This window comes from Rhodococcus sp. A14 (genome assembly GCF_011603105.1).
In the GTDB taxonomy this organism is placed as follows: Bacteria; Actinomycetota; Actinomycetes; order Mycobacteriales; family Mycobacteriaceae; genus Rhodococcus_F; species Rhodococcus_F opacus.
The window spans coordinates 1-46,637 of the sequence record NZ_JAAOQS010000076.1 but is presented as its reverse complement, the minus strand read 5'-3'; the positions used below and the strand labels follow the sequence as shown (position 1 = coordinate 46,637).

General features: G+C 65.8%; 37 protein-coding genes and 7 pseudogenes. 16 read left to right on the top strand and 28 right to left on the bottom strand.

Features of this window, described 5'->3' with window-relative positions:
- A partial coding sequence (locus G9373_RS31100) for a TetR family transcriptional regulator (RefSeq protein WP_167118588.1) occupies window positions 1-291 on the top strand: 291 nt, incomplete at its 5' end.
- 133 nt (window positions 292-424) lie between these two features.
- Here the strand turns inward: G9373_RS31100 and G9373_RS31095 are convergent.
- From G9373_RS31095 to G9373_RS31085, 3 genes and pseudogenes are all read right to left on the bottom strand, one after another.
- Window positions 425-739, bottom strand: a complete 315-nt coding sequence (locus G9373_RS31095) for a hypothetical protein (protein ID WP_005574014.1) — start codon at window positions 737-739, stop codon at window positions 425-427.
- Window positions 740-1,719: 980 nt separating this feature from the next.
- Window positions 1,720-2,100 (bottom strand): annotated as a pseudogene (locus tag G9373_RS31090) (DUF4190 domain-containing protein); the annotation flags it as partial.
- Window positions 2,101-2,140: 40 nt separating this feature from the next.
- Entirely contained in the window at window positions 2,141-2,395 is a 255-nt protein-coding gene (locus G9373_RS31085; protein ID WP_240960841.1) for a sigma factor, read from the bottom strand.
- Between the two features lie 220 nt (window positions 2,396-2,615).
- Here G9373_RS31085 and G9373_RS46875 point away from each other — a divergent pair.
- The 4 genes and pseudogenes from G9373_RS46875 to G9373_RS31070 all read left to right on the top strand — a co-directional run.
- Window positions 2,616-2,894, top strand: a pseudogene (locus G9373_RS46875) (VOC family protein); the annotation flags it as partial.
- Window positions 2,895-3,601: 707 nt separating this feature from the next.
- Window positions 3,602-3,979 (top strand): hypothetical protein, encoded by a 378-nt coding sequence (locus G9373_RS31080; protein WP_133986615.1) that lies wholly within the window; start codon window positions 3,602-3,604, stop codon window positions 3,977-3,979.
- Window positions 3,980-3,992: 13 nt separating this feature from the next.
- Entirely contained in the window at window positions 3,993-4,532 is a 540-nt protein-coding gene (locus tag G9373_RS31075; protein WP_005253524.1) for a hypothetical protein, read from the top strand.
- 355 nt (window positions 4,533-4,887) lie between these two features.
- Window positions 4,888-5,553, top strand: a complete 666-nt coding sequence (locus tag G9373_RS31070) for a response regulator transcription factor (protein ID WP_240960840.1) — start codon at window positions 4,888-4,890, stop codon at window positions 5,551-5,553.
- Here G9373_RS31070 and G9373_RS31065 read toward each other — a convergent pair.
- From G9373_RS31065 to G9373_RS31050, 4 genes are all read right to left on the bottom strand, one after another.
- Entirely contained in the window at window positions 5,529-6,926 is a 1,398-nt protein-coding gene (locus tag G9373_RS31065) for an ATP-binding protein (RefSeq protein WP_206032800.1), read from the bottom strand. The two genes, G9373_RS31070 and G9373_RS31065, sit on opposite strands and share 25 nt — an antisense overlap.
- A 58-nt stretch (window positions 6,927-6,984) precedes the next feature.
- On the bottom strand, window positions 6,985-11,409 hold the full coding sequence (locus G9373_RS31060) for a non-ribosomal peptide synthetase (protein WP_167118585.1): 4,425 nt from the start codon (window positions 11,407-11,409) through the stop codon (window positions 6,985-6,987).
- On the bottom strand, window positions 11,406-12,056 hold the full coding sequence (locus G9373_RS31055; protein WP_206032799.1) for a HemK2/MTQ2 family protein methyltransferase: 651 nt from the start codon (window positions 12,054-12,056) through the stop codon (window positions 11,406-11,408). The genes G9373_RS31060 and G9373_RS31055 overlap by 4 nt, the downstream gene beginning before the upstream one ends.
- Window positions 12,057-12,340: 284 nt before the next feature.
- Complete coding sequence (locus tag G9373_RS31050; protein WP_206032808.1) at window positions 12,341-13,195, bottom strand: phosphatase PAP2 family protein; 855 nt, start codon at window positions 13,193-13,195, stop codon at window positions 12,341-12,343.
- Window positions 13,196-13,864: 669 nt separating this feature from the next.
- On the opposite strand from G9373_RS31050, the gene G9373_RS31045 reads away from it, so the two are divergent.
- A complete protein-coding gene (locus tag G9373_RS31045) occupies window positions 13,865-14,122 on the top strand; it encodes a Rho termination factor N-terminal domain-containing protein (RefSeq protein ID WP_005568077.1) in 258 nt (85 codons plus the stop codon).
- Between the two features lie 54 nt (window positions 14,123-14,176).
- On the opposite strand, the pseudogene G9373_RS31040 reads toward G9373_RS31045, so the two are convergent.
- Window positions 14,177-14,302, bottom strand: a pseudogene (locus G9373_RS31040) (tryptophan-rich sensory protein); the annotation flags it as partial.
- A gap of 518 nt (window positions 14,303-14,820) precedes the next feature.
- Here G9373_RS31040 and G9373_RS31030 point away from each other — a divergent pair.
- Window positions 14,821-15,384, top strand: coding sequence for a hypothetical protein (locus G9373_RS31030; protein WP_167118582.1), 564 nt, complete (start codon window positions 14,821-14,823; stop codon window positions 15,382-15,384).
- A gap of 769 nt (window positions 15,385-16,153) precedes the next feature.
- Here G9373_RS31030 and G9373_RS31025 read toward each other — a convergent pair.
- The 6 genes from G9373_RS31025 to G9373_RS31000 form a co-directional block, all read right to left on the bottom strand.
- Window positions 16,154-18,217 carry a 3-hydroxyacyl-CoA dehydrogenase NAD-binding domain-containing protein gene (locus G9373_RS31025; protein WP_054246788.1) on the bottom strand — a complete coding sequence of 688 codons (2,064 nt, stop codon included), beginning with the start codon at window positions 18,215-18,217 and terminating at the stop codon, window positions 16,154-16,156.
- A gap of 17 nt (window positions 18,218-18,234) precedes the next feature.
- On the bottom strand, window positions 18,235-19,377 hold the full coding sequence (locus G9373_RS31020) for an acyl-CoA dehydrogenase (protein WP_037202900.1): 1,143 nt from the start codon (window positions 19,375-19,377) through the stop codon (window positions 18,235-18,237).
- 74 nt (window positions 19,378-19,451) lie between these two features.
- Window positions 19,452-20,594 (bottom strand): extracellular solute-binding protein, encoded by a 1,143-nt coding sequence (locus G9373_RS31015; RefSeq protein ID WP_005568072.1) that lies wholly within the window; start codon window positions 20,592-20,594, stop codon window positions 19,452-19,454.
- Window positions 20,595-20,625: 31 nt separating this feature from the next.
- On the bottom strand, window positions 20,626-22,401 hold the full coding sequence (locus G9373_RS31010) for an iron ABC transporter permease (RefSeq protein WP_240960838.1): 1,776 nt from the start codon (window positions 22,399-22,401) through the stop codon (window positions 20,626-20,628).
- Window positions 22,398-23,528: an ABC transporter ATP-binding protein gene (locus tag G9373_RS31005; RefSeq protein WP_054246783.1), complete on the bottom strand. Its 1,131-nt coding sequence runs from the start codon at window positions 23,526-23,528 to the stop codon at window positions 22,398-22,400. The genes G9373_RS31010 and G9373_RS31005 overlap by 4 nt, the downstream gene beginning before the upstream one ends.
- A gap of 43 nt (window positions 23,529-23,571) precedes the next feature.
- Window positions 23,572-24,960: an MmgE/PrpD family protein gene (locus G9373_RS31000; RefSeq protein ID WP_167118579.1), complete on the bottom strand. Its 1,389-nt coding sequence runs from the start codon at window positions 24,958-24,960 to the stop codon at window positions 23,572-23,574.
- 227 nt (window positions 24,961-25,187) lie between these two features.
- Between G9373_RS31000 and G9373_RS30995 the strand changes: the two genes are divergently transcribed.
- Window positions 25,188-25,895, top strand: a complete 708-nt coding sequence (locus tag G9373_RS30995; RefSeq protein WP_007297032.1) for a GntR family transcriptional regulator — start codon at window positions 25,188-25,190, stop codon at window positions 25,893-25,895.
- A gap of 33 nt (window positions 25,896-25,928) precedes the next feature.
- Window positions 25,929-27,095: pseudogene (locus G9373_RS30990) on the top strand (MFS transporter); the annotation flags it as partial.
- A 312-nt stretch (window positions 27,096-27,407) separates the two neighbouring features.
- On the opposite strand, the gene G9373_RS30985 reads toward G9373_RS30990, so the two are convergent.
- From G9373_RS30985 to G9373_RS30935, 11 genes and pseudogenes are all read right to left on the bottom strand, one after another.
- Window positions 27,408-28,535, bottom strand: a complete 1,128-nt coding sequence (locus tag G9373_RS30985; protein ID WP_167118591.1) for an acyl-CoA dehydrogenase family protein — start codon at window positions 28,533-28,535, stop codon at window positions 27,408-27,410.
- A gap of 94 nt (window positions 28,536-28,629) precedes the next feature.
- Window positions 28,630-30,474 (bottom strand): fatty acid--CoA ligase FadD11, encoded by a 1,845-nt coding sequence (gene fadD11, locus G9373_RS30980; protein ID WP_005568064.1) that lies wholly within the window; start codon window positions 30,472-30,474, stop codon window positions 28,630-28,632.
- A complete protein-coding gene (locus G9373_RS30975; protein WP_065490757.1) occupies window positions 30,471-31,442 on the bottom strand; it encodes an SDR family oxidoreductase in 972 nt (323 codons plus the stop codon). Before G9373_RS30975 ends, fadD11 begins: the two co-directional genes overlap by 4 nt.
- Window positions 31,442-32,926 carry an aldehyde dehydrogenase family protein gene (locus G9373_RS30970; RefSeq protein WP_005568061.1) on the bottom strand — a complete coding sequence of 495 codons (1,485 nt, stop codon included), beginning with the start codon at window positions 32,924-32,926 and terminating at the stop codon, window positions 31,442-31,444. Before G9373_RS30970 ends, G9373_RS30975 begins: the two co-directional genes overlap by 1 nt.
- Complete coding sequence (locus G9373_RS30965) at window positions 32,923-33,432, bottom strand: SRPBCC family protein (RefSeq protein WP_005568060.1); 510 nt, start codon at window positions 33,430-33,432, stop codon at window positions 32,923-32,925. Before G9373_RS30965 ends, G9373_RS30970 begins: the two co-directional genes overlap by 4 nt.
- A complete protein-coding gene (locus G9373_RS30960) occupies window positions 33,432-34,535 on the bottom strand; it encodes a PDR/VanB family oxidoreductase (protein WP_043790426.1) in 1,104 nt (367 codons plus the stop codon). Before G9373_RS30960 ends, G9373_RS30965 begins: the two co-directional genes overlap by 1 nt.
- The gene (locus G9373_RS30955; protein WP_167118576.1) at window positions 34,532-35,464 is read right to left on the bottom strand and encodes a metal-dependent hydrolase; all 933 of its coding nucleotides are present in this window, start codon (window positions 35,462-35,464) and stop codon (window positions 34,532-34,534) included. Before G9373_RS30955 ends, G9373_RS30960 begins: the two co-directional genes overlap by 4 nt.
- A complete protein-coding gene (locus tag G9373_RS30950; protein WP_043790434.1) occupies window positions 35,461-37,005 on the bottom strand; it encodes an NAD(P)/FAD-dependent oxidoreductase in 1,545 nt (514 codons plus the stop codon). Before G9373_RS30950 ends, G9373_RS30955 begins: the two co-directional genes overlap by 4 nt.
- A gap of 139 nt (window positions 37,006-37,144) precedes the next feature.
- Window positions 37,145-37,309, bottom strand: coding sequence for a hypothetical protein (locus tag G9373_RS30945; RefSeq protein WP_167118573.1), 165 nt, complete (start codon window positions 37,307-37,309; stop codon window positions 37,145-37,147).
- Between the two features lie 294 nt (window positions 37,310-37,603).
- Window positions 37,604-37,999, bottom strand: coding sequence for a carboxymuconolactone decarboxylase family protein (locus G9373_RS30940; protein WP_167118570.1), 396 nt, complete (start codon window positions 37,997-37,999; stop codon window positions 37,604-37,606).
- A gap of 109 nt (window positions 38,000-38,108) precedes the next feature.
- Window positions 38,109-38,748: pseudogene (locus tag G9373_RS30935) on the bottom strand (HD domain-containing protein).
- A gap of 59 nt (window positions 38,749-38,807) precedes the next feature.
- Here G9373_RS30935 and G9373_RS30930 point away from each other — a divergent pair.
- The 6 genes and pseudogenes from G9373_RS30930 to G9373_RS30905 form a co-directional block, all read left to right on the top strand.
- Window positions 38,808-39,860 (top strand): annotated as a pseudogene (locus tag G9373_RS30930) (GlxA family transcriptional regulator); the annotation flags it as partial.
- Between the two features lie 145 nt (window positions 39,861-40,005).
- A complete protein-coding gene (locus G9373_RS30925) occupies window positions 40,006-40,209 on the top strand; it encodes a hypothetical protein (protein WP_206032805.1) in 204 nt (67 codons plus the stop codon).
- Window positions 40,210-40,467: 258 nt separating this feature from the next.
- Window positions 40,468-41,373 carry a 3-hydroxyisobutyrate dehydrogenase gene (mmsB, locus tag G9373_RS30920; RefSeq protein WP_005568047.1) on the top strand — a complete coding sequence of 302 codons (906 nt, stop codon included), beginning with the start codon at window positions 40,468-40,470 and terminating at the stop codon, window positions 41,371-41,373.
- A gap of 80 nt (window positions 41,374-41,453) precedes the next feature.
- A complete protein-coding gene (locus tag G9373_RS30915) occupies window positions 41,454-42,011 on the top strand; it encodes an adenylate kinase (RefSeq protein WP_206032804.1) in 558 nt (185 codons plus the stop codon).
- Window positions 42,012-42,064: 53 nt separating this feature from the next.
- Entirely contained in the window at window positions 42,065-43,567 is a 1,503-nt protein-coding gene (locus G9373_RS30910; protein WP_167118554.1) for an aldehyde dehydrogenase family protein, read from the top strand.
- Window positions 43,568-43,581: 14 nt separating this feature from the next.
- Window positions 43,582-44,796 carry a CoA transferase gene (locus G9373_RS30905; protein ID WP_005568043.1) on the top strand — a complete coding sequence of 405 codons (1,215 nt, stop codon included), beginning with the start codon at window positions 43,582-43,584 and terminating at the stop codon, window positions 44,794-44,796.
- 83 nt (window positions 44,797-44,879) lie between these two features.
- Here G9373_RS30905 and G9373_RS30900 read toward each other — a convergent pair whose 3' ends face one another.
- The 3 genes and pseudogenes from G9373_RS30900 to G9373_RS30895 form a co-directional block, all read right to left on the bottom strand.
- Window positions 44,880-45,566, bottom strand: coding sequence for a LysR substrate-binding domain-containing protein (locus G9373_RS30900; protein WP_257237489.1), 687 nt, complete (start codon window positions 45,564-45,566; stop codon window positions 44,880-44,882).
- A 33-nt stretch (window positions 45,567-45,599) separates the two neighbouring features.
- Window positions 45,600-45,752, bottom strand: a pseudogene (locus tag G9373_RS47820) (LysR family transcriptional regulator); the annotation flags it as partial.
- A 35-nt stretch (window positions 45,753-45,787) separates the two neighbouring features.
- Window positions 45,788-46,213: a MarR family transcriptional regulator gene (locus G9373_RS30895; RefSeq protein WP_240960839.1), complete on the bottom strand. Its 426-nt coding sequence runs from the start codon at window positions 46,211-46,213 to the stop codon at window positions 45,788-45,790.
- Window positions 46,214-46,510: 297 nt separating this feature from the next.
- Between G9373_RS30895 and G9373_RS30890 the strand changes: the two genes are divergently transcribed.
- Window positions 46,511-46,637, top strand: a 127-nt coding sequence (locus tag G9373_RS30890) for an acyl-CoA dehydrogenase family protein (protein WP_206032801.1), incomplete at its 3' end; no start/stop codon positions are given.

Genomic DNA, 46,637 nt, shown 5'->3' with positions numbered 1-46,637 from the left:
GCCCTGTTCGCTACCTGGACCGCCCGCTACCGGGACCTGGCGGCCCGCGCCGCCACCGAAGGCCACCTGCGGCCCGGCACCGACACCCGCACCCTCACCGCGGCCGTCGTCACCACCGCATTCGGCTCCCGCGTGCTCGCCAGGAACCCCGACGCGGTCGCCGACCTCCCACACCGGATGACCCAGGCCTGGCAGTTGCTGCTCCCGGCCGTCACCGACCCCGCCGCCCTGGAGTACTTTTACCAGTTCGCGCTCCGGCGAGAACCACACCGGACCGCACCCCCGCCGTAGACTTCGCGGGCGGGGGGACGCGTGGGTCAGCGCCGCTCGGGAACCGAATGTTGCTGAGCTGTTGACATTTTCGATTGTCGTTGGCGAACGAGTCTGCTCGCTCGCCAACGAAGACCGGGCCGCTGGGGCACGCTCACGACACGCTCACGCTCCCGGTGAAGAAGAACGGTGCCGTACCGCCGAAGCAGAAGACGGTGGCGTTACCCTTCGCGAAACCGCTGAGCCTGCCGGCCATCCCGGGACCGAACGCACCGGTCTTGAAATTGAACGCCGAATCGAATCCGAAGCAGGTCCAACTCTCCCCCGCCGGGACCGTGACCGTGACCTCACCGGCCGCACCGGCAGTCAACGCCGGCACCGCCGTTGCGGTACCACCGGCCACGAAGAGCATCGCCGGGGCGATCACCGCCGACGCCACAGCCGCACGCACTGCCATCTTCCTCGTCATGGCTCATTCACCTCATTCGAGAATCCCCGACTACGGACCCACGTGTTTCATGGGGCCTCTGCGAATTTCCCTGAAATGCACCGACTCAAACAGATAACCCTGTCACCGATCCGAACATTCAATCATTTGGTCGACTGTTCAAATAATTCCTCGAGGAATCCCAGAAAATGTGAAACATTCGGGGTTCCCCGACGGATAAACCCAATAGGCGGGGATGGAAAAGAAACACAAATTCGACGGAAAGGTGACCCGCTATGGGCTCGGCAGGAATCGACTTCAGTCTGGCTTTCGACGCGTTCCTCAAGTTCCTGAGCGTCGCGCTCGGGATCGATCTGGGTGTCGGCTGACCAGGACGTATCCACCACGAGTATCGGCGCTCCGGGGTGATCCCCCGGAGCGCCGAACCATGTCCCACAGCCCCCAACCACTTCCGCGGCTGTGCGCCGCACCCGGGTTGTTCGTATGGAAGGCGATACACCTTCCTGCCCGGCCGGCGGTTCGCTACAGTCACCCGAGGGATCAGCCAGTCCCCCACCACCGACGGGACCCGCCGCACCAGCTGCACCACGACAACGCCCGCGGCGCCCTCCCGACGCCGGGCGAGTGGGGCGAGGAACTCCTCGCCCGAGCGGCGGCGGCCGCCCTGATACGGGGTGCGTCCTGGACGCAGATCGCCGACCGGTTCGGGATACCCGATCCCTGCACCACACCGCCGCTGCGACTGCTCCGAGCTGCACTGGCAGGACGCGATCGTCGATCACAAAACGCCCGATCGCAGCGCGATCACACCACCGGCCCGGCCCCCAACTCACATTGAGAAGCCTGCTTCGCTGCAGGCAACAGCACCTGAGCTGCGGAGGCACCGGGGCATGCGTACCGCGAACCTTCGTCGATTCGCGACCGAACGCGAAACCGGTGCGGCACCGTCGCTCATCCGGGTCAACCGGTGCAGGACACCCTGGGGCATCCGTACCGGGATGTCAGGGTTGCGGCACCTCGACAGTGCTGGGGAGTTTGTCGCGCATCTTGTCCACCTGCTGCTCGATCCTCTCGACCGCCGAGTCGTTGTTCAGGACGGTGACCACGCCGGCGGCGAATGCGATCGAGATGACGATCGCCAACCCGCTCAGCACCAGCCCGGCGATCGCCACGCCCTTGCCGGTGATCCCCCACCCGCGGGCCGCCCGCAGACCGAGGACACCGAGGATCAACCCGATGATGCCCAGCACCAATCCGACCGGGGACAGGATCGCGATCAGCACACACGAACGCGGCAGTCCCGACGGCCGGTTGCCGGCGCGAGGTGTGCCGCCGCGGGCGGCGGCGTCCTCTGTCTGGTCGGGATAAGTGGTGACGCGATCGGGGCCTCCATCGCCAGCGCCGGGTGACAGCAGGTGAAGATCAGCCGGAGCCAGTCGTCGTCGATGGCGCCGGGAGACTCGGGTCATCGTCGTACACCATCTGAGCCTCCTTGTGCTTGTCGTCGCGCTTGTTCTCGCGCCGGATCCGGTCGATGGCCTTGTGGTTGGCGGTGGTGGTCAGCCAGGCGCCGGGGTTGGGCGGTACGCCGTCGGGCGGCCACCGCTCGACGGCGGTCGTGAACGCCTCGGCTGCTGCCTCCTCGGCGATGTCGAGGTTACCGAATCGCCTGGTCAGGGCGGCGGCCACCCGGGCCCACTCCTCGTGGTGGACGTGGGTGACCGCCTCGCGGGCGTTGATCGCGGTTCCTCACCTTGGCGCCGCCCCCTTGTGGGCGGCCTCACCCCTACTACGAACACCACCGCCCCGATCCGACACCACCTCCCGTTTTTCTTCCGAGAACTTTTCGCTACGCCGGTTGTCAGCGATCCGACACGGCATCCGCTACTCCCGCAGCGAGATCGCCATGCTGCGGCCACCGGACGGCGGCGCCAGTGTGGAGCTGTCGAACTTCGTCCACGACGAGCACCAGCCCGGATCGCCTGAAGGCTATGTCCACCGAACTAGGAATGCGCAACGTGGCGCTCGAGGTGGACGACCTCCAGGCGGCCTCCACCGAGTCGCCGCGGACGGCAACGGCCTGGTCGGCGGGATCGGTCAGTACGAGGACATCTGGTGGATGGCCTACGTGCGCGGACCCGAAGGGATCATCGTGTCGACAGCCGAGCGAATAGGCCGACGCCACCGTCAACCGCAAGACCCGTCTGCTCATGCGGGTGCTTACCGAGGCGGCCTCCGGACTGCCGGTTCTCCCTTGGCAGGCGTCCCGAATGCCGAACATTGACCGGCATCGTCCCGGAAAGGGGCATTCACCCGGCATCGGTCTGAGCTGGCGGATCGCCATTTGACCCGTCCGGTGAAGATCGCCGGCTGGTGCGTTGAACGGTGCGCTGAGGTCGGTTGCCTCTCGGCCGACGAGTCTCGGAATCCGCTGGCAACTCGCGGATTGCGTGCGCAGCTCATCGAATCCATCAGTTACCAGTGAATTCTGCGCGAGCCCCAAAGTCCACTGCCCAACGCGATGACCACCTGAGATTGGTCAATATGTTGATCTGTAATCCGTGCACGGTCTCGGCGGATTAGGTGTCGATCCCGACGTTGTCAGTGTCAGTGCTGGCAGACGATTACCGTCGCGGCTGACCGCTTACCGAGCTACGGCACGGTGGTGTCGGCGGCGGGGTCCGCCGGTCGGTGGCGCAAGTCGACGTCAGGCACTGCTTTCAGCATTTCTTCAGCGGCCAGCGCGAACCATGGCGGTCATGTCGGTCGGGTATCGGGGAGCATTTCCCTCGCGAGACGGTCGCGGCCCGTGGCGTGCTCTGCCAGCTTGTTCTCAGCCGACAGCCAGGGCGCTGCCGAGACACCGAAAGTAGGTTGACCACTATGGCGAAAAAGATCGTCCAGTTCGGCATTCCGCTTCTGCTTTCTGCCGGCCTGCTTGCAGGATGCAGCTCCAACGACAGTGGCACCGGGTCGTCGCCGAGTCCGACGACGTCGGTGGTTGCGTCTTCCACCATGACCCCAGGCGGCGGTGCCGCGGGAGTGGCTCAGGTCGACCCGAACACGGCGAGCCAGAGTCAGATTCAGGCGGCGTTCGAGGCAGCTGGCGTCAGCAACGCGGGTAAGTGGGCGAAGGAGGTCACGGAGTACGGCCCCTATAGTCCCGACACGATGTCCGACACCCTGGCGACGGAATTGGGCAAATACGGAATCGATCAACAGACGCTGGACGCGATTTTGAGTGTTCTGGCCCCACAGTAGGAGATGAGCGGGCATGGACGATGAGGTGGTTGCCCCGGACCGCGGAGGCGCACGTCCAGCACGGCTTGTCGCGCGGTTTCAGGCGGCACTGCTCGCGCTGTCTGTGCTTTCATCCGCATTCGTCGCGGTTGAGCTGGCATCGTTGCGGCACTGGAAGAGTTCCGAGCAGATCGTGCCGTGGATTGTGCTGGGTGTGCTTGTCTGCTCGGCGTTGATCGTCGTGTTCAACCGTTCACGGATCGCCATCGTGCAGGCCCGGATCATCGCTCTGTGCGCCGCTCCGGCGGCTCTGTTCGGGGTGTATGAGCACGTGAGCGCGAACCTCGACACCGGGGTCCTCAACCACAAGTACGCATGGGCGGAGCTGCCTGGCTGGGAACATCTGTGGCTGGCATCGACCGGCGCTGTCGGTGGTACCCCGGCAACCGCGCCGCTGGTGCTTGCGCTGGCGGGGGTACTGCTGGGTTTGGCGACTGTCGGGATGGCACCGGACACAGCCCGGGACGACTTCGCCCAGGACACGGGGGTCGATGTAGCCCGGGTGCGGACATGAGCAGACCGGTGCGACGGCGCTGGAAGACCAGGTGATGGTGGTGCCCCAGGGTCGATTGAAGTGCGCACGGTACGGGAGTCCTCCGTATTTACGCCGTCGGTGAACTGTCGATCACCAAGGCGCACCAGGCTCCCTTGCGACTCCGAGGCGCCCACCGCAACACCGGCAATCTTGGAGGCCTCCGACACTCCGACCTTCGCACGAGAGCGTCCATCCTTCCGGTGCTGGTCCGGAAATTTGCAGGTGCAGCACCTTCGACCGGTCCGGGTCCGGTAGGGCGGTAACCGCGCTGCCGGTCGTACCGTTGGGGTCCACTGATTACGGAATGTTGTTGGAGGAGGCGACGGTGCGGGTGTTGTTGGTCGAGGACGAAACGCGCCTGGCTGAGACGGTGCGGCGCGGCTTGACGGCTGACGGATGCACCGTGCAGGTCGAGCACGATGGTGTGGCCGGGTTGGCGGCCGCGGTTAGTGGCGGCTTCGATGTGGTGGTTCTCGACATCATGTTGCCCGGCAAACACGGGTACGACGTGGTCCGGGAGATGCGGCAGCAGCAGGTGTGGACGCCGGTGCTGATGCTCTCGGCCAAGGACGGCGAATACGACCTCGCCGATGCGTTCGACCTCGGTGCCGACGACTATCTGGTCAAACCGTTCTCGTTCGTGGTGCTGGTGGCCCGGTTGCGGGCGCTGGTGCGACGTGGGGCTCCGCCGCGGCCCCCGGTTCTCAGTGCTGCGGGGCTCGAGTTGGACCCGGCCATGCGGCGGGTCACCCGCGGAGGCACCCGCCTCCAGCTCACGCCCCGCGAGTACAGCGTGCTCGAATACCTGATGCGCCACGCCGGTGCGGTCGTCACCAAACACGATATTCTGCAATCTGTTTGGGATGTCAATTACGAGGGCGACGACAACATCGTGGAGGTCTACATCGGCTACCTTCGACGCAAAATCGACGCCCCGTTCGGCACGACGAGCATCGACACCGTCCGCGGCGTGGGCTATTCGATGCCGTCGGAGACATAGGGGTCGTCGCCGATCGGGAGCGTGACCACGAAGTGCGCACCCTCATCTTCATGATCGCGGATATCGATCGACCCGTGATGTGCGGCAACGATCTCGGCGGCGATGGCGAGACCGAGTCCGGAACCACCGAATTCGCGGGTTCGGGGAGTGTCGAGGCGGACGAATCGCTCGAAGATCCGGGCCCGGTCCGCCGGAGCGATGCCCGGCCCGTCGTCGGTCACGTCGATGACGGCGTTCCCCTCGCACCTGCGGCAGGCAAGGGTGATTCGGGTGTGTGCGTGGCGGACGGCGTTGTCGACGAGATTGCGGACCAGCCGGGCCAACTGCTGCGGATCCCCGGCCACCCGGACAGGGTCGACGGTGGCTGAGACCGCTATGCCGGGAAGGCCCCGGAGGCGGGCGCGTTCGGCGAGGATCAGATCGTCGATATCGACGTCGACGCGCAGGTGGGTCAGTGAGTCTTCGTCGGCACGCGCGAGCAGGAGAAGATCTTCGACCAACGCATGCATTCGTCGGGCTTCGGGAAGCAACGACTCGTCGACCAGGGCCATGTCGATCAATTCGGGACGGGATTGTGCGAGTTCGAGTGCGGCGGTGATGGTCGCCAGCGGGCTGCGCAGTTCGTGCGAGGCGTCGCTGACGAAACGCCGCTGGGCCAGATGCCCGGCCTCGAGCCGGGCGAGCATGCTGTTCATGGTGACCGCGAGATCGGCAATTTCGTCCCGGGCCGCCGGCACGGGAACCCGCTCGTCGAGTTGATCGGTCGATATCGCCGCCACACGGGCGCGGATCCTCTCCACCGGGCGCAGGGCCGCGCCGATGAGCCGGTACGTGGCGACGGCGACGAAGCCGAGGACGACCGGCGCACCGATCGCGAGCAGCGCCGCGACAGTGGCCAGGACACCTTCAACCGGTTCGCGGTCGGCACCGGTGACCACGGTGACCGGCCCGTTGAGGGACATGGTGCCGTGGGCGGCCACCCAGTAGTCGCGTTCGTGCCCGAAGTGGAGGTTTCCGAGGTAGGCGGACTCGCCGGGTGGCAGCGGGGCGGCGAGGACCGGTGACGACGGAATCCCGGCCGAGGTGGCGAGCACGTTTCCGGCGCTGTCGAGGATTTGGACGGCCCCGATCTGGCCGTCGGTGGCGAGTAGCGATGCGTCGAGTTCCTGCGGCGGCTGAGTGCGCAATTGCTCGGTGATCTGGTGGGACCGTGAGTCTGCGGCGGCTCGGGCGGAGTGTTCGAGATTGCGGTACAGCACGAACAGGAGTGCCCCGCCGGCGAGGAGCAGGCACACCGTGACGGCGAGGACCGCGGCCGCGGTGGATCGCACCCGCACATTCCAGTTTCCGGGGTTCAGGCTGCGGCGGTCCATGGTGTTCAGTCTGACCGACACCGCATCCGCCGCCCCGGTGTCGGTGCGGTGCCCAACCTCATGCGACGGCCTCGGCGAGGATGGCGCGCAGCACGGGGAGGAATCCGGCGACGGTGTCGCGGTCGAACAGATCGGCCGAATACACCAGTTCACAGTCGATGCCGGCCGGGTCACCATCGGCATTGTGGTGGTCGGTGAAGTGGAAGTGCAGATCGCATTTGGCGATATCCAGCGGTTGCGGTGCGATCTCGAACTCCAGTCCGTCGGAGTCGAGGGTGACGGCGGTGAAGTTGTTCAGGGACAACGCGACCTGGAAGAACGGGTGCAGCGACGGTGATCGGGGCGGGTCGAGCACGTCGACGAGATGCTCGAATTGGACGTCGGCGTGCGCGAACGCATTCAGCTCGGTGTCGCGGGACTGGTCGAGAAGGTCGGCAAGGGATGTGTCTGGGTCGACCGTCGAGCCGAGAACGAGAGTGTTGACGAACATGCCGACGACGTCATCGAGGTCGGGATGGGTCCGGCCGGCTGTCGGTGTGCCGATCGCGATCGTGCGCTGGGAGGACAGGCGTGCGAGGAGCAGTACCAGCGCTGAATGCAGCACGGTGAACATGGTCGCCCGCCGCGCGTGGGCGACATGCAACAGTGCTCGGTGCGTTTGTTCGTCGATCGCAAAGCTCAGCCGGCCGGCCGCATACGTCCACCGTTGTGGACGGGGTCGGTCCGCCGGCAGCGTCAGTTCCCCGGGCAACCCTGCCAGTTCGGCTCTCCAGAACTCGATCTGACGAGCCGTGAGGCTGCCGGGATCAGCGTCGTCGCCGAGAAGGTCGTGCCGCCAGAGACTGTAGTGCGGGTACTGCACCGGCAGCGGCGCCCACCTCGGCGCGGTGCCCGCAGCACGGGACGCATACGCAGTCAACAGGTCGCGGGCGAGGACTGCCAGCGACCACCCGTCCGCGGAGATGTGGTGGATCACGCACGCGAGCAGGTGCTCCTCGGGCCCGCTGGCGAACAGTGTGGCCCGCAACGGCGGTTCGGTACGAACGTCGAAGCCACGGTGCAGCAGCCAACGGATGTGTTGCGCAAGTTCGGATGCGGTGACGTGTACCGGGGTGAGGTCGGGGACGGCGTCGGTGACCTCGAGGAACCGCTGGCAGGGGCCGTCCGCCGAATCGGGATACACCGTGCGCAGGGGGTGATGCCGGTCGAGCACGTCGCTGGTGGCATCGCGCAGCGCCTCGATGTCGAGGACACCGCGGATCGTGACGGTGAACGGGAGGTTGTACAGGGCTGGGCGGGTGGCGGTGCGGTCGAGGAATTGCTGCGCTGGGGCCAGTGGGGCCCTTTGGGGCAGCGGTTGTGTTGCGAACGCGCGCAGCGAGGAGAGTTCACCGGACTCCGGGTGTTCCTCGGCGAGAAGCTGGGCGAGGGCGGCGACGGTGGGGAACTCGAACAGATCGCGCACCCCCAACTGGACGCCGAAATCGGCGTTGAGTGCCGCGATCACCCGGGTGGCGGAGAGCGAATCCCCACCGAGGTCGAAGAAGGACGATTCCGCGTCCACGACGTCGGTGCACAGTACCCGGGTGAGCACGCCAGCCACCGCGTGTTCATCGGGTGTGCGCGGCGGCCGCGCCGCGGGAACGACGGAGCCGAACTCGGGGGCCGGCAGGGCAGCCCGGTCGAGCTTCTTCGTCGGCGTCAGCGGAACGTCGTCCAAGACGGTGATCACCGCGGGCACCATGTAGTCCGGCAGCTGCTGGGCTACCGCTGCCCGCAGCATCGCCGGAGTCACCTCCGACGACGTCCGCAACAGCACATACGACACCAGCAGCGCATCCCCCGCCCTGTTATGGACTACGGTCGTCGCGAACTCCACATCGGGGTGGCCACGCAGGGCGGTGTCGATCTCGCCGAGTTCGATCCGGAACCCGCGGACTTTGACCTGGTCGTCGCTGCGGCCAACGTACTCGAGTGTCGCCTCGGGTGTCCATCGGACCAGGTCGCCCGTGCGGAACAGGCGCGAGCCGGGTTTGCCGAACGGATTGGCGACGAACCGGCCGGCGGTCATCCCCCCTCGGTGCGCGTAACCGCGGGCCAACCCGGGGGTGCCGAGATACAGTTCGCCGACCGCGCCGGAGGGAAGCGGCCGCAGGCGCCGGTCCAGCACCACCGCGTCGACGCCGCGCATCAGTGCACCGATCGTCACCGGCCGATCCGGGGCCATCGGGGAGCTGAGCGTGACACTGCACGTGGTTTCGGTCGGGCCGTAAGCATTGCGCATCGTCCGGTGGTGCGCCCAGCGCGTCACCAGTTCCGGTGGGCACGCCTCACCGCCGACCAGGACGAGTTCCACGTCGTCGAGGCCGTCAGGATTCACCGTCGCCAGCGCCGACGGAGTCGACAGCACATGGGTGACGTGTTCGTCGCGCAGGAGATCGGCCAGTTCCTGGCCGCCAACCACATCCGGCGGGGTCACCACCAAGGGGGCGCCGGCCAGGGCCGCGGCGAGGACTTCGACCAGAGCCGTGTCGAAGCTCGGAGACGCGAAATGCAGGACCCGCGAGGTGGAGGAGAGCGCGTAGTTGTCGCGGATCTCCTGCGCGAGATTGGCCAGGCCGTCGTGGGTGACGACGACACCCTTGGGTGCGCCGGTCGACCCGGACGTGTAGATCACATACGCGGCATTTTCCCGACGCACCGGGCGCACCGGGCGCGGTGGCGGCACGTCGAGCGTATCGAGGTCGACGGTGAGCCATCGCACTATTGCCGGCAGCTGGCCCCGAGTGTCGGAGGAGGTCAGGCCGACAACAGGTGTGCAGTCGTCGAGCATGTACTGGATGCGTGCACGCGGATACGTCGGGTCGACGGGGACATAGGCTCCGCCAGCGGCGGCGACCGCCCACACGGCGACCACCGATTCGTACGAACGGGGTACGGCAACCGCCACGAGATCTTCCGGACCGATGCCGGCGCCCAGCAGCCTGCCGGCCAACGCGGTCGAATGACGGTCGAGATCCCGGTAGGAGAAGGATCGTCCGCGGTCGCGGACCGCGATTCGCTCACCGGATGCACCGGTAGCGGCGGCGAGTAACTGTGTGAGGGTTGCCGGTTCGACATCGGCCGGGCCGCGCGCCGGTGTCAGGACCTCGCGTTCCCCGGGCAGAAACAACTCCAGGTCGGCGACGGCGCAGTCGTCTCCGATGACGGTCACGAATGTCTGCAGGAAATGGGTAAACCGGCGGTGGTGGCTGCTCAGTTCCCTCTCGCCGTAGAGGGCGGGGTTGGCTTCGAAGTCGATCCGCGGCATCAGATCCGTGGAGCCCGGGTAGATGTTCACCGCCAGATCCGCGGTCGGACCGGTCGTGAGAACGTGCACGCGACCGGTGACCGCACCGAGGCTGATGTCCGGTTCGAACAGCATCAAATTCAGCACGGGGCCGAACGAGGCGAGCTCACCAGTGGCCGTGCCGCGCTCACGACCGATGTCTTCACGCCGATACCGCTGGTGGCGCAACGCCGCGATCAGTGCCGCCCGGGCGATTCCGATCGCTTCCTCGACGGTCGTGGCGCCGATCCCCGGCAGTGCCAAGGGCACCACATTCGAGACCGAGCCCGCCGCCGCCCGCAACGATCCGGTGGTGCGGGCCGTCACCGGAAGAGACACCATGACGTCGTCGACGTCAGTCATCCGTGCCAAATAGACGGCGAACGCCGCCACGAGGACAGCGGTGCGATCGAGGACGGACCGGCCGCCCGGCATCGGCATGGAAGACACCGCCATGGGGTCGCCGGTGACCCGGACAGCCGGCCGAGGCGCAGCGCTCCGCCCGGCAAGACTGACCACCGGTGGCAGATCAGGGGCGAGCCCGGCCCAGTACTCACGATCGGCATCGAACCGCCCCGACGATCGATAGTCCCGATCCGCTCGGCTCAACTGCTCGGGCCCCACCACCCGGTGCGGACCCGGCTCGCCGCCGCCGAGAGCCGCGACGTACCACTGCGCGGTCCGTTGCATCAGCAGCATCGCCGCATATCCATCCAATGCGAGGTGGTGGGCACGCGCATACCAGAACACACGATCGTCACCGACCCGCAGAACACGCGAGAAGACCAGCGAGTCATCGCCCATCGCGAGTGGGACCGTGCAGTCACGTCGCATCCACTCCCGCGCGAACTCGGCCGGGTCGCGTTCGGCGCGGAAGTCCAAAACCAGGACTTGACCTGCCGATCGAATCCTCTCACGTTGATACGGGTGTCCGTCGACGTCGACCAGCACGACCTCCGCGCCCAGTTCGTCCATCGCCCGCGTGTGCGCCTCGCACAGCTTCTCCACCTCAATGGGCCCGCTCAGATCCACGTACTGGGCGATGACGTAGGGCACCTCGGGGGTCAGCTGCTGCGCAAGCCAGATCGCCTGCTGCGCCGCGGTCAGTGGCACCAACCGGCCGGACGACTTGGAATGCGTCAGCTGGGTGCTCATTTGACCGCCCGGAACACGACAAGCTCCTCGGTGCACTGCTGTGGCCCGATCAAACCGCGATCAACGAGAAGATCCCGCCGTGCTTGCAGCACCGGACCGAACGGGACGCGGACACGGCGTGCTTCCTCAACGTGTAAGCCGCTTTCCCCCAGCATCACTCGCGTCTTCTCCGTGCCGCTCAGCGTCGATTGCACGAGAATCAACCGGCCCCCCTCGTCAAGGAGATCCGGGGCATCGCCGCAAATACGGTCCAACAACGCCCGCCCCTCGTGCCCGGCGTCCCAACACCGCGCACGACCCCTCGCCGGCAGCCCATCGTGCTCGGCAGGAACATAAGGTGGGTTCGCTACGATCAAGTCGAACCGCCGGTGACGTACTCGCGACACCAGATCACCGCGAACAACCCGCACACTGTGCCCGCGAACCGCCGCATTGAGCCAGGTACTGACCAACGCCCGACGCGAAACGTCGACCGCGGTCACGCTGCGCGCACCGGACCGAGTCGCCCACACGCTGACCACCCCAGCACCCGCACACAAATCCAGAATCCGCGTACCCGCGTCCACCTGCTCGTCGCCGAGCGAATCCACAAGAAGCCGCGAATCATGCTGAGGCCGATACACACCCGGAAAACGAAAGATCACCAACGCCCCCCCTTCCTCCCAGCCTCCCGTCAGCGCAGCGATCCAACTCTGATCGCAGTGCGCGTTCAGCGCTCACAGCTCGGATCACCATGCCGAAGCAATGTCGTGCATGGCGCGCGGGACGAAACCGCTGTCGCTGTTCGGTTGTTGATGTCACTTTGCCAGATCGTCACACATGCAAGCTGAAAGAACGCTGAAAGTGCGTCCACCGCACATGGGCGCAGACCGCCGGGTATGAGCTCGCCAGGTTCTGGCCACGTCCGGCAACGCGAACCCCAGTGCCACATTCATCCTGCGCGTCCCGCCGTCGTCTTGTTGGTGTGGTCAGGGTGCGCGGCGTTCTCATTCGGGGTCGTCGACTGCCAGCCGTGGGTGCGGGTGCGGTCCATCCAGGCCGTGTAGAGCGCACCGCCGATCACCGCGGCGAGGCCGCCGAGGAGCACGCCGCCGATCACGTCGGTGAGCCAGTGCTCGCCGAGGTACAGGCGGGTTGCAGAGACCACGACCGTCACCGCCGCGGCCACAATCAGCAGCAGGGCTCGACGGATCCGCGGCAGTGTGTACCCGACCATGACGGCGACCGTGGTGAACAACGCCATCGCCCCGGTCGCATGACCGGACGGGAAGGAGTAGTCCGTCTCGAGCAGCACCTGCGTCACGATCGGTGGGCGAGTCCGCCCGACAACGTATTTCGTCATGGTGGAGGCCAGGGCCGCGCCGCCGACGGTCCCGATGAGGACCAGCGCGGGGATCGGTGAGCGGGTCCGGCGGGCCAGCACCGCCCCGAACACGACCGCGAGGACAATGGTGCCCGCCGGTCCGCCGGCATCGGTGACCGCGATAGCCGGGCCGGTCACCGAGTTCGACCTGTGCTCGGCGAACCAGCCCAGGACCGCCGGGTCTGCAATAATCAACCAGGCCCCTACTCTGACCTGGTAGGCCAGCGCGATCAGCGCCGCCGCCAATCCGGCACATTGCAGACCGACCAGCGCAGATCCGGTCGCACGCCGCTCACCTGACCAACTCCGCCACATCGACGCTCCGAGGAACATCGCCAGACCCCCGACCAGGACGGCCAGGACGAGCGTCGCGGCACCGTTCTGTTGTAGTTCGGCAACCGCGTCGTGGGCCCGCCCGACCAGGTTCGTATGGACCGGGACTTGTCCTGCATCTCTCACGGCCGCAGTATCGGCGCCGGTAGCTGAGGAGCCGCTGAGAACGCGACCGCGATCACACCCGATGCCGCTGAACAGGAATTTCCACAGAGTCTCGACGAGCCGAGACGCCGCGGCGTCCAGCGGACTGCGGAGGCCTTGGTGCCGGGCCCGCCAACGCAGACATCGATGATCAACCGCTGATGTCCATCGCAGGACTCCTGTAGCTCAACGCAGCCGGAACAAGAACGGCCATGATTGAACCCAGTTCTTTGCCAGTCGGGGAAACCTACCTCCGACGGGATAGAGGTGGTGCGGCACGGGTTCGAACACAAAGAGTAGATCGACCGTACTCCCGTCGTCACGTGGCGTGGCGAATCGCCCGTTCGGAAGTCCGCGGCCGAGGTTGCGGCGCGCTTGCCGACCCGGTCCTGGACACGGAATGACTAGTGCGGCAGGAGCCGCCCGATTCCGTCTCATGTCCGTGTCTCACCTGGCGGGTGGGGGCCATCGGAATAAGACGGGGCTGACCGAGGTGCCTCCCTGTTCGTTCGCGCCGGGCTGGTTGCAGACACCCTGATGTGTTCGCCGCGGGCGTATCTCCACCGAATGCGGGTACTCGCCAGACGTCAGACGTTGCACGGGAGGAGTCGACTCATGGCCAGGTCGTCGATCAAAGACGAGAAGCAATACGAGGAATTACGGGACGACGGTGCATCGAAACAGAAAGCGGCCCGGATCGCCAACGCGTCCGCGAAGAAGGGACGCTCTACCGTCGGCCGTAAGGGAGGCAAGTCCGGATCATACGAGGACTGGACGGTTGACGAGCTGAAGAAGAGGGCCAAAGAGCTGGGGATGTCGGGGTACTCGTCCAAGCGCAAGGGTGAGCTGATCGACGAGCTGCGTCATCACTGATTTCCAGGCTCTATCGCGGAGCCTGTGCGCCCTGTGCAACTGCGGAAAACCCGATCAGCGGCTCCGATTGCGGTGCCAGATGCTGGCGGACAGAACCGTCGCGAAGACGCACCACAGCGGATAGGGGGCCAGAGCGGTTGCCGCGGTGCGGTCGACCTCGGCGGTGCGGCGGACCAGATCGGTGTGCAACCGCCGTCACCTCGGGAAGCGGAACCTGGGACAGGCGGTGCGCCACATCGTCTGCAGTGAGGACGGTCCGCCGAGCCTCTTCAGCGCCGGGCCCGAACAGCACGCGTGCGCCTTCCCGACCGGACTCGAGGTGATACGACGCCACAAATACGGCGTGATCGAACAAGTCACTGCGGAACTCGGAGTGCAGAATTTGTTCGGCGTCCCTCGCGTAGGCGAGCAGCATCCGACGCCCGCGTGGGCCGGCCAACAAGGTTTCTGCTGTAGTCATGTGCTGACCACCCTAGAGTCCCGAGCCGTTGCTCCGCCGAATACGTTGTCGCCCGGCTCCGGCCACCGCCGGCGCGTGGGTATGCCCAGGTAGGGCGACTCGGACCAGTACGCTCACGCGGGTCGAAGAGCGATCCTTGACCGGCACCTCGTTGCCGACGATCGGTGCGTTGGCTCATCTCGACGCTCCATCCTCGGAAAGTCGGTGAGGACAGCAGTACCTCGTGCAAGCTGACAGAGTGACCGATCAGCACGAGAAGTGGCGTCCACCAACGCACCTGCCGGTGCTGGTGACGGATTCGTCGGTCGAGGACGACGAGACACCACCACCGGAAGTCGGGGTGATCGGCGAGTTTCCGCTGCTGTTCCAAGAGTTCCCCACCGATCCGGCCGATCCGTCGATCGTCACGCTCCGCGCCTCGGGCGAACCTCTGCACTCGGGCAAACCCACACGCCAGCAACCCGGAACCGGTGATCAGTGGTGGGATTGGGCTGTGCTGTTGCGTGGTGCCGGCTGGACGGCCACCTGGTACACCCGCCGTCCGGTACTCGGTCAGGTCGAAGTCACGGGGCGACTGATCGGTGACCTCGCGTACGCCACCACCGGACGGATCCGCGGTCGGATCATCCGCGTCCAGGTGGCCGCCGACCGATACCACCGAGACCCCGATATCCCGCACTCCCCGTGGAAGCAGATGCCCGGGACCCGCCACTACCGCGAGGTCACCACCGCACCGCGTTTCTTCGCCGGTGTCACCCGAACCACCGAGACGGCAATTGCGAGGTGGGCGTGCTGGACCTGACCGACGTCCCACCGCCACCGCTGCGCCCCAGTGTGGTCCCCGGCGCCGTGTCGCACACGGCACCGACCTGCGGCTGGTCGACCGTGAGCTGCCCCCTGGTCGTCCGTCTCGACTCCCACCGCCACGTCACCGAGTACACACTTTCCGGGCAGATTTTCGACAACCCTCCGGCAGTCCGGACCCGGCGCGTGTGGGCGCATGCGGGAGGGTGCTGGGTCGGTATCTACCACTGCAACCTGGACGGCACCGCGGCCAAGGTCAGCGATGCGCCGATCCGCGACGGCGCCGCCCACGGCGAGGTCCTGCTCGCCGTGGCGGTGCCGAGCCGTAATGCGGCCGAGCTGTTGCTGGTCCGACCGGATCAGGATGCGGTATCGAGCAGTGCCAGCGGGTGGGGCGACATCGAGTCGATGAACACCATCGACGACGGGTTTCTGCTGCTGTTCCGCCAGCGTGACCCCAGCACCGGCGCCCTGGGCGTGACCCGTCTGGTTCGGGTTGACGTGCAGGGCACCGTGACCCTGGGGCCGCCGCTGAGCACAGCGGTGGACTCGTATCGGCCGTTTCTGGCCGGCACACCACCGGCCATCTTCGACGGCACCAATGCCTACCGTGTGCCCGACGAGCTCACCGTCGTCGACGCAGCTGCGCTGCCCAACCGGGTGCTGGACGGCGGGCAGGTCGGGGACATGGTGTGGATCGTCGGGCATCCCCCCGGACGGCGCCGGTCTCGGACGGTGGTGGCCGCTCACCGGGCGACTCGTCGTTCTCAGGAACGCAGCAGGTCGAGCTCTCCCTTGGTGAAGCCGTGCCCGGTGCGGGCTGCCAGGGCGTCGAGTTCGTGTTCGAGGAAGCGGCGATCCTGTCGCCCGACCCAGTGGGTGATCCCGCCCTCGTGGGTGGGGAATCCGTATCCGAGGGTGAGCATCAGGTCGATGTCCGAGGGCCGGTCGGCGATCGTGTCCGCGAGCAGGAGTGCGGCCTCGTTGGCCATCGTAACCAACGCGCGAGTGACGATGCCCTGAGAGGTGAACGCCGCTCGTGTGATGGCCTTGCGTTGCGAGGACTGCTCGATGAGGGCCTCGACCGTGCTGTCCGGGTGTGGGGTGCGCGATCCTGGCTCGTAGTGATACCAGCCGTCCCCGGTCTTCTGCCCGAATCGGCCCAGTTCACACAGCGCGTCCGCGACGTCCGGGTACCGTTCCCGGGGGTCGCGGGCACCCGCTTTGCTCTTGCGCATCCGCCAGGCGATGTCGAGACCCGACATGTCCGAGACCGCGAAGGGTCCCATGGCGAAACCGAATTCGGTGAGAGCCGCGTCGACCTGCTGTGGGAGTGCGCCCTCTTCCAGCATGAGTTCGCACTGTCGGCGGTAGGCGTTGTAGATCCGGTTGCCGATGAACCCGTCGCAGACACCGGCGAGGATCGGCATCTTCTCCAGTACCTTCGCGGCGGTCAGTGCCACATCCAGTGCTTCTGTCGAGGTCTTCTCGCCGCGAACGATTTCGAGCACGGCGGCCCGGTGGGCGGGGCTGAAGAAGTGCATCCCCAGCACCCGGGTGGGTCGGGCAACCGCAGCGGCGATCTCGTTGACGTCGAGGTACGAGGTGTTGGTCGCCAGCGGCACGTGCGGGCGCAGGACGGTCTCGAGCTGGCGCAGGACCGTTTGCTTGACCTCCAGGTCCTCGTAGACGGCCTCGACCACCAGGTCGGTTTCCTCGAGGTCGCGGATCGTTGTCCCGGCAGTCAGCAGGGAAAGATGGTGCTGAGCATCGGATTCGGTGAGTCGACCGCGAGTGACCATGCCCTGATAGGTGCGCTGCAGCCGTTCGGCCGCCGCAGCGGCCGCCTGGCGCTGCTGATCGACGAGGACCACCGGGACACCGGCCTCGACGAAGGCGCGGGCGATGCCCGCACCCATCGTCCCGGCGCCGACGACGCCGACCGACTTCAGTTCTCGCGGCAGAGCGGGCCGGTTGGCTTTCAGGGCGGCCCGGCGGGCGAAGAACAGGTGCCGCAGCGCAGACGATTCGGTGCCGTTCCGCAGCCTGTTGAACTCCGCGCGCTCATGTTGAAAGGCCCGGTCCGCCGGCGCGGAGCCACCCATGAGGATCGCGCCGACGGCGGCGACGGTTTGCGGCCGGGCCGCTCTGCGGAGCGCCGTGGTTGCCACCTGCTCGACCTCACCGGGATCGGCACCGCGAACGGGCAGATTCCGCAGGATGCGTTTGCCTCGCAGCGCACGGGCGAAGCGAATCGCCTGTGCGCGAAGGGAGCCCGTGACCACCTCGTCGATCAGTCCTTCGCGGTGAGCCTGCTCCACGGGCAGCCGCTCCCCCGAGGTGACCAGTTCGAGTGTGCGGGCCGGCCCGACCAGGCGCAGTGGCCGCTGGGTGCCGCCGGCGCCGGGGATCATGCCCAGCGTGATCTCGGGGAGCCCGACCACCCCACCGGCAAGTGCGATCCGGCCGTCGCATCCGAGCGCGAGTTCGAAGCCGCCCCCGAGTGTGGCGCCTGACAGCGCCGCGACGACCGGTTTGGCACTGGCCTCGATGGCGGCGATGACGGACGGCAGTTGCGGTTCGGGGACCGGGCCGCTGAACTCGCGCAGGTCGGATCCGGAGACGAAGTTGGCGCTCGCCCCGATCAGGACGATCGCGTCGACCTCGTCGTCGGCTTCGGCCACCTCGAGTCCGGACATCAGGCCCGCGCGTACCGCGGCGCTGCTGGCGTTGACCGGGGGGTTGTCGATGGTCAGAACCCCCACCCGGTCTTCGACGGTGTAGGTGACCGGGATGGTGCCGAGGGAAAGTGGGGACACCTGCTGTGTCATGGAGCGTGTCCTTCCGGTCATCGACGCTGGCTGAAGCGGCGGCCGAAGATCTCCTCGGCGATCCGGTTCTTCAGGATCTCTATGGAGCCGCCGGCGATCATCCAGCCGCGGGTCCGGCGCATGCAGTATTCGACCAGGGATTCGGTGCTGTAACCGAGTGCGCCCATGGCCTGCATGGCCTCGTTGGCGGCCTTGAAACCGGCTTCATTGGCGGCCAGCTTCGCCACCGAGGTCTCATAGGCGGACGGCAGCCCGGCGGCGGCGTTCCGCACGGCCCGATCGAGGAGCAACTCGGCCGAGTCGAGAGCGACCGCGACCTCGGCGAACTTCCACTGCAAACCCTGGAATTCGTTGAGGGTGCGGCCGAACTGGGTGCGTTCGCTGACATGGTCGCGGGCGAGGTTGAACGCGAGACGGCCGAGAGCGAGAGCGCGGGAGGCGTTGCCGATGCGCTCGACGTTGAATCCGCTCATCTGCTTCTTGAATCCGCCCGGCCCGAGCAGGACGTTCCCCTTCGGCACCCAGCAGTCGTCGAAGTACAGCTGTGCCCACTGCTCACCGCTCATGTACGTCGACGGGGTTCCGAGGGTCAGCCCCTTCGCGCCGCGTTCGACGAGGATGGAGCCGATGTTGCCGGTCCCGGGTCCGAATCGGACGTAGACCAGGAACAAGGTGGCATCGACGCTGTGAGTCCCCCAGATCTTGGTGCCGTTGATCCGGTACCCGTCGCCGTCCTCGGTGGCGCTGGTGGTCAACTCCGTCGCCGCCGACCCGGCCTCGGGCTCACTCATCCCGAGACCGATGAGGGTCCGGCCCGCGATCAGATCGGACAGGTACTTGGCCTTCTGCTCCGGTGTTCCGAACTCGGCGAAGGTGCGGATGGCACCGAAGTTGCCGGCCTGCAGAATGTCTGCGCTCTTCGGGCAGACCATCGCCACTTCCTGGATGACGGCGACCGCATCGGCCAGTCCGGCACCCTGGCCGCCGTCCTCGGCAGAAATGGTCAGCCCGAGCAGGCCCTGGGCGCCGAGGAGCTGGGCGATGTCCCAGGAGTAGTTCGGGTCGTGGGCGCGTGCGAGCGCCCCGTCGGCGAGATGTCGCTGGGCGAACGAACGCACCGAGTCGAGCAGGGCCTCACGTTCGGTCAGTACGGCGGTCATGATCACTCCTAAGTCAATACTCTATAGAGATAGTGGGTAGGGATAACGGCGGAAAAATCGTGCGGACTGTCTTGTCAGCCCATGTAGTTGAAGGCTTTCTTCCACATCTCTTCGTCACGGACCGCATACTGCGCGAACTGCTCCTCGGTGAAGAGGTGAAACTGCGGCGAGTTCGCCTGCGGCAGCTGGTATTCACCGGCCTTGACCGGCCCGATGTCGGTGCGGGCCGGGACGAATCCCTGTGCGGCGGCGAAGCTCTGGCCCGATTTCGACATGGTCCAGTTCATGAAGACCTTCGCGGCCGGGCTTTGCACACCTTTGGCGGTCATTCCCATCAGGTTCTCCGATCCGGAGACACCCTTGTCCGGGATGACCAGCTTGATCGGGGCGCCCGCGAGCTGGGCGGCGAAGGCGTTGTTGAAACTCAGTGAACCGATTGCGATCTCGCCGCGGGCGAGGGCGTCGACTTCGGTGGAGGTGGAGTCGAAGATGCGGGGGTTCTGCGCGCCCTGCGCCTTCAGGAAGTCTTCGCCGAGGGTCTCGATCTGGAAGTGCGCGAGGGCGTTCAAGGTGCCGCCGGTGGTCACCGACACAACGCCGAGCTTGCCGGAATAGCGCGGATCGGTCAGGTCCTCCCACTTGGTGGGCTGGTCGTCCTCGATCATCGCGGAGTTGTAGCCCATCGCGTTGACGAAGTAGTAGCAGTTCACGAAGGTGTCGCGGACACCGGTGTTCTGCTGGACCAGCAGGTCGTGGAACGGGGTCTGGTAGGGCACGAACACGTTCTGCTTCTCGAACTCGCGGGCGACCCGGGGGTCGGTGATGCGGATGATCTCGGCGGGCAGCTGGCCGGCTCCGTGTTCGGAGAGCGCGCGCTCGGCCAGCTTATTGGTGGGCAGGCGGGTCAGTTCGATCTTGATGCCGGTTTCCTGCATGAAGCGGGCCGCGGTGAGGTCCTCGGCTTCCTTGCCGGTACCCGAGTACAAGATGACAGTGTCGTTCTTGGCGGCGTCGTAGAGCTGCTTGTCGGCGACGAGTTCGCCGTCGATGCGCAGGCCGTCGGAGGTGTCGACGGCGGACGGCGGGAGGAGTTCGCGCGCCTGGTCGTCTTTTCCGCCGTCGGGTGAGCCGCAGCTGGTGACGGTCAGGACGGTCGCGGCGGCCAGGGCGGCCGCGGTGAGCCACCGGCGCACACCGGGGCGTGTGGTGCTGCGCATGGTGTTCCTTTCGGTGTTCGAGGGGGTTCGCTCAGGCACCGCCGGCTCCGTTCTTGGCGCCGAATCGGCGGGGCAGGTAGCTGAGGAGGAACATGATGGCGCAGTAGATCAGGGCCATCGCCGACGCTTCCTGCAGTGCGCCGCCGTTCTCGAACTGGTCGTAGATGGCGATCGAGAGGATGCGGGTGTCGGTGGTGTAGAGGAACAGCGGCACGGTCAGCTCGCGCATGCTCAGCATGAGCAGGATCAGGAAGGTCGAGGACACCGCGACGCGCAGCAGGGGGATGGTGACATAGCCGATGGCGCGGGTGCGGCGGGCGCCGAGGAGCACGGCGCTGTCCTCGAGGTCGCGGTCGGTGGCCTGGATGGCGGCGGCGATGCCGCGGAAGCCTTGGGGCATCTGCACCGCGACGAAGCCGATGATCAGCACCCACAGGGTGCCGTAGACCGGGATGGGCATGACGAGCCAGGTCCACAGCAACCCGATACCGAGCACGATCGCGGGGATTGCCAGGGGCACCATCGACAGCGCCTCGAGGAGGCCGCGTGCGTAGGAGCTGGTGCGGTAGACGGTGTAGCCGACCAGGAACGCGAGGATGGTGCCGCCGAGCGCGGCGAGCAGGGAGACGATCACGCTGTTGGTCGCCGCGGTGGTGAACACCTCGGAGGTGAACACGTGCGCGAAGGAGGTGATGTCGAGGGCGCCGGGCTCGGTCAGGCTGGCGAAGGACTGCATGTACGGGGAGCTGCGGATCGCCGAGAGGAACAGGGCAAGCAGCGGCAACACGATCGCGAGCAGGAAGTACACCAGGGCCACAGCGACGACGGGTGCCTTGAATCGTCCCAGCGGCAGGGTGCGGGCCTTGACGCCCTTGCCCGAGATGGTCGTGTAGGAGCGCTTGGCCAGGATGCGCCGCTGCACCATCGTGATGGTGACGACCGCGGCCACCAGCACGATGGCAATCACGGAGGCTTCGTTGCCGCGTGAGGGTGAGGTGTTCATCAGTCGGTAGATGAACGTCGGCAGGGTGTCGATCTGTCCGGGGGTGGCCAGGACCTGCGCGACCGGAAAGTTCTCCAGGATGAGGATGAACATCAGCAGGCCCGATCCCAGAATGGCAGGCAGGGCAAGGGGTGTGGTGACCGATCTGATGGTGTGCCAGGTGGATCCGCCGTGGACGCTGGAGGCGTCTTCGAGGTCGGGATTCATCAGGGACATCGAGCTGTGCATCAGCAGGAACGCGTAGGGCGCGTAGTACATCGCCATCACCATGACGACGCCGCCGATGGTGTACACGTTGACCGGGCTGCCCATACCGAGATCGCGGAAGGCGACGTTGATCAGGCCGGCGCCGGGGCTGCCGAGCAGCGACCAGGCCAGCGCGCCGACGTAGGACGGCAGGAACAGCGGCATGAGACCGATCAGAAAGATGAATCCCTTGCAGGGGACATTGGTCCGGGCGGTCACGAAGGCCAGGAACCCACCGATCGCCAAGGCCAGCAGAGTTGCCGAGAACGCAATGATGAGTGAGTTCAGCGTGGCGCCGATAACGCCCGCTTCGGTGAGAACCCGGATGTTCTGCAGGGTCAAATCGAGGCCGATGCTGCCTGGTCTCGGTACCTCTTTGCTGAATGCCGCGAGAAGGACGAACCCGGCGGGGACCAGGACCAGGAAGGCGACCACCGCGAGGAGCGGCAGGCATGCCACCTTTCCTCGCCGGCCGATGCGACGGGCGCGTCGCCGCGTGGGTGCCGGCGGCCGGGGTGTCATCGGTGGTGCAGGTTCGAGCACGCTGGTCGAACTCATGCCGCCACCGCCTGCGGGATGTCGCTGACCGGTGCCTCGTTCGGGAGGACCTTCACCCGGTCCGAGTCGATGGAGATGGACACACGGGCGCCGGGTGCGAAGGTCCCGACGGCGGGCGGTGCGCAGATGGCGTCGAGTGGCAGGCCGCTGTCGGTGCGCACCTTGCAGCGGATGGATGCGCCCTGGAACACCGCAACTTCGACGGTGCCGCTGAGGTAGTTGGTGTCGGCGTCGTGACCCACCCGGTCGGTCGGTTGTTCGAGCGTCACCGTGATGTCCTCGGGCCGGATGCACACGCTGGCAGCAGTGCGGGGAACCGGGTAGGTGCTTCGCAGGGTGATGTCGTGGTCGGTCAGCTCCAGTGAGCGAGGTGTTGACGAGGAGGCAATGGGGAAGATGTTGGTCACGCCGAGGAAGCCGGCGATCGATGCGCTCACGGGAGATCCGTAGATCTGCTCGGGGGTGCCGAGTTGGGTGATGCGGCCTTCCTGCATGATCGCGATCCGATCGGCCAGCGCGAGCGCCTCCTGCTGATCGTGTGTGACATACAGGCTGGTCAGGCCGCGTTCGGTTTGGATGCGGCGCAGTTCGACGCGCAGGTCGTCGCGAAGACGTGCATCGAGGTTGGACAGGGGTTCGTCGAGCAGGAGCACGCTGGGCGACATTGCCATCGAGCGCGCCAGCGCGACTCGTTGCATCTGTCCGCCCGAAAGCATGCTGGCTCCGCGTTCGGCGAGGTGCGCCAGGCCGACGATCTCGAGGACCTCGAGGGCTTGGCGGCGGCGGTCTGCCCGGGCGATGCCCTTCATCTTCAGCGGGAACGAGACGTTTTCGAGGACCGTCTTGTGGGGCCAGACCGCGTACGACTGGAAGACCATGCCGACGTTGCGTTTGAACACCGGGACGACTTTTCCGCTGGCGCCGTCGAATACGGTGCGGTCTCCGATGGAAATCCGTCCACCGGTAGGTGATTCGAGTCCGGCGATGCACCGCATGGTGCTCGTCTTTCCGCACCCGGACTGGCCGAGCAGGACCACTGATTCGCCGTCCGGGATGGTCAGATCGAGTCTCTTGATCGCGACGAAGTCGCCGTAGGCGAGTTCGAGATCTTGTACTACAACCTCCATGAGAGGTCCCTTCCTAGTGGAGCTGGTGGGTGGGCCGTGGCGTTTATCGGGGGTCGGCGTTGCGGACCGCGGAGTCGAGGAAATCGAGGAACTCGAGGGAGTCGAAGTTCCACGACGACTCGATCAGGTTCTTGGTGCCGTCGGCGCCGATGACGGGTTCGACCAGAGCACGGGCCTTGCCTTCGAGGTCGCTGTCGGACAGCGGGTTCGACGGTTCGCCGTAGGGCTGTTCGACGCGGCGCTGGTATCGGGTGCCGTCGTTCATGACGACGGTGACATCGGCCGGGCGGCCGGACTTCGGGTATGCCGCGTCGGCGGCGTCGTCGAGGACGACCTGCACCTTGTTCATCAGTGCCTGTACCGCGATGTTCGACCGAGTGTCTTCGCTGAAGTCGGTCAGGGTCACCCCGCCGCGGAGCAACGCGACCGCGACGGTGAACGGAAGGCTCAACTGTGCTTGGAGGATGGTGTCGAGCTGTCGTCCTGCGTGCCGGGTGGCGATGGCGAACGTGCCGACGGTGACCGATGCGATGTCGGCCGGGTCGATGGTGTGGGTTTTGACCAGGTGAAGGGCGGCGTCGATTGCCCCGTGCAGGTGACGGCAGCACGGGTACGGCTTGACGTAGGTCCCGAGCAGCACCCACTCCTCCCCCAGGCCGCCCCGGAAGATCCCAGGGTCCCAATCGGTGCCCTCGACTCCCGCGTAGGCGGCGAAGTATCCGTCTTTGCCTTCGAGGATCGTGGTCGGGCCCGTCAACCCTGCCTGTGCGAGATCTGCGCTGGTGATGCCGTCACGGGCAGCCTTGCCGGGATGGAATCGTTTGATCTCCGCCGACTGGCCGAGGAATTCGAACAATCCGCTCGCATGTGAGCCGGCGATACCGAGGGTGTTCGCCACTCCGGTGACGTCGAGCTCCAGAAGTACCGCAACTGCGGCCGCGGCCCCGAAGACACCCGCAATGGCGGTGTTGTGGAAATGCCGGTTCCGGGTGGCCGGGTGCCCGGCGGCAGCGATCCGGCAGGACAGTTCCATCCCGATGGCCGCCGCGGTCAGCACACGATCCCCGCTGATCCCCTTCTCCTGGGCGACCGCGAACACCGCCGGGAAGATCACCGAGGTGGGATGCATACTGCCGGGTGTGTACCCCTCATCGGTCTCGATGCCATGCCCGTTGGTGCCGTTGATCAGGGCCGCGCCCAACGCGGAGCTCCGGCCGTGACCGATGGCGGTCGCCGTGGTGCCGGGGTACATGCGGTGCACGTGTTCGCCGACTGCCCCGGACACCGCACCCGGCGAACTGGCAACGACACCGGCAAGGTGATCGAGCAGCAACCGCCTGACGTGGTGATCCATCCTTTCGGGCAGCGGGCGTTGCTGCTGGTCGACGATCCACTCGGCAATGTTCCAGGTCAGGCGATCAGAGGAGGTCATGGGGTCTCCATCAGTAGTTCCGGGCCGCGATCCGAGAAGCCCCGTGGAGGCTCCGATCACATCGGCGTGTCTGCGTGACTCAAGTTACATACTCTATAGAGTGTTGTCTACTATCGATAGAAAAGCCGCCTAAATGGGCGCATTCCGGTTCGGGCTGATAGACACTATGTAGTACAGAAAATAGAGTGGCGGTTTCGCTGCTCGGTTTGCTCCCGAAAGGAGCCGTCATGACATCGAGTGACATGGGAGCCGCTCCTCCGGTGAGCCGGACGGAATACGTCGCCGAGCGACTGAAGCAGGACGTCGCCTCCGGCGCGATCAAACCGGGCGAACTGATCAAGCAGACCGTACTGGCCAAGCGGTACGGGGTCAGCGCCACACCCGTGCGGGAGGCGATGCGACTACTCGCGGCCGACGGGGTTCTGAGCTATTCCCCACACAAGGGCGCCTCCGTACGGGAGATGACCCCGGACACCGCCCGCGACCTGTACCGGCTGCGGGCCGCCGCCGAACGTGAGGCCACCGTGATGGCGGTCGAACGGATGACACCGGCAGGGCTCGAGACCATCAGGGAAAAGCACGCCGCCCTCGACCGGGCGCAACGCGACGGCGCAGCAACCGCGGCCGACCTGTCCCTGATGAACCGGGCCTTCCACTTCGCCATCTACAGCCAGACCTCTCCCCTGGTCGTCCAGCACATCGAACTGCTGTGGTCGAGACTGACACCCAGCACCACGGTGTGGCGACACCCACCCGACGCCCACGAACTGGAAAAGGATCACGACCAGATCCTCGAGGCCATCGTGCGGAAAGACGCCCAGGCCGCTGGTGACTTCATGGCACAGCACATCCAGCGCGCCTACAAGATTCGGGAGAGCCAACCCGAACTGCGCGCGGCCGGATCGGACGAGCGCGAAGACTTCGGGAATGTCTGAGTTCGTCAGGCGCCGAATCTCTTCTACTCACTCGTGAAGTCCTGGTTCGTCTCCCTCTGCCTCGTCACCGCACTCCTACAGGCCGTATACGCGGCAGTGCGCGTGATGATCTCGTACCGAGCCCTCGAGCTCGGCGGTAACGGCGCGACCGTGGGGATCCTGACCGCGTTGTATTCGCTCGTCCCGCTGGTCGCAGCGATCCCCATCGGCCGGGCCGTGGACGGCAGGCACGCGGCCGCGGTACTGCGTATCGGCGCAGCGCTTTCCGGCGTCGCGGTCGTCGTGATCATCACCAGCACTGACCTGGTCGTGCTCGCCGCCGGCAGCATCCTGCTCGGATTCGGCCACATCCTGACCCTGGTATCCGGCCAGGGATACGTACCGCTCATGTCCTCCCCCGATCAATACGACCGCAGATTCGGCGGCCTGACCGTCTGGATCTCCGTGGGACAGTCCATCGGCATTCCGGTGGCCGGAATCATCGCATCCCGCAGCCACGAAGGACACGTCGAAACCAGCGGCGCGCTACTCGCGATGCTGGTGCTCGCGGCACTCGCAGCCACCGCGAGCCTGTCACCGCACCTTCGGACACCCAAGACCGCGACACCGCGAAAATCCGCAGCTCCCGTACGCCAGTCGACGATGGCGATGCTGTCCACCTCCGGCATGCGCCCCGCCGTCTTCAGCAGCCTGATCGTGCTGACCTCGATGGACCTGACCACCGCCTACCTGCCGGTCCTCGGGGAGCAGTACGGATTTTCCGTACTGACGGTCACCGCGATCCTGACAGCCCGCTCGATCGCCGCGATCGTTTCTCGTGTGTTCTTGACCAGACTTCTGCAATTGGCACCGCGCCGGTGGCTCCTGATCTCCGGCACACTGTGCTCGGCACTGCCAGTCGCCCTGATACCGGCTGTGCCTCAACCGATCATCGTCGGCATCCTCATGGCAGTTGCCGGCTTCTTCTGGGGCCTCGCACAGCCCCTCACCATGACCTGGGTTGCGGGACTGGTACCTCCCTCGAACCGTGCGTCGGCGCTCTCACTTCGCCTGACCGGCAATCGGCTCGGGCAAGTCTTCATCCCGCTCACCGCAGGCGCAATCGCAGGCTCCACCGGGACCGACGCCGTCTTCGTGCTGACCGGTGGGCTCCTCGCCGGCGCAGCATTCTCGACGTGGAGGGCTCTCACCCGCGAATAGCCACCGCCGGCAGCGGTAACGGTCCCGCCGATCCGGTATCGCACACCGTTCGATCCACATCTCCGCTGCGCACGGCACCTTCGACGAAGGGGGGTTCCCATGGACCCAGATGTTCGCGGCACACTGTGCCGCCACCGACCGGTCACGTCGGGCGGGCGGCCGACGTCACGGAAGTCCTCACACTCCTCGGCGATCCCACAGTCACGATCGTGCCCGTCGTCGCCCGCCGGGGTGGGAAAGACCGCCGTCGCCGCCGTGACCCAGGAACTGGTGTCATCGGCCACTACGCGAAGATGCTGGGCGGACTGCTTGCTACAGCGCTCTCGAGATCAATTCCTTCATGACCTCGTTGGATCCGGCGTAGATGCGCTGGATGCGGGCGTCGGCGTACATCTGGGCGATGGGGTATTCGAGGATGTAGCCGTATCCTCCGAACAGTTGTAGACAGCGGTCGATCACGGCGCACTGTTGATCGGTCAACCAGTACTTCGCCATCGCGGCGGTGGTGACGTCGAGTTCGCCGCGAAGGTGTTTGCCGATACAGTCGTCGATAAAGGTGCGCGATACCCTTGCGAGGGAAGCGCATTCGGCAAGTTCGAAGCGCGTGTTCTGGAGATCGAACAGTGTCTTCCCAAACATTGTCCGCGATTTGGTGTACTCGATGGTGAGGGCTACCGCGCGTTCGATCGCGGCGACGGCAGCGACGCCGCAGATCACTCTTTCCTGTGGTAGTTGCTGCATCAGCTGGACGAATCCGGCACCCTCGCGTTCTCCGAGGAGGTTGTCCACGGGGACGCGAAGACCGTCGAAGAACAGTTCAGTGGTGTCCTGCCCCTTCTGGCCCAGCTTGTCGAAGATCTGTCCGCGCGAGAATCCGGGAGTGTCGTCGTTCACCTCGGCGACGATGAGAGACACCCCCTTCGCCCCGAGCGTGGCATCGGTCTTGGCCGCGATGATGACGAGGTCACAGTTGCGACCGTTCGAGATGAAGGTCTTGGCGCCGGTGATGACATAGTCGCCCCCGTCGCGTACGGCCTTGGTAGTGATGTTTTGCAGATCTGAGCCGGTTCCCGGTTCGGTCATGGCGATGGCACCGACCCATTCACCGCTTGTGAGCTTGGGAAGCCATCGCGATTTCTGCTCGTGGCTTCCGTACGCGTTCAGGTAGTGCGGAACGATTCCCGAGTGCACACCGAGTTGCAACGAGTGGTCACCTGCCATCACCTGTTCGTGAAACAGCACGGCATCGTGGGCGAAAGTTCCTCCCCCTCCACCGAACTCCGTAGGAATCGACATACCCGACAAGCCCAGCTTACCCAGGGTGCCGTAGACCTCCTTGTCCGGAAAGCCCTGTTCGGTGAACCGGCGTTGGTGGGGGGTGACCTCTTTGGCGAAGAAGTTGCGTGCGAGTTCGGCAACTGCGTCGAGCTCGTCGTCCATCCACGGGGATGCGCCGCTTTCCGTGGTGACAGTGGAAGAAGTCAAGGGTTCGTCTCCAAAGTTGTTGCGATTAAGTCACGATGGGTTAGTGATGTCAGGTCCCGACCGGGACCTCCGACGTCCGGTCGGCGGCGGGCTCATACACACCTTGGGCGAGGAGTTCGCGGTAGAGCAGCTCGATCTCCGATGCATACTTCTCGGCGATCGGTTTACGGCGCAGCTTCATCGTCAGGGTGAGTTCGTCACCGCCCGGCTCCCAGAAGGTGGGGAGGATCAGGAAGCGTTTGACCTGCTCCACGCGAGAGAGGCCGGTGTTGGCCATCGCGACCGCGGCGGCGATCATCGTGATCATGTCGCGGTCCGCTGCCAGGGAAGCGGCATCGACCCGGATGTTCTTCGCCGCGGCGAAATTAGCCGCGGCCTCGGGGTCGAGCGAGATCAGGGCCGTGTTGTACGGCCGCGCATCTCCGATAGTGGCCACGCCGCCGATGAGCGAGGAGGTGGCCTTGATTGCGTTCTCGATGGTGGCTGGGGACATATTCTTCCCCGAGGAGTTGATGATCAGTTCCTTCTTCCGATCGACGACGGTGAGGTATCCGTCCCGGTCGATGGACACCACGTCACCGGTGGCCAGCCATCCGTCGGCGTCGACGGCGTCGGCAGTTTTGGCAGGCTCTCCCCGGTAACCCTTCATGACGAGGGGACCACGAACGAAAAGCTCACCGTCGTTCGCGACCCGCATGTCCATGCCGGGCACGATCTTGCCGACCGTTCCCAGTTTGGCGGGATCGGCCGGGGCCGCACTGGCGATGCAGGTCAGTTCCGACATCCCCCAGATCTCGGAGATCTGCAGCCCGAGCCCCGCGAAGAATGCCAGCGTGTCGGCGGGTATCGGTGCCGCTCCTGACACGGCCCATCGGAGCTTGTCGAATCCGAGTTCGGCGCGCATCGGCGCCAACACCACCGATTCTGCCTTGACGAACTCGTGTTCCAATTCTTCCGGTACGGGGAGACCTACCCGGAGCAACTCGATCCGGCGCGCGCCGACCTCGAGGCCCCACTGCAACGCGCGCCGTCGTGCGTCGTCCGGCTCGTTCGCCACCGCCCGTTCGACCGCGATTTTCAGCTTCTCCCAGACCCGCGGTACCGCGCCCCAGATGGTTGGCCGGCAGTCGGGAAGTGCGGCAGCGATCTGCCGTACGTCCGCGACCACGGTGACTTGCGTTCCGAACACCATCTGGAAGTACAGAGCCGTCATCCGATCGGCGATGTGTGCCGACGGCATGAAGGAGGTGATGCGGTCCCCGAACTCGATCGGGAGGATCCAGCACACCGCGCCGGCCTCGAACAGCAATGCGGCATGAGTCGACTCCACCCCTTTCGGGTTGCCGGTAGTGCCGGAGGTGTAGATCAGGGTTGCAACATCGTCGGGCCGCACCGAGCGCCACGCGGCGTCGAAGTCGAACTCCGGTGAGCCGAGAGCCTTCATCTGGTCCAAGGTGAGCGTCCCGGCCGGGGCAATTCCTGCCTCCGCATCGATGACGACGATCTGCTCCAGCAGTGCGCCGGATTCCCTGATTCGCTCCACGTACTGGGCCTCGCACACCACGACCTTGGCTTCGGCGTTGCCGAGAACGTATGCGATGGCAGAGGGAGGAAGCGTGTTGTAGATCGAGAACGACGTCGCCCCGACATGTAGCGCTCCGACGTCGATGGGGTAGAAGTCCACGCGATTGGCCATCATCAAGGCGACGGTGTCGCCGCGGCGGACTCCGAGTGCGGCGAATCCAGCCGCCACTTCGCGGACCTGGCTCGAGTATTGCCGCCAGGTCAACGTCTGTGAATCGCCGACCGTTCGCAGTGCGATGGCGTCCGGGTCGATGGCGGCGGTGCGTTGAAATGCTGCGCACAGGGTGTGGGGCGCTTCATCGATGGTCATGGCGTTCTCCTCGGTTCAGGACCGGCTGCTGTGGATCCACTCGGATATGTGGTGACGGGGCGTTCTTCGAGCTCGCGGATCAGTTGGTGGCATTCGGCATCGGCCGCCAGGTAGCCGTCGGCGAGCACGTTCACCAGTCCTCGTCCCAGTGCCCACGGTTGCCATGCCGCCGGAGCGAGGGTGCGTCCGGCGCGGCGAGCGATGGCATCCGCGATCACAGTCGCGGCATCCTCCGGACTGATGCGGCGGCGCAGCGGACGAGGAAGACGCGCATCGAGCCTTCTGCCGATCTCGTCGTCGTCCAGCGTTGCCCGAGCCAGTTGTGTGTCGACCATCCCGAAGTACGCGACACCCGCGGAGGCGCCGTAGCCGGCGAGTTCGAGACGGAGTGCCCGGCCGAGTTGTTCGACGGCGGCCTTGCTGATCATGTAGGACGCACCACCGAGACCGGGTGCGAAGGCCGCCGCAGACGACACCACCACGATGTGGCCGCGTCGCGTAATCACTTCGTCGATCGCCGGATGGACGGTGTTGAAGACGCCTGTGAGGTTGATGTCGATCACGCGGTCGAAGCCCGCCGGATCTATCTGGCGGAGGGTGGACGGGGGCGGGGTCACTCCGGCGTTCGCGATCACCACATCGAGCCGCCCATACCGCTCGATCACCCGGTGTACGGCTGCATCCATGCCGCGACGGTCGCGGACGTCGGCGACCAGGGTGAGGACCCGCCGTCGTCCGAGCGCGAATTCGGCCGCCGTCAGCGCGGATTGGTTGACATCGATCAGCGCGACGGTCGCGCCGCGGGCATGCAGTGCTCGCGCCGATGCCAGTCCGATACCGTCGCCGCCGCCGGTAATCAGGACCACCTTTCCGGCAACGTTGTACTCGGCGCCTCGACCGGGAAGTGGGAGTCCCAGGTCTCTCAGGGTGCGAGCGATCGTCGATCGGGTTCTGAACGTGGCCATCATCAATGCCTTCCGTGGAGCAGTCTGACGAGAACGCGCACCAGAGTGTCGATCCGCGGTGTGCGCCGAAACGTGGTGAGCGGAAGAATCGACGGGAATCGCTGCCTCGTCATCGCACGGGCAAACGTGAACTCCCTCAACCCGTCAGCGCCGTGGACCCGGCCGAATCCGGAATCACCGACACCACCCAGCGGCAGGCTGGGGACGGCGGCGTACATGACGTACGAATTGACCGACACTGCGCCGGTGCGGATTCTCGTCGCGATCTCCTCGCCGCGTCGGCGGGAGAAGATGCTCAGCCCCAATCCGTATCGGCTCGCATTGGTTCGGTCGACCGCGTCGTCCATATCCCGCACCCTGGTCACGGTCATGGTGGGCCCGAATGTCTCCTCGGTGACCGCGACACTGTCCTCCGGCACGTCCACCAGAATGGTCGGCTGCACGAGGTTGCCCTCGATGGCGTCCGGCCCTCCGAGTACGGCGCGGCCGCCCCTCCCGATCGCGTCGTCGATGTGGCGACGGATGACGTCGATGTGTGTGGGCATGGTGATGGGACCGATCTGGGCGTTCCCGCCGGAACCGGCCCGGATCGTGCGTGCACGAGTGACCACCCGATCGGCGAACGCGTCGAATACCTTTTCGTGCACGTACACCCGCTCCACCCCGAGACAGGTCTGACCGGCGTTGGAGAACCCACCCCACACGGCCGCGTCGGCCGCCGCGTCGAGGTCGCCGTCAGCATCGACGATCAAGGCGTCCTTTCCGCCGCACTCCATCAGAACCGGAGTGAGTGTCTCCGCGCACGCGGTCATCACCTGTTTTCCAGTGGCGGTGGAACCGGTGAACCCGATCTTGTCCACGCCCGATCGGCAGAGCGCGGCTCCCGTGGAGCCGTCACCCGTGACCACCTGTAGAACCGGGTGTTCCGGCACGACCTCGGACAATGCCTGGGCCAACCACACACCGACGCCCGGGGTGTACTCGCTGGGCTTGTAGACAACGGTGTTCCCGGCTGCGAGCGCGAAGGACAAAGAACCGAGCGGGGTGAAAATCGGGTAGTTCCACGGTCCGATCACCCCCACGACTCCGACGGGGAGATATTCGACGCTCGCCGATTGGTTGGCGGTGAGCAGGCTGGAGCGGACCGGGCGCCGACCCAGTACACGGGCGGCGTTCTTGGCCGCCCACGCCAGGTGTTCCGAGGCCATCGCAATTTCGAGCATCGCGTCTGCGCGCGGCTTACCCATCTCGAGGTGGGTGAGCTCCGCGAGTTCCGGTGCCCGACGGGCGATGATGCCCCGCCACGCGTCGAGTCGCCGGGCCCGTTCGTCGAATCCCAGCGACCCCCACCAGCCGGCGACCTCGCGCGCTCGGCGCACCGCGTCGTCGATGTCGTCGGCCGACCCGCGTGGGTGGGTTCCTACCACCCGCCCGGTCGCCGGACTGATCACATCGAACATGTCGGCCGCAGCCGTGGTCGTGATCATCGGCGGGTTCCCTTCGGTTCGTCGAGCGTCTTGTCGGCGAGCGCGTGCGCCCATCCCCGTGTCACCCGACGGAGGATTGGCAGGGACAGTACGAGGAATGGGGCGAACCCGGGCGTGGTGTCCATCGCAAAGGTCCAGGTGAGCCGGGTTCCGTCGGACGTCGGTTCCAGGGTGATGTCCTCGGCGAACCGGCGGAATCCGGGTCTGCTGGCGGACTCGGCGGTAAAGGTCATCCGTCTGCCCTCGTCCCAGCGGTAGAAGCGTTCCCTCAGCGCCGCGGCGCCGTGACCGAGCGTCACGGTTCTGGTGGTACCGACACCGAAGGGCCGGGACGACGTCCACTCGCTTGCCGTGATCAGCCGCGCCCACGACACCAGTGCGTCGTGTGCGGTCAACACACTCCACACGTGGTCGGTGTCCGTCGACACGTTCACGATGTGCACGAGCCGGAATCGGGCGGTCTGCAGGAACTCGTCGTCGGTGGCGGCGAGTGGGTACCAGCGCATCACAGGTCGATCACCAGCGATCCACCGGCCGAGCGGGACAGACAGACCAGCATCGAATTCTCCCGTTCGTTGTGCGTCAGGATCTTGTCGCGGTGATCGACCTCGCCGGCCAGGACGCGCACGCGACAGGTGCCGCAAAAGCCCTGCCGGCACGAGTAGGCGACACCCGGGACCTCCCGGCGGATCGCCGCGAGCGCGGTCTCGTCCGGCCCGACCGACACAGTCGTCCCTCGGCGGGCGAGTCGTATCTCGAACTCACGGCCATCGACCACCGGAAGTGGTGAGAAGCGTTCGGTGTGAAGCGATCCGGTCGGGTCGATCTCGGACATCAGCCGACGCGCGGTGGTCATCAACGGTGTCGGGCCACACATGTAGACGGCGGCACCAGGGGAAGCCGTGGCGACGATGCCGGCGACATCAGGAGGACCGAATTCGTCGTCCGGCCGGATCTCGACCTGGCCACGGGGATACCAGGCGAGTTCGTCGAGGAACGGCATGGTTTCTCGGGAGCGTCCGAGATAGACCAACCTCCATGGCAGCTCACGGTCGTGGCATCTCTTCACCATCGGCAGGATCGGAGTGATTCCGATTCCGCCCGCGACGAAGAGATACGATTCCGCGGCAACCAGTGGGAAGGCATTGCGAGGCCCCCGCACGGTGATCGGGGTCCCGGTCCGCACGGAGTCGTGGACCTCCCGCGAACCACCCAGGCCGGTGTCGATCCGACGCACCGCGATGCGGTAGGACGACAGATCGTCGGGGTCGCCGCACAGTGAGTACTGCCGTTGCTTTCCCGAGGGGAGGATCAGGTCGAGGTGCGCGCCTGGGATCCAGGACGGGAGGTCGCGTCCGTCCGGCGACACCACTGTCATGCTGACGACATCAGCTGCCTCGGTCCGCACCTCCGCAACAATCAGATTCATATCGAAGCCCCAGTGACGCACGGGCTTCGGCCTCGACAGCCACGGAGCAGCGCGACTGGCGGCGAACACGTTTCGGTACGCGACCGTCGCCCGCGCAGCCAGCCGGAGAACCCTGGAGGGTTCGAAGTCGGGCGTATCGGAGTCCGAGCCTGCGGAACTGTCCGACGTCGTCATTGTCATGAGTCGCTTTCTCGGTAGGAACGGTTGGCGGCAGGCGACTGTGCGAGGTAGCGCATCGCCACATCCATGTCACCGATCTGCGAGGGATGGAAGCTGGGACGGAGGTACGGCGGGATTTCCGTGATCAGGAATTTGATGTTGGGCACGAGCCCCCGCCTGGTTGCACGGATCAATTGCAGTGGCCAGAAGCGCCCCTTGTCCGCCGACGGATCGGTGCGGAAGAGGTAGTTCATCGATGTCAGGAACAGCAGGATGAGGGTGAGGCTGGCGATCAGTGCCGTTCGTACGCGGCGGGCATAGCTGCCGTCGACGTACATGTAGGCGTCGAAGGCGACGTTGCGGTGCTCGACCTCCTCGGCGCCGTGCCACCGGACCATGTCGAGCATCATCGGGTGCATGCCCGCCTTCTCCAGTGCGGGGTCCGTCAGCAGCCACTCCCCCACCACGGCGGTGTAGTGCTCCATGGCGGCGAACAAACCCAGCCGCTCACACAGCCACGCCCGTTTCGCACGGCCGGACAGCCCTCGATCTCCCAGAATCCGGTCTACGAGCCAGTCCATCTTCTTCGACATCGGTTCGATGTCCATGCCCAGTTCCGCGAGGTGTTCACGGGCCCCCTTGTGCGACGCGGCGTGAGTCGCCTCCTGGCCGACGAACCCGACGACCTCCTCGTGGAGCCGCTCGTCCTCGATCAGTGGCAGCGCCTCGGCCAACGTCGCGGACATCGCGCGCTCGCCTTCGGGAAGTACCAAGTGCATGAAGTTGATGACATGCGTGGCCATCGGCTCGCCGGGAACATAGTGCAACGGCACTCCGTCCCAGGAGAACTCGACGTCACGAGCGGTGATCGCGTGCGCTTCGTCCGTGTATCGCCGCGCACCGACCGAATCGACCACAGGGTTTCGGCCTATTCGGGGAAACGACATCATCCTGCTGTCCTCACTGTCGATTTTGCCGAGGCTCCGACCCCGCTGAGGATGTATTGGTCGAGGTCCGCCCGCCGGGTCCGCGCGCGGAAGCGGCGGTTGAACCCCGGGTAGAAGGTGAAGTTGCGGCCCTCGCCGCTGAGGTAATAGCTGGTGCACCCACCGGTGTTCCACACCGAGGTCTGTAGCCTCTTGTCGACCTCGTCGACGAATGCCTGCTGAACCTCGGGGCGGACGTCGATACTCGCCGCCCCCTGCGCGTTCATTTCCTGCAGGCAACTGAGGATGTACGCAATCTGAGCTTCGATGGTCACAACCTGCGAGGTGTAGACGACGGAATTGGGGCCGAGCAACATGAAGAAGTTGGGGAATCCACTGATTGTGGTGCCGAGATAGGCTCGGGCATTGCCGTTCCACGCCTCGGCCAGGGTACGACCGTCGCGCCCTCGCACCACATCGAACGCGGGATTGTCGGTCAGCCGGAAGCCCGTTCCCATCACGATCGTGTCGACCTCGTGGAGAGCGCCGTCCTCGGTGACGATCCCGTTCGATCGCACTTCACGAATTCCGTCGGTGACCACGTCCACATTCGGCTGCGCGAGCGCCGGATAGAAGGAGTTGGAAAACGTCGGTCGTTTACAACCGAACGCATAGGTGGGCGTGAGTTTTGTCCGCAGCTCCGCGTTGCGGACCTGGCGGCGCAGGTGGGCGCGGCCGAGCGCCGCCAGCCCTTTCAGCAGCGCCGGCTTGTACACGAAACCCGGAACCATCGCCTCTTGGACCAGATCGAGACCGGCCCGCGCCAGCCGCTGGGCAACAGGTACCCGCGCGAACAATCTCTGTGGCCATCCGGTCATCGGTTGGTCGGGGTGCGGAAGTATCCACGTCGGGGTCCGCTGGAACACCGTCATCGAACCGACGCTCGGCTGAATTCGGGGGATGATCTGCACCGCAGAGGCACCGGTTCCGATCACCGCGACCCTTTCCCCGGCGAGATCGTGCTCGTGGTCCCAGGCGGCGGAGTGAAAAACAGCGCCCTGGAAGCTCGCCAGTCCGGGAAGGTTCGGTACCGCCGGTTCACTGAACGGGCCCATCGCCCCGACCAGAATCCGCGCCTCCCAGTTTCCATGACTGGTGGTCACGTGCCACGCCTGCGAGTCGTCGTCCCAGGTCGCGTCTTGCACGTCATGACCCATCCGCAGGTGCGGGACGATGCCGAAGTTCTCAGCGCAGGCGCGCAGATAGTCGTGGATCTCCTGCTGCAGCGGGTAGAGCCTGGTCCAGTTCGGGTTGGGAGCAAAAGAGAATGAATAGAGGATCGAGGGGATGTCGCATTGCGCTCCCGGGTAGGTATTGACCCGCCACGTTCCGCCGATGTCCTCCGCACGGTCGAGCACGACGAAGTCGTCGATGCCGGCTTGTTTCAGTCTGATCGCAGTTCCCAGCCCACCGAATCCCGCGCCGACGATGAGTACGTCGACCCTTTCGGGTGCCTGATCGACGTTGTCGACCGGAAGTTCCACCGGTATTGCAGACCTGACCATTCGGGCGCCCTCCTCGTTGATGCCGCGCATGCCGAAGACACTAGAACTGACATCACACGCTGTCAACAGCGGTCGATGTCAACATTCACAAGACGCCGCACGCAGCCACACGATCTGATTCGGCACGTCGTCCGCGCCTTCACCGACTACATCGCACGATCGGCGTCGCGGAAAGAACATGTTCGTCGAGTCGCAGACCGTCCCGGAGCTCGCGCAGCGGGGCGAGCAACTCGTCAAGGAATGCACGGCCGGTCGCGGCATCGCTCGGCAGGCTGAGCGGCGACGAAGCACGCGACAAGGTCACCACTCAACTCCACTCGACAGCGATCTTCGACGCTCTCTCCTTCCTTCGCCAGCACTGGCTCACCGGAAACTCTCGAATCTCCAAAAGCTTCGTCGTAGGGCATGTTTCGTTGGCGATCGATCCCAGGTCGACCTCAACAGCGCGTCGGATCCAACCACACATGGTTTCCCATCCGCTTGGATGAGGGTGCGGCAGCGCTTTCGGTGGATTTCGTTCAGAGGGCGAGCTGGTCGTCGCAGGCCCTTCCGAGAGCCGGCCCTCGGCGACAGCGCCGAGGGCCGAGGGCCGAGAACTTTACGGCGCAACCGGGTAGTGACTGGTGATCGCGACCCGATTCCAGGCGTTCATCACGGTTGCCAGCCAGCTGATCGCGGACACCTGCTCATCTGTGAGGGAGCCGTCATCCCAGGTTCGCCGTTCCGGAACGGCGAGAGCGGTGACCTGTTCGGCGAGAGCGAGAGCCGCGCGCTCCTGGTCGCTGAAATACTGCGACTCCCACCACGCTGCGACGACGGCCAGTCGATCCGTCGTCTCTCCCTTGGCGAGGGCGTCGCGGGTGTGCAAGCGAAGGCAGAAGGCGCAGCCGTTGAGTTGGGAGACGCGGATCTTCACCAACTCCACTTCCGCGTCCAGCGTCGTCAGGCTCCGATAGACGGACGGGTGCTGCTTGCCGAGATTCACGCTGGTCATGACGTTCCTTCTGAGTAGGTTGTCGAATGGTTGTGGGTCCGGGCGCCCGCACCGATGGTGCTGAACGAGGTTGCCTGAAGATCGCGCGATGTCTTCCGGTGCGTCCCGGTCATGCAGACCACGGCGACCCCGTGATGCGATCAACCATGCTCATGCTGCGGAAGCCGGGAACGAAGTGGTCCAGTACGTCGGCATTGACGGTGCCGTAGGTGGTGTCCGGCCGGTGGCTGAGCCCGTCGACGAAGGCACGCAGAAATTCGTTCTTTGAAGTCACCCCGCGGATGGACAGCGGTGATCTCCTCGACCCGGTCCGGGTTCAGTCCGGCCAGACCCAGCCCGACCACATCGGTGAGGACGCCGAAGTGGGTGGCGGCGACTTCGTCCCCCATCCGGCCGGGAATCCCGGGTGTGGTGTGCAGCGCGATCGCCGTCCAGACCACCTCGGCGGCGGCAGCGGAGAAACCGCGGTCGAGCAGAAACTTGCGAGCATGATCGGCCCCATCGAGCTCGAACCGCTGCTCGACATCCGAGAAGGGCGTGAGGAGGCCAGTGTCGTGGAAGAGGGCAGAGAGGTAGAGCAGCTCAGGGTCTGGCTGCAGGCCGAGCTCGCGAGCCTGGAGTGTGCTGAAGAGGAACACGCGCCGTGAGTGATGGAAGATCAGGGGGCTCGTCGTATCCTGGACGAGGCGAGTGGCTTCGGCTGCCGCCTGTGTCTCGGGAATCTCTACTCCTGCGATGATCTCGGTCATGGGCCCTGCACTTTCAGGTTTCGATGTTGTAGAACAGACGATGTGTCCGTCCCTCTACGGTGCCGAACATCGAGGGTCCGGCGTCGCCTCGGTCCGGCCATGAATCACCCGAATTCGGACAGGCGGTGAGCGTGCGTACGAGCCCCCACCCGCATCGGGTCGCGGTCCTGGTCTACGACGGGGTGAAGCTGCTCGATGTCGCCGGCCCCGCCGAGGTGTTCGCGGAGGCGAATCGATGCGGCGCCGACTACCAGATCGTGTTGTTGTCGCCGACCGGTGCCGGTGTTGCGTCGTCTATCGGGACAAAGATCTCCGTCGACGGCGACGCAGGATCGGAACCGGCACCCGACACCTTCCTCGTGGCCGGCGGCGACATCTACCCGCGAACCGCCATCGCCCGCGACCTCGTCGAGGCAACGGGCACGCTCGCAACGCGATCTACTCGGGTCGGCTCCATCTGCACAGGCGCGTTCATCCTCGCGGCGGCCGGCCTCCTGGAGGGCAAACGCGCGACCACGCACTGGAAAGTCGCACACGAACTTGCCGCCCGGCACCCGACAACCCTCGTCGAACCCGACTCGATCTATGTTCGCGACGGCACCACGTACACGTCCGCGGGCGTGAGCGCCGGCATCGACCTGGCGCTGGCGCTGGTCGAGGAAGACCATGGCCCCGATCTGACGCGCGACGTCGCCCGACGCCTGGTGGTCTACTTGCAGCGCGCGGGCGGACAATCGCAGTTCTCTGCCCCACTCCAAGGCCCACCGCCGCGCACACCAGCCCTCCGCCGAATTGTGGATCTGGTGACGGCGGACCCCGCCGGGAAGCATTCGCTCGCCGAACTCGCCGGACACCTCAACGTGAGCCCTCGACACCTCACGCGACTCTTTCGAACCGAGCTGTCCACCACACCTGCCCAGTATGTCGAGCTGGTCCGATTCGACATGGCAAAGGCGCTGCTCGACCAGGGGCACAACGCAACACAGGCAGCATCACTCGCCGGCTTCCCGAGCTACGAGAGCCTACGAAGAGTCTTCGTGCGGGAGCTGTCGATGTCACCGGCTGCCTGCCAACGCCGCTTCGGCACCGCGCACCGCGCCGACGCGGGGTAGTCCGACGGGGTGTGCGATTGCCGTACCCGGTCATTCCTGTCGTTGTGCAACGCGCGAAGAGCCGGCGCCGATACACCGACCAGAGGTGAGGACCGTGGTCGAGCACATCGCCGCCCGGCAGGACGTACGCGAGTTCCGGCGGGCCCTGGACGAGCTGTTCGCGTTCCTGCTCGACAACGACGACCCCTACACGCCGGAATGGGACCGCGCCCGGCTTCACCGGCTGACTACCCAGGTACAGGAAGCGACCGCCACGCTGAGGTGGGGCGGGCTGCGAGTGGATTACCTCGGATTCGGGAGCATGGAAATCTCCGTCGACCTCGGCCCACCGCCCAACGGTCCCAGGTGATCGCCCCTTCCGACGAAGATGGCGGTTTCGGGTCTGCTGTCGGCGCGCGGTGATGCAATATTGCACATCCCCATTGCAGGTTAGGTGATTCCCCCGGCCTCCATACCCGGGCACACTTGTATTCGTCCCCGCCGGAAACTGCGCGAAGCGAAGAGATTCCCGGGGTCTATCCCAAGGGCTCGTCCGAGTCGACGTCACCTGCCGGCATCGACTCGGACTGCGCGTTGAACGTCGGTTACCACACCGCTAGGAGTACAGATGAGCAAGATCGCTTTCCTCGGCCTCGGAAACATGGGCTTGGGTATGGCCACGAATCTGGTGCGCAACGGCCACACAGTCATCGGATTCGACCCCTCCCCAGCGGCATCCGAGATGGCGTCATCACACGGAATCGACTCTGCTGCATCTCCTGTCGATGCAGCGGAGCGTGCCGACGTGATCATCACCATGCTGCCCAGCGGCAAGCACGTGCTCGACGTCTACGCCGACCTGGTCCCGGCCACATCGCAGGGAACCCTCTTCCTCGACTGCTCGACGATCGATGTCGGCGACGCGCGAGCCGCCGCTGAACTGGCTGTCGGCGCCGGGCATCAGGCGGTGGACGCCCCGGTGTCCGGAGGCACGGTCGCCGCGGACGGCGGAACGCTCACCTTCATGGTCGGCGGCCCGGCCGACGCGGTGGACCGAGCAAGCTCACTGCTCGACGCCATGGGGTCCCGTATCGTCCGATGCGGCGACTCCGGAGCAGGTCAGGCTGCGAAGATCTGCAATAACATGGTCCTGGGGATCTCCATGATCGCCGTCAGCGAAGCCTTCGCGCTTGGCGCAAAGCTGGGCCTGACCGACCAGGCACTGTTCGACGTCTCGTCGACCGCGTCCGGTCAGTGCTGGGCGTTGACCACGAACTGCCCGGTTCCCGGACCGGTTCCGACCAGCCCCGCCAACCGCGACTATGCCGGCGGGTTCGCGAGTGCATTGATGCTCAAGGACCTCCGACTCGCGCAGTCCGCAGCGACGGACAACGGTGTCGAAACGACGCTCGGACGACGCGCCACCGAACTCTACGAACAGTTCGTCGCCCAGGACGGCCCAGGCCGTGACTTCTCTGCGATCGTGACGGCAATCCGTGCCGGTGCATATGACGTGCAGGCACAACAGTCGTAGCCCCTCCCACGTAGACCTCGCCCCGTGCCGCGGGAGTGAGACGCTGCTCGATGTGAAAGGAATTCGTTGTGCGCATCATTCTGACAGGGCCGCCGGGAGCGGGCAAAGGCACACAGGCGCAGTCGCTTTCGACGGCGCTGCAGCTCCCCCACATCTCGACCGGCGATCTGTTCCGCAGCCACATCGCACAGAGCACGGAACTGGGGCGGACGGCGAAATCGTTCCTCGATGCCGGCGAACTGGTCCCGGACGAGGTCACCATCGGGATGGTCGCGGAGCGCCTCGCGGCCGACGACACGGCCACAGGATTGATTCTGGACGGCTTCCCCCGCACCGTGGTTCAGGCGATCGCCCTCGATGAGCTCCTTGGCCGACAGCTGAGCCAGATCGACGCCGTCCTGGACTTTTCGATAGCGGACGATGCAGTCGTCGAACGGATGCTGGCCCGTGGCCGCGCCGACGACACCGAGGACGTCATTCGTCGACGTCTGCGGGTCTATCACGACGAGACCCGACCGCTGCTCGACTACTACTCGCCGCTTCTGCTGGCCGTCGATGCGGAAGGTGAGGTCGACGAGGTCTACGCCCTCGCGATCGGCGCGCTGTCCGAGCGCGGAAGCGTCGCTCCGTCCACCTGAACGCTGTTCCCTGCACCCCAGCAGAGCCATCCGAATATCAAGGAGATTCCGACATGACCTCCACACAAACCTCACTCGCTGAGCTCCATATTCCCGAGGCCCGCGACTACCCCATGTTCGTCGACGGGGCCTGGGTGGACGCCAGTTCCGGTCAGTGGAGTGAGGTGACCACCCCGATTCTGCGTGAGCACGTGATCGGCCGTGTCCCGTCCTCGGGCACCGAGGACGTCGATCGCGCGGTGCGTGCTGCGCAGAAAGCCTTCCCTCGGTGGCGGTCTCAGCACTTCACGGCGCGAGGCCGGATCCTGAGCCAGATCGCCGACGCCATCGACGCGCGCGCCGAGGAACTGGCCCGCCTCACCGCCCTCGACACCGGAAACGCGCTGCGCACCCAGGCACGCCCCGAGGTCGCCACCCTGGCGAACCTGTTCCGGTACTTCGCCGGTGTCGCCGGCGAGATCAAGGGCACGGTTCTGCCCGCCGGCGACGATCAGCTCCAGTACTCCCGCCAGGAGCCCCTCGGCGTCATCGGATGCATCCTGCCCTGGAACTCCCCGCTGATGATCGCCGGATTCAAGATCCCCGCCGCCCTCGTCGCGGGAAATACCGTCGTGGTCAAGGCGGCCGAGGCGGCTCCGCTGAGCGTGTTGCTGCTCGCCGAGATCTGCGCCGAACACCTGCCGGCCGGTGTGCTCAACGTCCTCACCGGATCCGGCAGGGTGGCCGGTGAAGCACTGGTTCAGCACCCGGACGTCGACAAGATCTCCTTCACCGGCTCGACCGAAGTGGGACGTCATGTTGCCCGTGAGGCCGGTGGCCGGTTGGCACACGTCTCCCTCGAACTCGGCGGCAAGAACCCCTCGATCGTATTCCCCGACGTGGACATCGACGACGACTTCATCAATCAACTGCTGCTGTCGACCCGGGTACACCGGCAGGGACAGAGCTGCACCGCCGGTTCCCGGTTGTTCCTGCACCAGGACGTCTACGACGAGGTCCTCGACCGGCTGGTGAACACCCTGGCCGGGCTGAAGGTCGGGAATCCGCTCGCCGAGTCCACGGACATGGGCGCCATCGTCAACGACAAGCAGTTCGCCTCGGTCTGCGGGTTCCTCGACGACGGTCTCAGCTCGAGCAAGGTCTCGACGGTCCTCGACGGGTCCCCCGCCACGATCCCGAACTCCGACGGCTACTACATGGGCCCGACCGTGTTCTCCGGCGCCGACAACTCCTGGCGCCTGTCCCGTGAGGAGATCTTCGGGCCGGCGCTCGTCGCGATCCCGTGGAACGACCACTCCGACGTCATCGACATGGCCAACGACTCGCACTACGGTCTGGCCGCATACGTGTGGACCCACAATCTCGATCTGGCGCTGTCCACCGCCCATGCCCTCGAAACCGGGTGGGTGCAGGTCAACCAGGGCGGCGGCCAGATGGTCGGCCAGTCGTACGGCGGATACAAGCAGAGTGGCCTCGGCCGCGAAGTGTCGCTCGAGGGCATGATCGCCGGATTCACCCAGACCAAGCAGGTCAACGTGCGCCTGCGCACACTCTGAGAAGGGAGCGCACCATGACTGTCGGACCACTCAATGACATCCTCGTGCTCGACCTCTCCCGTGCGCTGGCCGGGCCGATCGCCGCGATGATGCTCGGTGACCTCGGTGCCCGGGTGATCAAGGTCGAAGCCCCGGGCACCGGCGACGACTCCCGCACCTGGGGGCCGCCGTTCGTCGGGCCGGCCGACGACCCGCAGTCGTCGTACTTCATGTCGGCGAACCGGAACAAGGAATCGATCGTGCTCGACCTCAAATCCGAGCACGGTAAGGATGCGCTCCGTCGCCTGGTTCGGCGGGCGGACGTGCTGATCGAGAATCTGCGGCCGGGCGCGTTCGACCGGCTGGGCTTTCCGGCCGACGTACTCGAGGAGCTCAACCCGCGGCTGATCACGTTGTCGATCACCGGCTTCGGGCACGACGGCCCGGAGGGATCCCGCGCCGGCTACGACCAGATCGCCCAGGGCGAGGCCGGGCTGATGTCGGTGACCGGTGACCCCGACGGGGAGCCGACGCGGATCGGAGTCCCGGTCGCCGACGTCCTCGCCGGTGTCCACGGCGCCACGGGAGTCTCGGCCGCACTGGCCTCGAGGGAAAAGACCGGCAAGGGCATGGTCGTCCGGACGTCCCTGTTGGCCGCCGCGATCAGCGCCCACACCTTCCAGGGCACCAAGTGGACGGTCGGTGGGCAGGTCGCGCAGCGGTCCGGTAACCACCACCCGCAGATCGCGCCGTACGGAAGCTTCCGCTGCGCCGACGGATACGTTCAGATCGCGGTCGGCAGCGAGGCGATCTGGGCGAAATTCGCTCCGGTGGCCGGGCTGTCGGCGGACGATCCACGATTCACGGTCAACCGGGACCGGGTCGCGAACCGCGACAAGCTGATCACCGCAATCGAGGCCGACTTCGCCCGACGTCCTCGGGCTGACGTCCTCGCCGCGCTCGAGGCCGCGGGTGTTCCCGCCGGGTCGATCCGCACCATCGACGAGGTCTACGAATGGGAGCAGACCCGCAGCCAGGGCCTGCTCCTCGAGGTCGAGCATCCCGTGGTGGGGCCGGTGCAGTTGCCGGGTCCGTCCCTGCGGATGGAAACGGCAGGCGGTGAGTCGCTGGTGCGGTCCGCGCATGTTGCGCCGCCGGTGCTCGGACAGCACACCGAACAGATTCTCGACTGGCTCGACTCGGTCGACGCCACCGATCCGCTCGATGCGATGGTGCCCGCGCAGGCGTGAACTCGGTGAGAGTCCGACTGGCACACCGGGGCGGTGTTGCAGGAGTCTGCCTCCTGCAACACCGCCCCGGGTGCGCCGGGAACCTACACAGTGGGGACCAGTTCGTCTCGCCGACTGCGCGCCTCTTCCTGAATCGCTTGCCGGACGGCCTGGACCGCCGGATTGGTGAGGCTTTCGCGGCGCGCGGCCAGGGAGAAGGCAAGGCGAACATCGACGGCCTCCGGCAAGATCCTGCGCAGATCGGTGTGCTGGTCCGCCATGAACGCCGGCAACAGCCCGATGCCACCGCCGGAACGCGTGGCAGCGACATGAGCGAAGATGTTGGTGGACATGAACTTTGCAGCGACACCGGGCAGATGCCGGCTCAGGTCGAGATCGCCGACCTGCAGCAAGGAGTCGACGAAGAAGACCAGCGGGTGCGCTGTCAGCTCGTCCAGGCTGCCGGGTTCGCCGTGCTCGCGGAAGTATCCTTCGCTGCCGTACAACCCCAGCGAGTACTGGCAAACACGTTCGGAGACCAGCCGACTGGTGATCGGTGTGCCCACCGCGACAGCGAGGTCGAACCCTGATTGGTACAGATTCAGTTGCCTTGTATCCGTGATCAACTCGACGACAAGGTGCGGGTGACTCATCCGCAGCTTGGCCAATGCGGGAGCGACGAACAACGACCCGAATCCGTCCGGAGCGGTGATCCGGATGGTTCCCCGGAGTGGATTCTCACTGATACCGAGGACCACGTCGGCGGTTTCCTGAACGGCTTCCTCGATCAGTCGCGCCTTCTCCGCGATCGATCGGCCGACATCGGTCAGCTCCCATCCGTCGGCACTGCGCTGCAGCAGACGGACACCCAGGACCTTCTCGAGCGCACGCACACGCCTCGAGACGGTGGTGTGGTCGACGCCCAGGTCCAGCGCCGCGGATTGGCGGCGTCCGGTTCGCGCGACGGCGAGCAGGTACCGAAGGTCATCCGAGCGGATGTTCCGGACGTCGATCACGGCCGGCCTCCCGGTAGGTCGGCCGCCGTGGTGTGGTGTCCGCCCCGTGCGGCGGTCGATGCACGCCGGGTTGCGGAGAGTAGCTGCTGCAGGTCCTCGTGGAGACGGCGCATGACCCTCGGGTCCGCGAGGGCGACGGCATCGAGGGCGCGGGTCGCCGAGGTTGCCACCTCGCGACCCTTGTCGGTGATCGTGACGAGGGTCGAACGGCGATCGGACCGATTGATCGTCCGTAAGGCCAACCCGGAACCTTCGAGCCCTTCGATCAGCGTTCCGATGGTGGTGGGATGCCTGTCGAGAGCACGGACGATCCGCACCATGGGTAGTGGGGCGTTCGCGGCGATCATCATGGCCAAGACCTCGTACCGGGCGAACGACAGTCCGAGTGGTCGCAACGTGGAGTTGAGTTGATGGGTGATCAGCTTCTGCGTCTGCAGTACGGCGGCGATCAGCGATGTATACGGCGGCACAGATTCGGCAGCCGGCGCCGAGTGGGGTGGTTGCGCAGTGGCCACCGGAAGCCTCCTAGTTGTCCGGAATGAGCATCGAATGAACGCCCTGAGTGTGTATTTCGCGAAACTCGCGTTTGGCGACGGGACTGTGTCGGCACTTCCCGTGTCGAAGTGTTTCGGTTTGGAGTGGGTCACACCCATTGGCAATTTACATGGATATCCAACTATAGTACTTCCAACTTCTCCGATCTGAAAGGGTCGATTCATATGTTCACCTTGACCGATGACGAGCGGGCGATCAGCGACACTGCCCGTGACTTCGCGGCCGAGCATCTCGCGCCGCACGCTGTGGAGTGGGATCAGGCCAAGCATTTCCCGGTGGATGTCCTGCGTA

What these genes read in the sequence shown, in the direction of transcription:
- G9373_RS31095 (WP_005574014.1), bottom strand. Translation starts at nt 739, where the DNA reads ATGACGAGGAAGATGGCAGTGCGTGCGGCTGTGGCGTCGGCGGTGATC.
- G9373_RS31080 (WP_133986615.1), top strand. Translation starts at nt 3,602, where the DNA reads ATGGCGAAAAAGATCGTCCAGTTCGGCATTCCGCTTCTGCTTTCTGCC.
- G9373_RS31075 (WP_005253524.1), top strand. Translation starts at nt 3,993, where the DNA reads ATGGACGATGAGGTGGTTGCCCCGGACCGCGGAGGCGCACGTCCAGCA.
- G9373_RS31065 (WP_206032800.1), bottom strand. Translation starts at nt 6,926, where the DNA reads ATGGACCGCCGCAGCCTGAACCCCGGAAACTGGAATGTGCGGGTGCGA.
- G9373_RS31060 (WP_167118585.1), bottom strand. Translation starts at nt 11,409, where the DNA reads ATGAGCACCCAGCTGACGCATTCCAAGTCGTCCGGCCGGTTGGTGCCA.
- G9373_RS31045 (WP_005568077.1), top strand. Translation starts at nt 13,865, where the DNA reads ATGGCCAGGTCGTCGATCAAAGACGAGAAGCAATACGAGGAATTACGG.
- G9373_RS31025 (WP_054246788.1), bottom strand. Translation starts at nt 18,217, where the DNA reads ATGACACAGCAGGTGTCCCCACTTTCCCTCGGCACCATCCCGGTCACC.
- G9373_RS31020 (WP_037202900.1), bottom strand. Translation starts at nt 19,377, where the DNA reads ATGACCGCCGTACTGACCGAACGTGAGGCCCTGCTCGACTCGGTGCGT.
- G9373_RS31015 (WP_005568072.1), bottom strand. Translation starts at nt 20,594, where the DNA reads ATGCGCAGCACCACACGCCCCGGTGTGCGCCGGTGGCTCACCGCGGCC.
- G9373_RS31010 (WP_240960838.1), bottom strand. Translation starts at nt 22,401, where the DNA reads ATGAGTTCGACCAGCGTGCTCGAACCTGCACCACCGATGACACCCCGG.
- G9373_RS31005 (WP_054246783.1), bottom strand. Translation starts at nt 23,528, where the DNA reads ATGGAGGTTGTAGTACAAGATCTCGAACTCGCCTACGGCGACTTCGTC.
- G9373_RS31000 (WP_167118579.1), bottom strand. Translation starts at nt 24,960, where the DNA reads ATGACCTCCTCTGATCGCCTGACCTGGAACATTGCCGAGTGGATCGTC.
- G9373_RS30995 (WP_007297032.1), top strand. Translation starts at nt 25,188, where the DNA reads ATGACATCGAGTGACATGGGAGCCGCTCCTCCGGTGAGCCGGACGGAA.
- G9373_RS30985 (WP_167118591.1), bottom strand. Translation starts at nt 28,535, where the DNA reads ATGGACGACGAGCTCGACGCAGTTGCCGAACTCGCACGCAACTTCTTC.
- fadD11 (WP_005568064.1), bottom strand. Translation starts at nt 30,474, where the DNA reads ATGACCATCGATGAAGCGCCCCACACCCTGTGCGCAGCATTTCAACGC.
- G9373_RS30975 (WP_065490757.1), bottom strand. Translation starts at nt 31,442, where the DNA reads ATGATGGCCACGTTCAGAACCCGATCGACGATCGCTCGCACCCTGAGA.
- G9373_RS30970 (WP_005568061.1), bottom strand. Translation starts at nt 32,926, where the DNA reads ATGATCACGACCACGGCTGCGGCCGACATGTTCGATGTGATCAGTCCG.
- G9373_RS30965 (WP_005568060.1), bottom strand. Translation starts at nt 33,432, where the DNA reads ATGCGCTGGTACCCACTCGCCGCCACCGACGACGAGTTCCTGCAGACC.
- G9373_RS30960 (WP_043790426.1), bottom strand. Translation starts at nt 34,535, where the DNA reads ATGACAATGACGACGTCGGACAGTTCCGCAGGCTCGGACTCCGATACG.
- G9373_RS30955 (WP_167118576.1), bottom strand. Translation starts at nt 35,464, where the DNA reads ATGATGTCGTTTCCCCGAATAGGCCGAAACCCTGTGGTCGATTCGGTC.
- G9373_RS30950 (WP_043790434.1), bottom strand. Translation starts at nt 37,005, where the DNA reads ATGGTCAGGTCTGCAATACCGGTGGAACTTCCGGTCGACAACGTCGAT.
- G9373_RS30940 (WP_167118570.1), bottom strand. Translation starts at nt 37,999, where the DNA reads ATGACCAGCGTGAATCTCGGCAAGCAGCACCCGTCCGTCTATCGGAGC.
- mmsB (WP_005568047.1), top strand. Translation starts at nt 40,468, where the DNA reads ATGAGCAAGATCGCTTTCCTCGGCCTCGGAAACATGGGCTTGGGTATG.
- G9373_RS30910 (WP_167118554.1), top strand. Translation starts at nt 42,065, where the DNA reads ATGACCTCCACACAAACCTCACTCGCTGAGCTCCATATTCCCGAGGCC.
- G9373_RS30905 (WP_005568043.1), top strand. Translation starts at nt 43,582, where the DNA reads ATGACTGTCGGACCACTCAATGACATCCTCGTGCTCGACCTCTCCCGT.